This is a genomic window from Anaerolineales bacterium, assembly GCA_003105035.1.
Taxonomy (GTDB): domain Bacteria; phylum Chloroflexota; class Anaerolineae; order Anaerolineales; family UBA4823; genus FEB-25.
In genome coordinates this window covers 1-57671 of record PQAL01000018.1, presented here as the reverse complement: position 1 = coordinate 57671, position 57671 = coordinate 1, and the positions used below count along the sequence as shown (strand labels likewise).

Annotated in this window: 47 protein-coding genes, 1 other RNA gene and 1 pseudogene (1 of these 49 running past the window's edge); 32 read left to right on the top strand and 17 right to left on the bottom strand. The window is 51.4% G+C overall.

Going from position 1 to position 57671, the window contains the following annotated elements; all coding sequences use genetic code 11:
- A protein-coding gene (locus C3F13_07875) for a serine/threonine protein kinase (GenBank protein PWB53814.1) crosses the window boundary here: on the bottom strand, window positions 1-65 show its start. 925 nt of this gene lie to the left of the window's left edge; only the first 65 of its 990 coding nucleotides appear in the window; it begins with the start codon at window positions 63-65; its stop codon lies beyond the left edge, outside the window.
- 111 nt (window positions 66-176) lie between these two features.
- Between C3F13_07875 and C3F13_07870 the strand changes: the two genes are divergently transcribed.
- Window positions 177-665 (top strand): deacylase, encoded by a 489-nt coding sequence (locus tag C3F13_07870; protein PWB53813.1) that lies wholly within the window; start codon window positions 177-179, stop codon window positions 663-665.
- A gap of 70 nt (window positions 666-735) precedes the next feature.
- Window positions 736-1413, top strand: a complete 678-nt coding sequence (locus C3F13_07865; protein ID PWB53812.1) for a hypothetical protein — start codon at window positions 736-738, stop codon at window positions 1411-1413.
- 40 nt (window positions 1414-1453) lie between these two features.
- Here C3F13_07865 and C3F13_07860 read toward each other — a convergent pair whose 3' ends face one another.
- The 3 genes from C3F13_07860 to C3F13_07850 form a co-directional block, all read right to left on the bottom strand.
- On the bottom strand, window positions 1454-2794 hold the full coding sequence (locus C3F13_07860) for a hypothetical protein (protein PWB53811.1): 1341 nt from the start codon (window positions 2792-2794) through the stop codon (window positions 1454-1456).
- 76 nt (window positions 2795-2870) lie between these two features.
- Window positions 2871-4487, bottom strand: a complete 1617-nt coding sequence (locus C3F13_07855; GenBank protein PWB53810.1) for a histidine kinase — start codon at window positions 4485-4487, stop codon at window positions 2871-2873.
- Entirely contained in the window at window positions 4414-5751 is a 1338-nt protein-coding gene (locus C3F13_07850; GenBank protein PWB53809.1) for an aspartate aminotransferase family protein, read from the bottom strand. Before C3F13_07850 ends, C3F13_07855 begins: the two co-directional genes overlap by 74 nt.
- A gap of 176 nt (window positions 5752-5927) precedes the next feature.
- Here C3F13_07850 and C3F13_07845 point away from each other — a divergent pair, with 176 nt between their 5' ends.
- From C3F13_07845 to C3F13_07835, 3 genes are read left to right on the top strand one after another with little or no spacing between them, the layout of a single operon-like run.
- On the top strand, window positions 5928-7040 hold the full coding sequence (locus C3F13_07845) for a tRNA guanosine(34) transglycosylase Tgt (protein PWB53808.1): 1113 nt from the start codon (window positions 5928-5930) through the stop codon (window positions 7038-7040).
- On the top strand, window positions 7037-7861 hold the full coding sequence (uppP, locus tag C3F13_07840; protein PWB53807.1) for an undecaprenyl-diphosphatase UppP: 825 nt from the start codon (window positions 7037-7039) through the stop codon (window positions 7859-7861). The genes C3F13_07845 and uppP overlap by 4 nt, the downstream gene beginning before the upstream one ends.
- Before the next feature lie 2 nt (window positions 7862-7863).
- The gene (locus C3F13_07835) at window positions 7864-8601 is read left to right on the top strand and encodes a hypothetical protein (protein PWB53806.1); all 738 of its coding nucleotides are present in this window, start codon (window positions 7864-7866) and stop codon (window positions 8599-8601) included.
- 140 nt (window positions 8602-8741) lie between these two features.
- Here the strand turns inward: C3F13_07835 and C3F13_07830 are convergent, their stop codons facing one another.
- From C3F13_07830 to pdhA, 4 genes are read right to left on the bottom strand one after another with little or no spacing between them, the layout of a single operon-like run.
- Window positions 8742-9323 (bottom strand): hypothetical protein, encoded by a 582-nt coding sequence (locus C3F13_07830; protein ID PWB53805.1) that lies wholly within the window; start codon window positions 9321-9323, stop codon window positions 8742-8744.
- Window positions 9324-9368: 45 nt separating this feature from the next.
- Window positions 9369-10637 (bottom strand): dihydrolipoamide acyltransferase, encoded by a 1269-nt coding sequence (locus C3F13_07825; GenBank protein ID PWB53804.1) that lies wholly within the window; start codon window positions 10635-10637, stop codon window positions 9369-9371.
- Window positions 10637-11608, bottom strand: coding sequence for an alpha-ketoacid dehydrogenase subunit beta (locus tag C3F13_07820; protein ID PWB53803.1), 972 nt, complete (start codon window positions 11606-11608; stop codon window positions 10637-10639). The genes C3F13_07825 and C3F13_07820 overlap by 1 nt, the downstream gene beginning before the upstream one ends.
- 12 nt (window positions 11609-11620) lie before the next feature.
- A complete protein-coding gene (pdhA, locus tag C3F13_07815; GenBank protein PWB53802.1) occupies window positions 11621-12586 on the bottom strand; it encodes a pyruvate dehydrogenase (acetyl-transferring) E1 component subunit alpha in 966 nt (321 codons plus the stop codon).
- 167 nt (window positions 12587-12753) lie between these two features.
- Between pdhA and C3F13_07810 the strand changes: the two genes are divergently transcribed.
- The 4 genes from C3F13_07810 to C3F13_07795 are packed head-to-tail and all read left to right on the top strand — an operon-like array spanning window position 12754 to window position 16252.
- The gene (locus tag C3F13_07810; GenBank protein PWB53801.1) at window positions 12754-13659 is read left to right on the top strand and encodes a hypothetical protein; all 906 of its coding nucleotides are present in this window, start codon (window positions 12754-12756) and stop codon (window positions 13657-13659) included.
- Window positions 13660-13712: 53 nt separating this feature from the next.
- Window positions 13713-14621, top strand: coding sequence for a multidrug ABC transporter ATP-binding protein (locus tag C3F13_07805; protein PWB53800.1), 909 nt, complete (start codon window positions 13713-13715; stop codon window positions 14619-14621).
- A gap of 36 nt (window positions 14622-14657) precedes the next feature.
- On the top strand, window positions 14658-15446 hold the full coding sequence (locus tag C3F13_07800; protein ID PWB53799.1) for an ABC transporter: 789 nt from the start codon (window positions 14658-14660) through the stop codon (window positions 15444-15446).
- Window positions 15447-15478: 32 nt separating this feature from the next.
- Window positions 15479-16252 carry a hypothetical protein gene (locus C3F13_07795; GenBank protein ID PWB53798.1) on the top strand — a complete coding sequence of 258 codons (774 nt, stop codon included), beginning with the start codon at window positions 15479-15481 and terminating at the stop codon, window positions 16250-16252.
- A gap of 34 nt (window positions 16253-16286) precedes the next feature.
- Here the strand turns inward: C3F13_07795 and C3F13_07790 are convergent, their stop codons facing one another.
- Window positions 16287-17135 carry a sulfurtransferase gene (locus C3F13_07790; GenBank protein ID PWB53797.1) on the bottom strand — a complete coding sequence of 283 codons (849 nt, stop codon included), beginning with the start codon at window positions 17133-17135 and terminating at the stop codon, window positions 16287-16289.
- Between the two features lie 236 nt (window positions 17136-17371).
- Here C3F13_07790 and C3F13_07785 point away from each other — a divergent pair, with 236 nt between their 5' ends.
- Window positions 17372-20911, top strand: a complete 3540-nt coding sequence (locus C3F13_07785) for an alpha-amylase (protein ID PWB53796.1) — start codon at window positions 17372-17374, stop codon at window positions 20909-20911.
- On the opposite strand, the gene C3F13_07780 is transcribed toward C3F13_07785, so the two are convergent.
- On the bottom strand, window positions 20900-22333 hold the full coding sequence (locus C3F13_07780; protein PWB53795.1) for a glycoside hydrolase: 1434 nt from the start codon (window positions 22331-22333) through the stop codon (window positions 20900-20902). The genes C3F13_07785 and C3F13_07780 overlap by 12 nt on opposite strands.
- Before the next feature lie 164 nt (window positions 22334-22497).
- Here C3F13_07780 and C3F13_07775 point away from each other — a divergent pair, with 164 nt between their 5' ends.
- The 3 genes from C3F13_07775 to malQ are packed head-to-tail and all read left to right on the top strand — an operon-like array spanning window position 22498 to window position 26785.
- Entirely contained in the window at window positions 22498-23985 is a 1488-nt protein-coding gene (locus C3F13_07775) for a starch synthase (GenBank protein PWB53794.1), read from the top strand.
- Between the two features lie 42 nt (window positions 23986-24027).
- Window positions 24028-25290, top strand: a complete 1263-nt coding sequence (locus C3F13_07770; GenBank protein PWB53793.1) for a glucose-1-phosphate adenylyltransferase — start codon at window positions 24028-24030, stop codon at window positions 25288-25290.
- Complete coding sequence (gene malQ / locus C3F13_07765; GenBank protein PWB53792.1) at window positions 25280-26785, top strand: 4-alpha-glucanotransferase; 1506 nt, start codon at window positions 25280-25282, stop codon at window positions 26783-26785. The genes C3F13_07770 and malQ overlap by 11 nt, the downstream gene beginning before the upstream one ends.
- A gap of 95 nt (window positions 26786-26880) precedes the next feature.
- On the opposite strand, the gene ssrS is transcribed toward malQ, so the two are convergent.
- The 4 genes and pseudogenes from ssrS to C3F13_07745 form a co-directional block, all read right to left on the bottom strand.
- Window positions 26881-27057: non-coding RNA, 6S RNA (ssrS, locus tag C3F13_07760), on the bottom strand.
- A 91-nt stretch (window positions 27058-27148) separates the two neighbouring features.
- Window positions 27149-28492: an asparagine--tRNA ligase gene (locus C3F13_07755; protein PWB53791.1), complete on the bottom strand. Its 1344-nt coding sequence runs from the start codon at window positions 28490-28492 to the stop codon at window positions 27149-27151.
- A gap of 21 nt (window positions 28493-28513) precedes the next feature.
- A complete protein-coding gene (locus C3F13_07750) occupies window positions 28514-30277 on the bottom strand; it encodes an aspartate--tRNA ligase (GenBank protein PWB53790.1) in 1764 nt (587 codons plus the stop codon).
- Between the two features lie 375 nt (window positions 30278-30652).
- Window positions 30653-30751, bottom strand: a pseudogene (locus C3F13_07745) (exosporium leader peptide).
- Between the two features lie 1262 nt (window positions 30752-32013).
- Between C3F13_07745 and C3F13_07740 the strand changes: the two are divergent.
- The 13 genes from C3F13_07740 to C3F13_07680 all read left to right on the top strand — a co-directional run bounded on the left by C3F13_07740 (window position 32014) and on the right by C3F13_07680 (window position 47595).
- Window positions 32014-33036, top strand: a complete 1023-nt coding sequence (locus C3F13_07740) for a hypothetical protein (protein ID PWB53789.1) — start codon at window positions 32014-32016, stop codon at window positions 33034-33036.
- The gene (locus C3F13_07735; GenBank protein PWB53788.1) at window positions 33011-33859 is read left to right on the top strand and encodes a hypothetical protein; all 849 of its coding nucleotides are present in this window, start codon (window positions 33011-33013) and stop codon (window positions 33857-33859) included. The genes C3F13_07740 and C3F13_07735 overlap by 26 nt, the downstream gene beginning before the upstream one ends.
- Window positions 33860-35086, top strand: a complete 1227-nt coding sequence (locus C3F13_07730) for a hypothetical protein (protein ID PWB53787.1) — start codon at window positions 33860-33862, stop codon at window positions 35084-35086.
- Window positions 35087-35384: 298 nt separating this feature from the next.
- Entirely contained in the window at window positions 35385-36515 is a 1131-nt protein-coding gene (locus C3F13_07725; GenBank protein ID PWB53786.1) for a cytochrome C, read from the top strand.
- Window positions 36512-37255, top strand: a complete 744-nt coding sequence (locus C3F13_07720) for a hypothetical protein (GenBank protein ID PWB53785.1) — start codon at window positions 36512-36514, stop codon at window positions 37253-37255. The genes C3F13_07725 and C3F13_07720 overlap by 4 nt, the downstream gene beginning before the upstream one ends.
- Window positions 37252-38559 (top strand): cytochrome C, encoded by a 1308-nt coding sequence (locus tag C3F13_07715; protein PWB53784.1) that lies wholly within the window; start codon window positions 37252-37254, stop codon window positions 38557-38559. The genes C3F13_07720 and C3F13_07715 overlap by 4 nt, the downstream gene beginning before the upstream one ends.
- Window positions 38552-39760, top strand: coding sequence for a hypothetical protein (locus C3F13_07710; protein PWB53783.1), 1209 nt, complete (start codon window positions 38552-38554; stop codon window positions 39758-39760). Before C3F13_07715 ends, C3F13_07710 begins: the two co-directional genes overlap by 8 nt.
- Window positions 39761-39773: 13 nt before the next feature.
- A complete protein-coding gene (locus C3F13_07705) occupies window positions 39774-41483 on the top strand; it encodes a hypothetical protein (protein PWB53782.1) in 1710 nt (569 codons plus the stop codon).
- Window positions 41484-41716: 233 nt separating this feature from the next.
- Complete coding sequence (locus C3F13_07700) at window positions 41717-43201, top strand: hypothetical protein (GenBank protein ID PWB53781.1); 1485 nt, start codon at window positions 41717-41719, stop codon at window positions 43199-43201.
- Window positions 43167-43847 carry a DNA-binding response regulator gene (locus C3F13_07695; protein ID PWB53780.1) on the top strand — a complete coding sequence of 227 codons (681 nt, stop codon included), beginning with the start codon at window positions 43167-43169 and terminating at the stop codon, window positions 43845-43847. Before C3F13_07700 ends, C3F13_07695 begins: the two co-directional genes overlap by 35 nt.
- 115 nt (window positions 43848-43962) lie before the next feature.
- Entirely contained in the window at window positions 43963-44253 is a 291-nt protein-coding gene (locus C3F13_07690) for a hypothetical protein (protein PWB53779.1), read from the top strand.
- Window positions 44254-44603: 350 nt separating this feature from the next.
- On the top strand, window positions 44604-46820 hold the full coding sequence (locus C3F13_07685; protein PWB53778.1) for a hypothetical protein: 2217 nt from the start codon (window positions 44604-44606) through the stop codon (window positions 46818-46820).
- Window positions 46821-46944: 124 nt separating this feature from the next.
- Window positions 46945-47595, top strand: coding sequence for a hypothetical protein (locus C3F13_07680; GenBank protein PWB53777.1), 651 nt, complete (start codon window positions 46945-46947; stop codon window positions 47593-47595).
- Between the two features lie 65 nt (window positions 47596-47660).
- Here the strand turns inward: C3F13_07680 and C3F13_07675 are convergent, their stop codons facing one another.
- Window positions 47661-47948, bottom strand: a complete 288-nt coding sequence (locus C3F13_07675; protein ID PWB53776.1) for a hypothetical protein — start codon at window positions 47946-47948, stop codon at window positions 47661-47663.
- On the opposite strand from C3F13_07675, the gene C3F13_07670 reads away from it, so the two are divergent.
- The 5 genes from C3F13_07670 to C3F13_07650 all read left to right on the top strand — a co-directional run bounded on the left by C3F13_07670 (window position 47947) and on the right by C3F13_07650 (window position 54258).
- Window positions 47947-49176 carry a hypothetical protein gene (locus C3F13_07670; GenBank protein PWB53775.1) on the top strand — a complete coding sequence of 410 codons (1230 nt, stop codon included), beginning with the start codon at window positions 47947-47949 and terminating at the stop codon, window positions 49174-49176. The two genes, C3F13_07675 and C3F13_07670, sit on opposite strands and share 2 nt — an antisense overlap.
- Window positions 49177-49268: 92 nt before the next feature.
- Window positions 49269-50249, top strand: coding sequence for an ATPase (locus C3F13_07665; protein ID PWB53774.1), 981 nt, complete (start codon window positions 49269-49271; stop codon window positions 50247-50249).
- A gap of 629 nt (window positions 50250-50878) precedes the next feature.
- Window positions 50879-52189 (top strand): ABC transporter substrate-binding protein, encoded by a 1311-nt coding sequence (locus C3F13_07660; protein ID PWB53773.1) that lies wholly within the window; start codon window positions 50879-50881, stop codon window positions 52187-52189.
- A gap of 357 nt (window positions 52190-52546) precedes the next feature.
- Window positions 52547-53437 (top strand): sugar ABC transporter permease, encoded by an 891-nt coding sequence (locus tag C3F13_07655; GenBank protein PWB53949.1) that lies wholly within the window; start codon window positions 52547-52549, stop codon window positions 53435-53437.
- Window positions 53434-54258, top strand: a complete 825-nt coding sequence (locus C3F13_07650; protein PWB53772.1) for an ABC transporter permease — start codon at window positions 53434-53436, stop codon at window positions 54256-54258. Before C3F13_07655 ends, C3F13_07650 begins: the two co-directional genes overlap by 4 nt.
- A 66-nt stretch (window positions 54259-54324) precedes the next feature.
- Here the strand turns inward: C3F13_07650 and C3F13_07645 are convergent, their stop codons facing one another.
- Window positions 54325-55293, bottom strand: coding sequence for a transcriptional regulator (locus C3F13_07645; protein ID PWB53771.1), 969 nt, complete (start codon window positions 55291-55293; stop codon window positions 54325-54327).
- Window positions 55294-55311: 18 nt separating this feature from the next.
- On the opposite strand from C3F13_07645, the gene C3F13_07640 reads away from it, so the two are divergent.
- On the top strand, window positions 55312-55899 hold the full coding sequence (locus C3F13_07640; GenBank protein PWB53770.1) for a hypothetical protein: 588 nt from the start codon (window positions 55312-55314) through the stop codon (window positions 55897-55899).
- A 187-nt stretch (window positions 55900-56086) separates the two neighbouring features.
- On the opposite strand, the gene C3F13_07635 is transcribed toward C3F13_07640, so the two are convergent.
- Window positions 56087-57671 (bottom strand): hypothetical protein (locus C3F13_07635; GenBank protein PWB53769.1); only part of this gene is annotated, 1585 nt, incomplete at its 5' end.

Below are 57671 nucleotides of genomic sequence, written 5' to 3'. Positions count from 1 at the left end.
CCAATAACCCGACGTATTTTATAGCGACTTCTCAGGACTTCTCCAGTCTTAAGGGGCGTCGGCATGTTTTTTTATCCGGTGGCGTTCCGGATAAGGATATTATACCTTTGCTTGCTGAAAGAATGGGTGATTGGTAAACGACGCTGATTCTCAGAATTAGCAGATATAATAATATTATGCTTCCTGCCCATCGCTTCCTGGATAACCTGGCGATTCCGTACACCACGGCAATTTTTCCAATATCCACACCCAAAGGAGCTTCACAAGTAGCCAATGTGCTTGGAATCAGCGAGCACCAGGCGATCAAAACCCTCATCTTTGAAACGGACAAGGCTGAACGGATTTTGGTCATGGTGGGCGGCGATCAGAACGTGGTCTCCGGACATCTTAAAAAGGCTGCAGACTCCCGAAATATCCAGCTGGCTAATCCTGAGATGGTGCTCCAGACAACCGGTTACCGGGTCGGCTCCATCCCTCCATTTTCCTGGCAGCCTGAAGGCTTCAGGTCATTCCTGGATCTGGACATGCTGAACCAACCCATCCTGGCAGTTGGCGCTGGGGTGTGGGGAAACGAAATCCTGATCACCCCTGGTAACCTGGTGAGAGCCAGCCAGGCTATCGTGATTAATCTGACGGACCGCGAGAAACCGGTCTTTTTACCATAAAAAATCATGGTATATTAATCATTCACTAATCATATGCGGGTTTCCAGAGTAAATAATCGAGGATAAGACCATGGCACTGGAGACTGAAGACTTCCCGTTGCTGATTGCCCAAACTGGTCCATTAAATGGTCAACGATGGTTGCTGAGAGGCGATGTCATCGTAGGGCGGGATGATTCATGCACGGTGATCATCCAGGATCGCCAGGTATCCCGCTACCATGCCAGGTTCATCCCCCAGGCTCAAGGTATCCAGCTTGAAGACCTGGGCAGCAAAAACGGAACCCATGTCAATGGTCAGGTGGTGATCGAACCGGTGATCTTGCAAGATGGCGATGTTATTCAGATCGCCCTCGCCCAGCAATTCGTTTATATGAGTTCTGACTCCACCATACCTCTGGAGCTCTCAAGCCAAAAGCCGGCAGAAACAGCTCCTGCACCTACCAGGCTCCGCCTTGAGAAACGGGCGCGGCGGGTGTGGATTGGCGACGTTGAATTACTGCCTCCCCTTTCTGTATCACAATACCAGCTGCTGGAAGTGCTATACGACAATCCAGGTCGGGTGGTTAGCCGGGTTGAATTGATCCAGGCAGTCTGGGGAAAAGAAGATGCGGTCGGAATCTCGGAGCAGGCCCTGGATGCCCTCGTCCGCCGGCTGCGCGACCGGTTAGCAGCAATCGACAACAGACATCAATTCCTTATCACTGTGCGCGGCCACGGGCTTCGGTTGGATAACCCACCTGTTTCATAGAAAAATCGGGGCTGACAAACAGCCCCGATTTTGTTGCCCCTCATAATTTCTCCGACATGGTTAGCCGGAGAGCGGCGCTAAAAACCCGGTTCAAACGAGCTTTAAGCTCCTCATCTTCACCCGAATCAGTCCTGGCTACCAGGCTGGATAGAATTTCCATAAACTCGGGGGTGATCTCTTTTCGATGTTCATTAAGCCTATTGAACAGGTCCTGCTCGGATGCTGCCGTTTCCAGCAACTCCTGGATCAATTCCACCTCGGGGGGAGGAGCACTGGCGCTATCCACCACCTCTTCGACCTGTTTCAGCTTGCTGATCTTCTCGAGGTCGCCGGCCTTGCGGGCAGCTTCCATTTCTTCATTGAAGGCCTGGACGAAAAACTCATCTACAATGGTCAGATTTTGAGCCATCGTCTCTTTAATATCCTTGGACTGCAGGATGGCTGCCAGATTCTTGTGCGATTGGGCCAGGCGTTCTCCCATCTGTTTGTCGATTGCCTGGGTCATATCCAGTAACTGGTCACGCAGCTTGATCAATCGTTCTCGCCCATCACCGCGTGCCCGGTCGATCTTCTCACTGAGTAACTTGAAAAACTCGTAATCCATGCCAGCTCTGGCCAGGCTGACCAGCACGCTCAGCTGTGTCTCGTTGGGAGCATTGACCACCATTTCAAGTAGTTTCTCACGCGTCAGCGATTTCCCTGCCGCTTGCAACATCTGGATCGCTGCTTCAACGTCCTTTGATTGTTCCTGGACCTGCTTACCAAAAGTTGTCATGCCCAATAGCTTTTTCTGTAGCTCAGTCAGCCGCCTGGCTGATTCCTGGTCGCCGTTCACCGTGGAGGCTTCGATCAACCGGTTGAGAATGTTAAAGAAATCATTGTCGAATAAAGCGTCTTCTTTGCTCGTGATTTCCTTTAGCATTTCGTCCGATGCATTGAGCAGACGCTGCAACAAATTCATGCGGTCTTGTTGCGCCTGGATCATATCCTTGGTGATCCCATCTGCGGCCAGGATTCGCTCCAGCATGGTTTGTAAGGTAAACATCGCTTGTGGCTGGAGCAGGTAGGCTTTCCGTTTTTCCTGGGGTAGGCTATTGGTGATGCGGGTGATCAGGGGACCGATGATCCGTTCCTGCTCATTGATTGGTAAGCTTAGCTCAGGTGGAAAATAGGTAAGCAACAGCTCCTTGTCCGGATCGTGATAGACAATTGGTGTGGCAATCATTCCCCGGTAGCCACAATTGGGGCAGGCTGCCTGGTTGAAAGCCCCAGAGAGGATTTTCTGCTTGGCGGTCGGGTCCTGGCCGACATCAAACAACTGGTCGATGTCTGCCATGATCGGCTGGCGGCAATTTGGACAGTTAATACGCGTCTTTGGCATGCACAACTCCTGATAACAAATACCCTCTCAACGACGAAGGGTATGAATTTTCGCGGATGGTCGTAATATCCTTTATCTAACCCCGCGGTATTGAAAAACAGATGCGCGCCCCTTTGCCAGGTTGCGGGTCAACCCAGATCCGGCCCCCATGCGCTTCAACCACTGCGCGTGCCAAGTATAAACCTAATCCGGCACCTTTCGTAGTCCGTTTTGCAATGGATGAGCGGTAAAAACGATCAAATATGTGGGGGATATCTTCCGGGGCAACCCCAGGTCCCTGATCGCTAACACACAGGATCACGTTATTGGGTCTTACTTGTCCACTGATACTGATCTCCCCACCTTCAGGTGAATATTTTATCGCGTTCGACACCAGGTTAGAAAGTACCTGCTCGAGGCGGGTCTCATCGCCATTCACAATGGGAAAATTCTCTGGAAAATCCACAGAAATCTCGTGGATGTCGGATTGGGTTTGAAAGCGCTTGGCAATCCGGTCAGCGATCAATTTTAGGTCAATATCCGCCATTTTGATCGACAAACCCCCAGCTTGCAATCGGGATGCATCCAGCAGATTCTCGATCAATCCGGTCAGTCGGTCAGCTTCTTCTTCGATCACGGCCAGGCTGTCCTTGATGACCTCCCGGTCCCAATTGGCATCTTCCCGGCGCAGGGTTCCCACATAGCCCTTGATGAGAGCTACTGGAGTTTTTAGCTCGTGGCTAATCACCGAGATGAAAGTGCTTTTTAGCTCCTCTGCTTCCCTGAAACGGGTGATATCACGCACAGTAGCGATAATGTTCAACAGGCTGCCGCTTCCAGAGATCAATGGCGCATAGGTGATGCCCACCGGCAATGGCACTCCCGATGATCGCTGCAGGTCTCCCTCAACGTACAGCGTGGCATTCGGGGTTAGAGGCCAGCCACCCGTTTCCGCTTCCTCCAGAGTTGGCATATCCTCGCGGCAAGTCAGCCTGATGACCTCATCATGTAATTTACCAATGATGTGATTGACGGGTTCTTCCAACATGCGGGCAAACGCCGGGTTACAGCGGGTAATGATATGACCCGCAGACAGTATCAGGATGCCATCTGCAGCCGAGTCGAGCAGGGCATCCATGCGTTGCTTATCCTGGCTGACTTGCTGGTAAAGCTGGGCATTGTCCACCGCGATGGCTGCCTGGTTAGCGAAGCTCTGCAATAAGGCACGATCATTGGATGAGAATATGCCTGGATAATTCCTAAAGACAAAAATCACACCGATCACCTTTTCACGCGTGATTAGGGGTAAACCAACCCCAGTGAGCAATCCCAGGCCAACTGTTCGAGCAAGGTTCTGCAGCAGGCGGTTGACTTCCGGGAGCTCGAAACGTGCCGGGTCTTCGTTATCGGGGATTTCAGCCAACATTGGCTCAAGGTAGCGTGCCAGGCTTGACGGGATCCCCAGGCTGGTGGCCACCTTCCAGCCACCCTTCTCGGCCCGCAAGGCGACCAACCCGGCCTGACCCGCCAGCATTTCGGCCGATATGTATAGAATGCGTCCCAGGAGCTTATCTAGGTCAAGCTCCTGGGTCAGGGCACGGCTGATTTCTAATAAATAATCGCGTTGTCTGACGCGAAAATCAGGCAACATGTGAGATTTGGAATTCCTTTTCTGCCAGGGATATCGATTCTTCGAAGATTTCCAGGCCATCATCCATCTCACTCTTGGTGATATTGAGCGATGGAGAGATGCGGATGGTGCTCTTCCCACAGCCCAATGTCAGCAATCCACGCTCAAAGGCGCGCTGGACAATCCGCTCGCTCATGTCATGGGCTGGTTCCTTGCTCTGCTTGTTCTTGACAAATTCCACTCCGATCATCAGGCCTTTACCGCGTACCTGGCCAATACTCGGGTGGCGCACAGCAATCTCATTCAAGGCATCCAGGGTATAATCGCCCACTTCCTGGGCATTCTGCAGATATTCATCCTGAATCAGGTCCAAGGTTGCCAGCGCAGCTGCACAAGCTATTGGGTTTCCACCGTAAGTGTTGCCGTGCGAGCCCAGAGGCCACGAGACAATGCTCTTGCGAGCGATGATGGCCCCCAGTGGGATGCCTGAAGCGATGCCTTTGCCCACGCACACAATATCAGGCTCAATGCCGAAGTGCTCAATTGCCCACCACTTGCCTGTACGCCCCATGCCTGATTGAACCTCATCTACAATGAGCAGGATGTCATGGCGATCACATAAGTCACGCAGCGCCGGGTAGAAACCCTCAGGTGGGATGATATATCCACCTTCACCCTGGATCGATTCGACCAGCAACCCTGCGACATCTTCTGCAGGCAGTAATTTTCCCAATACCTGCTCTTCAATATACCTCACCACCGTCTCGCCGTAATCTTCGCCCGGGCGTTGATTGAATACCGGCCGGTACGGGTCAGGATAGGGTACATGTACAACCCCGTTCATCAATGGGTAAAAACCTTCATGGTATATAGGCTTGCTGGCGGTGAAGCTTAATGATCCCAGGGTCCGTCCATGGAATGCCCCCAGAAATCCGATGAACTGGCTAGCACCAGTATGATAACGTGCCAGCTTAATGGCTGCCTCCACGCTCTCGGTGCCGGAGTTCGTCATGAACGAGACGGCATCTTCCTGAAAAGGCGCTATCTGGTCCAAGCGTTCACCGAGATTGACCCAGGCTTCATGGTAAAAATCTGCTGAGATATGAAGGAACTTCTCCGACTGGTCCTTAATGGCCTGGACCACTTTGGGATGGCTATGCCCGGTCGCAGTCACAGCGATACCGGCCGCAAAATCTAGAAAATGATGGCCATCCACATCCCATACATCCGACCCTTTCCCATGATCCATCACAAATGGATAAGCGCGTGCATACGAAGGTGAGATTACAGCTGAATCACGTTCAATAATGGCTTTTGCCTTTGGTCCTGGAAGATCATAGATTTGCATATTTTTCTCTCCTTGTTTGTTCCTGTAAACCCCGCCCGCAAGATAGCATCGTAAGCCGCCGGAAAGGCACCAGCGATTTGATGTCTACAGGTTAATAAATGTATATGATTTAGCCGATGTGAAAATTATAACACTAGCCGGCGGGGCATACGGATGGGTTATAATCAGGCTTCACCATGAGTACTGGCTTTCATTTCGATATAATGGCACGCTGCGGCCGCGCCCGCAGGGGCTTATTTCAAACGCCACATGGTGCCCTTGAGACACCCTTGTTTGCACCGGTCGGAACCCAGGCAACCGTCAAAGCCGTCACTCCAGCCCAGCTGGAAGAGCTCAACGCCAACCTGGTATTAGCCAATACCTATCACCTGTATCTACGACCGGGTGATGAGCTTATTGCGGAGTTGGGCGGTTTGCACTCCTTTATGCACTGGGATCGTCCGATTCTCACCGATTCTGGCGGTTTCCAGGTGTTCTCCCTGGCTGAAAGTCGCAAGATCGACGCACATGGGGTGACATTCAAAAGTCACATTGATGGTTCTATGCACCGCATCACGCCTGAAAAATCCATCGCCATCCAAGAAAATCTCGGGGCAGATATCATCATGGCGTTCGATGAATGTGGCCCTCCTTATGATGTGGAGACAAATAGAATTGCCATGGAACGCACGCATGCCTGGGCTGAGCGTTGTATAAAGGTAAAAACCCGCCAAGACCAGGCATTATTTGGGATCATCCAGGGAGGTGTATATCCCGAGCTGCGCCAGTGTTCGGCTGAATTCATGTCTACCCTCGATCTGCCCGGTTATGCCATCGGAGGGTTGTCAGTTGGAGAAACCAAGCAGGAAACCAATTCCATCCTTGAGCTGGTGGACGGCTGCTTGCCAGAAGACAAACCCCGTTACCTGATGGGAGTGGGTTCTCCGGAAGATCTGGTTACAGGTGTGCAGCGCGGGGTGGACATTTTCGACTGCGTCTTGCCCACCCGCCTGGCACGTCACCATGCGGCTATCACCCGCACTGGCCGGCTCAACCTGGCCAACGCTAAATACGTCTCCGATAAATCCCCAATCGATGAGCAGTGTTCCTGTTATACCTGCCGGAATTTCTCCAGTGCATATGTCAGGCACCTGGTGCTGTCAAAAGAAATTTTGGCAGCCACGCTCCTGACGATCCACAACCTGAATATCCTGCTTACCTTAATGGCCGATATCCGCATGGCAATCTCGGAAGGTGAGTTTGAGCAATTTGCCATCAATTTTCTCGAACACTGGGATAGAAACACATGACCATCTTTCAATCCATCCTACTTGGCATCATCCAAGGCCTGACCGAGTTCCTACCCATTTCAAGCTCTGCCCACCTGGTGCTCATGCCTTATCTATTTAACTGGCAAATCACCATCCAGGATGCGTTCATTTTTGATGTGCTGGTTCAATTGGGTACGCTTCTGGCAGTCATCGCCTACTTCTGGAAGGACCTGTTCCAGATCATCAAGCTTGTGATCAGCGGTTTGATCCAGCGAAAACCTTTCGCAGATCCAATGGCACGCCTTGGCTGGTTTTTAGTCCTGGCTACCGTCCCCGCCTTGATTGCCGGGTTATTTTTCAAAGACCTGATTGAGAAGGCATTCGCCAGCCCGCTGGCTGCGGGTCTTTTCCTGCTTGGTACCACAGCCCTGCTGGTGACCGCTGAGCTGGTGGGTAAACGCAACCGTCAACTTGATAACACTACCTGGTTAGATGCGCTAATCATCGGATTATTTCAGATCATATCGCTTTTTCCGGGAATCTCACGCTCCGGCTCCACCATCACAGGTGGGATGGTTCGTAATTTGGACCGGCCTGCCGCAGCCCGATTCTCATTTTTGATGTCTGTTCCGGTGTTTCTCGGTGCGGGGCTGTTGGCAGTACTCGATTTACTTAAGCTACCCAACTTTTCAGGCCAGCTGCCCACATTGCTGGCCGGGTTCATCACAGCCGCGGTGGTGGGTTACCTGGCGATCCACTGGTTGTTAAGCTTCCTGGCCAAGCGATCCCTACACATATTCGCAATTTATTCGTTTTGCGTTTCACTACTCGTCGTGATTGTCTATATAATTCGCTTGTGAGCATGAAACACCTGGCTATACTCTGCCTGATTCTAGTACTCTCAGCGTGCAGCCCACTCCAGGTGGCTACGCCTGCCCCCACACCCCTGGCGATCACTGTAACCTACCTCCCAACCCTTCAGCCATGGGTAGATCAGCTCGGAGAATGTGCGTCAAAAAACCCGCTTGCCGCTCTTTTTGTCCTTCCAACCAATGAACTGGATCAAAATATTCAGCAAGATGAAATCATGCTGATACTGGATCCCACCAGTGAGCAGACGGCGGGGAGGTATGCATCACAAGTTGGTAGGGATCAGATTGTCGTAATTGTAAACGAGGCGAATGAGGTATCCGCGTTATCCGCGGAGGAACTCAGATCAATTTTCACGGGCCTGATGACATCTTGGCAGGAAGGTAGAATCCAAACCATCCAGGTCTGGGTCCTTCCGCAGGGAGACCCTGTACGCAGGGTTTTCGACCAGGTTGTGCTGCAGGATCAGCTGCTGACCAGTGAGGCCAGGCTGGCACCCGACCCGACCGCCATGCTCGAAGCCGTGTCAGGTGAGGTAGGCGCCATCGGCTTCCTACCTGCCTCATACCTGAAATCTGATGGATCGAATGTTTCAGGAGATGTCCAGGAAGTGCAGCTAGAGGAAGGCGTTACAGCCGCACTGGATCAACCGGTTGTGGCAGTCACCCAGGAAGAGCCTTCAGGGATCATCCGTAGCCTGCTTGTTTGCCTTCAGTCAAGTACCCACTAAAGATATTTTTTTACAGCTGATTCCCCCAACATTCCACGGCTTACATACATCATGATTCTTGATTTTGATTTTTCACTACCTCTCTAAACAAGAGTGAAATCGCCTATGCGCATTGTTCAGGTAAAAGTTATATGGCTTTCCTATCCCACGACTCCCTGTGGCAATTTTCCATACAAGTACCAGTAAGCCTCACGGGGGAAGCTGGACCTGACCTCAGGCTCCCAGATGAAATCCCCGGATTCGAGCTCACCCTTCAGATAGCGATCCAATCCAGTCAATAATTCGCCTTCAACCGGTTGTTTTTCCCCACTTTCTGACTGGAGTAATTCGAGCATCGCCCTCAAACGCACTTCATAACGATACCGGCTGGCATTATCCTGGGGATTGCTGCGGTATTCCTCGAGGTAATCTGCCCACATGTGCAACCTGACGCGAATGCCATGCCTGGCTTTCTTCTCCCAATTGACCCGCCATTTACCACGCACGCGTTCTAATTCAGCGAGCACACGCTGCCGCTCTGCTTCTTGGGTTTGAGACAGGATATAGGCCTTCAGCCTTGCCTCAGCCAGGAGCATACTACCCAAAGTCAGGCGGGGATACTCTGGCTCACCCTCTGCCGGGCTGGCATTAATCGGCCAAAACACTTCCTCCACAAGCATGTACGCCTCGAGTGATTCCAATCCCGCTTGTAAATACCCGAGATCATACGTAAACGATTTCATGAGTCTCGCCTTCGATCTGAGGTATTGAACCCTGGAGAAATGATTTCAGATCAATAACCTCAATGGTTCTTCAATGTATTTAGCCAATGCCTGTAAGAACCTGGCACCTTCTACCCCATCACTGATGCGGTGGTCGATCGACAAGGTCATCTTCATGCGCGAACCGACCTTGATCTCACCGTTCACCACCACGGGCACCTGTTTCGCTGAACCGATTGCCAGGATGGCTGCTTCAGGTGGATTGATGATGGCGGTGAACTGTTCTACTTCGTACATCCCCATATTGCTGACAGTGAATGTGGAACCTTCGATATCTTCTGAGCGTACCTTGCCTTCCCGTGCCCGACCCACCATTGCCTTGAGCTCCGATGATATTTGATGGACGGTTTTTTGGTCGGTATTGCGGTTGACCACGGTGAGCAGGCCGTTCTCCATGGCCACCGCCACACCAACATTGATCTCCCCATGGTAGACCTGGGCGTTGTTCTTCAGGTCCAGCGAAGCGTTCAGGTTTGGGAACTCCAACAGCGAGAGTGCCGCAGCCCTGACGATAAAATCATTAACCGAGAGCTTGTCATCCTCGGGAAGCAGGGCGTTAATCTCCTTGCGGCGTTCAAGCAGGGCAGCTACATCATATTCGTGGGTAACATAAAAATGCGGCGCCTGCTGCATCGATTCAGTCATCCTGCGCCCAATGGCTGCCCGTAGCTTAGGCAGAGGGACCGTCCTCGTCTCACGAATAAAAGCTGGTGCCGGAGCAAGCGTGGGGATGCGCATTGCTGGTGGAGCTTTCGATACTTCTGATACCGCCGGCCTGGCTTGATATGCTTCGATATCCTTTTTGGTAACGCGACCAGCTGGCCCGGTACCTTTCACCAGGCGTACATCTATCCCTAATTCGCCAGCCATCGAGCGCGCCAGGGGTGAAGCCCGTACAGCGCCTGAAGCTATGGAAGGTGGTTCAACGGGAGCCGTAGCTTTTATTTCGGCTGGTCCCTCGGCCGGTTTTTTCTCCTCGGCCGGGATTTGGCCAGCTGGCTGTTTTCCCAGCAGCGCATCGATGTCCACGGTCTCACCGGCTTCACCAATCACCGCAATTGGATCATTGACGGGTACCACCGTGCCCTGCGTCACCAGCTGGCGTAGCAGGACCCCTGAATATTCCGCTTCAACTTCCACGGTGGCCTTGTCGGTTTCAATTTCTGCCAGCACGGCACCCTTGGTCACCTGTTCGCCCTCATTAACCACCCAGCGTACAAGTGTGCCTTCCGCCATGTCAAATCCGAGCTTGGGCATCCCAATGATCTGAGCCATTAGAGCACCTCCCTGACTGCCTTAATCACGTCTTCAAGTTGCGGGAGCGCCAGCTGCTCCAGGTTGTGGTTATATGGCAACGGCACTTCCTTTTGTGCAACGCGCTGGATGGGAGCATCGATGAAATCGAAAGCCTCCTCGTAAATCCTGGTAGCTACCTCGGCTCCAACCCCGTACGATCGCCAGCCTTCTTCAACAATTACCGCCCGGTTGGTTTTCTTGAAGGAATCCAGCACTGGTCCCATATCCAACGGTCGTAAAGTCCTTAAGTCAACAACTTCAGCTTCAATGCCATCCTGGGCAAGCTGATCAGCCGCCTTAAGAGAGACATCCAGCATCTTGCTATAAGTGATGATGGTCACATCTTTCCCTGCTCGTTGAATCTTGGACTTCCCGATGGGGATAAGCAGTTCACCTTCTGGTACTTCTCCTCTCGTCTGATACAAAGTCGCCGACTCGATGAACAACACAGGATCATCCGTACGAATAGCAGATTTCAATAAGCCCTTGGCATCCTCAGGGGTACCCGGGGCAACCACCTTCAACCCAGGAAAGTGGGCAAAGATCACATCGGGTGTTTGCGAATGGGTGGCGGCCAGCTGCCGACCCCCACCACTGACGGTGCGAATCACCAAAGGAACCCTCATCTGCCCAGCAAACATGTAATGCAGCTTGGCTGCCTGGTTTACGATGTGGTCAAAGGCGGAAAAGGCGAAATTGATGGTCATGATTTCGGCGACCGGGCGCAAGCCAGTTAAGGCTGCGCCGATGGCAGCACCCACAATAGCTGCCTCTGAGATAGGTGTGTCTTTTACCCGTTCAGCACCGAAGTGATCAAAAAAACCTTTCGTCACCGCATAACTTCCACCCCAAACACCTACTTCCTCACCCAGGATAAAAACATCCTGATCGCGTTCCATTTCTTCCCACAGGGCTTGTGAAATAGCTTCACGCATGGTTATTCTAGGCATAGTATTTTTGTCCTATTCCGATTCCACGTAGATGTTTTTATACAGGTCTTCAGGCTGGGGTTCAGGGCTGCTCTCTGCATACGCTACTGCCTCATTTATTTCCTGTTCACCGGCATGTCCTAGCTGGTCCAATTCTTCAGCACTGGCAATCTTGTTAGCCACCAGGTATTTGTGGTAAATCCCAATAGGGTCTTCTTCATCTTGCCAGCATTTCACTTCTTCCGATGTCCGGTAGCGTTCAGGGTCACCCATCGAGTGCCCTCGGAAGCGGTAGGTCTCAATTTCGAGGAAATAAGGTGTTTTATTCCCTCTAACCCGCTCGATGGTTTCTTCGGCTGCTTCACGAACCTTGATTAGATCCATACCATCCACCCGGCTGTTGGGTATCGCATACCCCTCGGCCTTCTGGCTGATCTCTGAAACTGCTGAAGCACGGTCGACAGCAGTGCCCATCCCATACAGGTTGTTCTCACACACCCATAGCACAGACAGGTTCCAAACTTTTGAGAGGTTTAGCGCTTCGTGGAAATATCCGATGTTGGTGGCACCATCTCCAAACATGCAGATGGTCACCGCATCGCTTCCCTTATAACGGTCTCCCAGGGCCAGGCCGGTGGCTATCGGCAGGTGAGCTCCCACGATAGCATGCCCACCCCAAAAATTCTTACCCACATCCGCCATGTGCATCGACCCACCTCGACCCTCCGAGCACCCAGTGGCTTTACCCAGCAGCTCAGCCAATACCACCTGCGGGGGAATGCCACAATTGATCGCCACACCGTGATCTCGGTAAGCTGTGATCACCCGGTCTTGGGGTTTACGGGCAGAAATTAATCCTGTGCTGACCGCCTCCTGCCCGATGTACAGGTGCAAAAAACCGCCAATCTTGCCCTGTTGATATAACACAGAAGCTTGCTCTTCTACATGGCGGATTAAAATCATCTGGTGAAATAATTCCAGGTATTCTTGCTTATCCATTAAACAAACCCTCCCACATGGAATATCGTTGTTACACATGCCCTAACCTGGCATCTATAAGAACATTAAAAATTATACCAACTTATCCATCAACTTCATGCTTGCTTTGAGTGAATAGCTCATTAATCCACATTATTCACGGCTGCAGACGTCAGAAGGATAGTTCGTTGTATAATAATCTCGCCGTGAATGTCCTAACGATTACTTACCTGCTCAACGGGATACTGATGATCGGTATACCCATTTTGTTGGGCATGTATCTGATAAAGAAGTTTAAACTACCCTGGAAGATTTGGTGGATTGGCGGGGTGACGTTTGTAATTTCACAAGTATTCCATTTACCCTTCAATAAATATGTTTTAAATCCTTTCCTGGAGAATATCCAATCTTCCATTCAAGGTCTGTCTGGAATAGTGATCATTGCCCTCCTGCTTGGCTTAAGCGCAGGTGTGTTTGAGGAATGCGCTCGTTATGGTATGTTCTGCTGGTGGCTCAAAGATCAGCGCACCTGGCGGGTAGCTGTTCTGGCAGGTGCCGGGCATGGGGGCATCGAAGCGATCATCCTGGGTAGCCTGGTCATCCTGGGATACGTCAATATGCTGGCTTACCGGAATGTCGATCTTACCAGCCTGAACTTAACCCCAGAGCAGCTTGCCACAACTACTCAGGCGGTGCAGGCTTATTGGAGTGCCCCCTGGTATGCAACCCTGCTTGGTGTTGTAGAACGGGCTTTCACCATTCCATTTCACATCGCGGCATCGGTGATCGTTTTGCAGGTCTTTACTCGCCGGCCTGGACAACAGCAGCCTGGTTGGTTGGTCTTGGCCATCTTTTTACACATGGTGATGGATGCATCTGCCGTGATCATTGCCAACCAATGGGGGGTGTACGCCACAGAGGCTGTTTTGGGCGTGCTGGCAATCCTGGATATAGCCATCATATTTGTTTTACGCCGACCTGAACCTGAACCTCCCAGCGTATTTCCCACACCTATTGCGGTTGAACCTGCTCCCATCACCACAACCCCAGTCGAAGAAACCTCAGATAATCTGGAGAACACCCGTTATCAATAAGCTAAAATCTATTTTTAACGCAATCAGATAAATCACCCAAAAAGCGATACCCTATGATCAATACTGAGAACCTAACAAAAAATTTCAACACGACCGTCGCTGTCGACAACCTGACCCTGCATGTAGATGAAGGGGAAGTGTTTGGTTTTCTCGGCCCGAATGGAGCAGGGAAAACCACCACCGTCAGGATGCTGACCAGCCTCATCGGTCCAACCTCCGGGAGTGCAGTGGTTAATGGCTACCGGGTTGGGCAACAGGACACCGAAATTCGCCGATCCGTTGGTATCCTGACCGAAACCCCTGGTATGTATGACAACCTGAGCGCCGAGTTTAACCTGGAGATCTATGCCAGCCTTTACGAAGTTAAAGACCCCAAAGGCCAGGTGGAAAAATATTTGCGTATGCTTGGGTTGTGGGAGCGCCGCAGCGATGAAGCCGGCACTTTCTCAAAAGGGATGAAGCAAAAACTGGCTATCGCTCGGGCACTTCTGCATGAACCACGCATCCTGTTCCTGGATGAGCCCACGGCTGCGCTTGATCCTGAAGCATCGCGCCTGGTGCATGATTTCATTTCTGATCTACGCAAGGAAGGCCGCACGATCTTCCTGTGTACGCATAACCTGGATGAAGCCGACCGGTTATGCGACCGGGTGGGTGTGTTCAAGACACACCTGCTTGTGGTGGATACCCCCGCGAACCTGCGCTCGCAGTTATTTGGACGACGGGTGGTGTTCCACCTTCTGCAAAGTAATGAAAGCATAGCTGCGTTAGTTAAAGCCTTACCCTACGTGCACGAAGCTAAGGTGGTCGAGAACAAGCTGCTCGTTAGCCTGGACGATCCAGAGACACACAACCCGGAGATCATCCGGGTGCTGGTTGGTGCCGGAGTAAATATCCAATTCGTCGGCGAGCTGCGTCACTCTCTTGAAGATGTTTACCTGCAGCTGGTGAAGAACGCCTGATCTTTCTAACCTTACCTGATTTTTCGGAAGAATCCTATGAACAAGATAAAAATTATCATCCGCAAAGAATGGGCTGAAGTATTTAAAAAACGCATGGTGTTGTTTTCAGTGATCTTTTTACCACTCTTCCTGAGTGTATTACCGTTGATCATCCTATATTCCATGGGTGGAGCAGCGAGTAATGCTGCCGGAGCTGACCTTCCTGCCCAATTCGCCAAGCTATGCAAAGAGGGCATGACCACTGGACAATGTATGCAATATTATATTGTCAGCGAGTTCATGATCATGTTCATGATGATCCCGCTTTTCGTCCCGGTCAATATCGCCGCTTACTCTATTGTGGGAGAAAAAACCACCCGTAGTTTGGAACCCCTGCTAGCCACCCCCATCACAACCGGAGAACTACTGGCTGGGAAGAACCTGGCCTCCGTTATCCCAGCAGTCATCGCCACCTGGGTCGGCTTCGCCATCTTTGCCGTGGGTTCATTGATCATCACCGGGGGAGGCGCATTGGCGGCTGCCATGCTTGACCCAATGTGGCTGATTGCTGTCCTGGTTGCTGGGCCATTGATGGCTGTGCTCTCGGTAAATTTCAGCATCATGGTTTCCTCACGGGTCAATGATCCCCGCGTTGCCGAGCAATTATCCGCTGTGGTCATTCTGCCATTACTGGCCATATTCTTCGGACAGATCGCTGGCCTGTTTGTGCTCAACAGCGCCTTGATCTTGGTGATGTGTGTCATATTATTTCTGGTAGATATCCTGATGGTTTATCTGGCCGTGCGCCTCTTCCAGCGCGAGACCATCCTTACCCGCTGGAAGTGAACGATCTTCGACACTGGAGAAGGATTGAATTGATGAAAAAGTTATTAATTCGTCTGCTAATCTTGAGCGTGCTTGTATTGAGCACCGCCAGCCTTGCTCAAGCCCAAACCACAGAGCAGTTACAGTTGGGGTTGAACAGGGATTGGGGCTATGGTGGTTTTGGGAATGACATCCAGGGGTTATTTACTGCAAAAATAAAGGACCCACCTGCCAATGTAGTATCAGTCGAGTTCTATATAGATACAACCTCGATGGGTAAAGACGACACGCCACCCTTCAGCCTGCAGTTCAATACTGATTCTTACCCACTAGGTGAGCATACGATCAGGGCGACTGGATATACATCCGATGGATCTACGATTAATTCAAATCAAATCGTAGTGAACTTTGTGCCTGCCAAGAATGTCGGTGAGGCATTGGTAAAATTCATTGTCCCGCTCATCCTGGTAATCGTGGCGATTGCTTTGCTGGCCGTTTTCTTGCCTTTGGCCTTAAGCAAAGGCAAGCTGGCATCCACACCTCTGGGTGAGCCCCGCAAGTATGGAATTGGCGGCGGAGGCGTCTGCCCGAAATGTGGACGACCCTTCCGCTTGCGCCTGTGGTGGATCAACCTGGGCGCGAGCAAAATTGACCGATGCCCTTACTGTGGAAAATGGTCCATGGTGCGTCCACGTTCGATCGCCGAGTTACGCGCTGCCGAAGCAGCCGAGCTATCCCAGGCTGGCTCCAACCCTGAGATATCAACAGAAACAGAGGGAGAAAAGCTTAAAAGGGAGTTGGACGATTCCCGTTTCCAGGAACCTTAAATAACCTGCTCCCCGGCTGTATACCGGGGAGTTTTTATTTTTCCACTGGTCGCTTTGGGTCTGTTATCCATTCACTATAGGAGCCGGCAAACAAGCGGGCTTCACCTAACCCCGCCTTAATCATCGCCAGGATGTCATGCACCGCGGTGACTCCCGAACCGCAGTAACACACCACGTGATCGGCGGGCGTATCGCCAACCAATCCCTTATACCTGACAGCCAGGCTTGCCTCTGACTGGAACGTCCCATCCGGGTTGAGATTGCTTGCATATGGGGCTGAGATAGCCCCCGGGATATGCCCTGCAACTGGGTCGATGGTCTCGTTCTCTCCCTTGAAGCGGTCTGCTGAACGGGCATCCAACAGTTGGTAAGCAGGATCATTGTGTAACTTCTCAACCGCTTCAGCGGAGACAATCATCTCTGGGTGAGGATGGGGGATAAAATGCCGGTACTCTCGTCGCTCAACCCCGCTGCATGCCGGCAGCTTTTGATCTAACCACGCCTGCCAGCCACCATCCAGCACTGCCACCGAATCATGCCCGAGCCAGCGTAACAACCACCACACTCTTCCGGCTGACAGTGCGCCTCCTTGGTCATCATATGCCACTACCTGCACGCCTTGGTCGATCCCCAGCCGCGAAAAAACCCGGCTGACATCTTCAATGCTTGGTAGCGGATGCCGCCCGGTCTTACCTTTGATTATAGGTCCTGACAGGTCCTCGTCAAGGTTGGCATAGACTGCACCAGTAATATGTGAATGCTCATAATCCAGCTGTCCCTGAGTGGGATTGGCCAGCTTGAAACGACTATCTACAATGGCCCAATCAGGGTCACCTAAATGCTGGGCCAGCTCCGTTACTGATATGGTGGTCGTGAATGGCATATCATCTCCAGATACTTCTCTATCATACCAAGGTTTAGTTATATCGTATTACAATTAGATGGTCATTAAAAACTACTGACCCAGCACTGGTTGATCACTCCATTGGGAGGAATAGATTTAAAGACATGGATCTATCAATCGGGCGTTGTTGAATATCGGGTGAGATCGTTAAGTGCGGTAATTATTGAGAGAGTTACGAGAGACCTTAAGATAGGATAGGGATCATCAGGAGACCCATGCCAACCTACTTCACACCTTCGTTTGAGTTCCACATCTCACGCCAGTCGCGCGATTATTACCAGTTCGACCAGCTGATTTTCGGCCAGGCGAATAATGTAATCTTTGCCGATTTCCACGCCGCTCGGCTGTTTTCCCTTAAAATGAATCAAAAGAAAGACCTGCTAAACTTTCCTGAGAAGGTGGTGCGTGCTGGGCAAATCAATGCCATGGGGTTGATCGATGAAATCCTGCACATGGTTGTCCAGTTATTCCGCCAGCAGGTGAACCCTCAGGTGATGCAGGAAGCCCTGGATTGGGTGGGTGGGATGCTGGGTAAAGAGGAAGTCGACCAGATTCTGGTGCACTTCGTTCAGGAATTTCCCACCGTGGAAGTCTATCGCACTGCGATCAGTGCCCAGGCCTATCTGGAGGGCGCGACCAACGGTATCTCAAACCGGCAGATAGCCCTGGAAGAGCTATTGCTGTTATGGTTGGCCAATGCCAACCCGGCATTTTCTCCATTCCGCGAGCTGTTCAATGACAGCCAGCTGGCGAAGGACACAGCCTATGAGAAGCTGATCCCATTGATGCATGCGTTCTTCGAGACTCAACCGCCATTTGGACCAGATAACCAAAACCTGATAGATATGCTGCGCGCCCCAGCCATCCAGGCTCCCCATTCACTTACTGCCCAGCTGGAATATATCCGCCAGCATTGGGGTGCCATGTTGGGGAAATTCCTGTTCCGGCTTTTAGGAAGCCTGGACTTGATCAAAGAGGAAGAGAAAGCTGCCTTCTTGGGACCTGGCCCAGCTCGCGTGGTTGAATTTACAGGCATGGAGATTGAACCAGAACGCTACAGCACTGATAAGGACTGGATGCCCAGCCTGGTGTTGATTGCCAAGAACGCTTACGTCTGGCTTGACCAGCTGTCCAAAGCATACCAGCGGCCGATCCAAACCCTGGCCCAAATCCCTGACGAAGAACTGGACAAGCTTGCCAATTTTGGGTTTACCGGGTTATGGCTGATCGGTTTGTGGGAGCGTAGTGCCGCCTCCAAACGCATCAAGCAGCTGCGCGGCAATCCAGAGGCTGTAGCATCGGCCTATTCGCTGTACGATTACCAGCTCGCAGCTGACCTGGGAGGTGATGAAGCCTACCAGAACCTGCACCAGCGCGCCTGGCGAAGGGGCATCCGCCTGGCCTCCGATATGGTCCCCAACCACATGGGGATTGACTCGCGCTGGGTGATCGAACACCCCGATTGGTTCATTTCGCAGGATTACAGCCCGTTCCCTTCCTATTCTTTTAATGGATCTAATCTGTCTTGGGACCAGCGCGTGGGGATTTACGTGGAAGATCATTATTTCAATAACACCGATGCTGCGGTGGTATTTAAGCGCGTCGATTTTTGGTCTGGCCAGGAGAAATACATTTATCATGGCAATGACGGCACTTCCATGCCCTGGAATGACACGGCTCAGCTGGACTATCTCAATCCCCAGGTGCGCGAAGCTGTGATCCAGACGATCCTGCACGTGGCGCGGAAATTCCCGGTCATCCGCTTCGATGCAGCCATGACCCTGGCCAAGAAGCACTACCAGCGCTTGTGGTTCCCGGAACCAGGCACGGGTGGAGCGATCCCATCCCGGGCTGAGCATAGTCTTACCAAGGAGCAATTTGACGCAGCCATGCCGATTGAGTTCTGGCGCGAAGTGGTCGACCGGGTAGCCCAGGAAGTGCCCGATACCCTGTTGCTGGCTGAAGCCTTCTGGCTGATGGAAGGCTATTTTGTGCGTACCTTGGGCATGCACCGGGTGTACAACAGCGCTTTCATGAACATGCTACGCGATGAAAAGAACGCCGAGTACCGCCTGGTGATGAAAAATACTCTCGAGTTCGATCCCGAGATCTTGAAGCGCTACGTTAACTTCATGAACAACCCGGACGAGCGCACCGCCGTGGACCAGTTTGGAAAAGAAGACAAGTATTTCGGCATCTGCACCATGATGGTCACATTGCCTGGATTACCCATGTTTGGGCATGGGCAGGTCGAAGGTTATACCGAGAAATATGGCATGGAATACCGGCGCGCTTATTGGGACGAGAAACCGAACGAATACCTGGTCGACCGGCACCGCCGGCAGATCTTCTCCCTGCTCAAGAAACGTTATTTGTTCTCCCAGGTGCAAGACTTTCTGCTGTACGATTTTTACTCTCCAGAAGGTTACGTGAACGAAGACGTGTTTGCCTATTCCAACCGGGCAGGGGATGAACGCGCCCTGGTGGTGTACCATAACAAATTTGCCACAGCCCGGGGATGGATCCGCATCTCGGCTGCCTATTCGGTCAAAACTGATGGTGGCGATCACATGCTCCTTCAAAAACGGTTGGGAGAAGGACTGGGCGTGGCAGACGATGCCAACATCTACTGCATTTTCCGTGACCCGATCAATAATCACGAATACATCCGCAACGCTAGGGAATTGCACGAGAAGGGATTGTTCATCGAGCTGGAAGCATATAAATGCCAGGTATTCATTGGTTTCAGGGAAGTGGTTGATAATGAATGGCACCAATACGGCAACCTGGCAGCCTACCTGAACGGCCGTGGGGTGCCCAGCATGGATGATGCTATGAAGGAGCTCTTCCTACAGCCAATTCACACCGCCTACCGTGAGCTAGTCAATGCGGGCTTCTTCCGCTGGGTAATTACCAATCGGGCACTCCTTCCTGCCGGGCAGGTGGCTGGTGACAAGCCTGCTGCCGCACAGGCACAACTGCTCCAGGAAGCCCATACCAAAACCACCCGCTTGCTGGAAGAAGTCAGCCGTATCACCCATGCATCCGGTGACATAGGCTCGATTACAGCTGCCCTCCAGGCATACCTGCAAGCGATCCTCGATCTGCCTATCTACCAGGAAAAACACCCAGCGCTTAATGCCCGAAAATTCCAACCCGTCATCAAATACCTGCATGCGGGTAACATTCGCACATCCCCATGGAAAAATGGCGATGCCTATGCCTGGAGTGTACTGCTTGGCTGGTTGTATACCTCATACCTTGGTAAATGTATCTCTGAAGAAGGTTATGAGGAGGTCAGCCGCAGCTGGATCGATGAGTGGATGCTGAACAAAATCCTGGTCAGCACACTCACTGACCTTGGTTTGGATGAGCGTTCCAACTGGCGCGCTGTAACCTTGCTCAAGCTGGTAACTACTCACCATGCATGGTGGCAGAAGGTAGGTGTAGTGAAGCAAAAAGCTCCTGGCTCACCGGCGTACCAGCTATTAACTGCACTTCTCTCAGACAGCGATGCCCTGGGTTTCCTGGGGGTGAACCGTTACCAGGATGTCTTGTGGTTCAATAAGGAAGCCTTTGAAGATTTGATGTGGTGGTTGTTTGTTATAGCCACCGTCGAAATATCCGTGGCAGGTGCTTTAACGGGCGATATTGGCAAGCTGATCCTGGCTATACATGAGCAGATCACCAGCCTGCTGGCAAGTGCTCAGACATCCGGGTTCAAACTGGAGAAGCTGCTGGAATTAGTGAAATAAGCTAACCGGGATGGTTTTTTGCATCTCGCGCTGTAAGACTTTATCGCCCCTGAGCCCTGTCCTTTGGCTCGATACATAATGCAGGTCGGCTTTGAATTGATCTGTTAAATTTACCCCGGTGGCGAGATAGGTCAGCCTGACAGCCTGGGCAGCATAAGCAACACTGTTACGGGGCTCGAGGCGGCTGAAATCATCGAAGAACCAGCCACACGAGGTATAGATGCGCTGGCGTTCGCGTTGCGCTTCCAGCAGCAAGCGGATCTGGGTAAGCTGCTCTGCTGCTAGCCTACGACCGGCGTATTGATAAATCAACTCATCACATGACAGCTGTTTCAGCATTACGTGGATATAAGCATTCCTGATTTTCCATGCTTCGATCTTATACCCGGTTAACACATCCACATAGACACGATCGAGCTGGTGTGCCAGGCTGTTGAAAGCCTGCCTGAGGTAACCTTTCCAGCGCCCGTCACTGGGGGTGCAGCCACAATCCCCGTTCCAACGCTCCACACCATGGTGGCAAGACCAGGAAGTATTTTCGCGTATGCTAATCCAATGCCTGGGTGGGTTCTGTTTCAACCATAATGCAGGGTAAGTCTTTTCCAGACCGGCGTTGGCACTGGCACCATTAACCAGGTGGGCTAGGAAACGATCGCGAAAGTGCTGGTGGTGTCCATATAATTCGCCATCAGAAGCAATCAAAAGCAGTTGAGGCTCCCCACGCTGTTCCTTTTCATAGATAAAAGTCGGTACCAGGCAGTTTCGAGCAAATTCATCCGCATTGCTGGTCAGACCGGGGTTAAAGCTTATACCAGAGCTTAGCTGTTGGTGATAAAAAAATACCGAGATGCTTTTTCCTGCTGATAAAGCAACTCGGTATGGTTCCGTGACATCCAGAGGGTAACCCTCTGCCTGCCAGGGCGCGAGGATGGTGAATTCGATCCCATGCTCTGCCAGGATGTTTAAAGTTTCCATGTCAACGGCTGTCTCTGGCAACCACAAGCCTGCTGGTCTGCGACCAAAGTGGTATTCAAAATCGGCGATCCCCCACTCCACCTGGGTAACCTTGTCTTCATAGGTAGCCAAAGGCAAGATCGTGTGATTGTAAGATTGGGCGATGGCGTTCCCCACGCCATGCCGTTGCAAGTTTACCCGGTCTTGGGCTACAATCAGTCGGGTGGCGGCAGGATCATAGTTGTTCATCCAGGAAAATAAAGTAGGGCCGATATTGAAACTAATCTTCTCGAAATTCCCTAATTGCGCATTGGGGAGGTAGCATTCAGCGTGGATTCGCTCGTTCCAGTTATGGTAGGGCGAAGCGCCATGTTCTGAGGGGATTAACCCCGAAATCGGATCTTCCCGTGAGGGCTGGTAGAAATGTCCATGGATTGAGATAGCCTTAACTGACACGATTCCTAGCATTCCCCCTGGCTGGCTGCAATGAACCGAAGAATCATGCTTTGAGTTTTAACCCAAATCTCATATTTTGGCAAGGGGAAAGCAAACTCTCTAATCTTAAGATCCAGGCTGTATCTTGAATTCAACCCGGGTAAATCGTGTAAAATAACCATACGCGAGGTGGCACCATGGCTGAACCATCACGAATGAACGTGCTTTTCCTGGCTTCCGAAGCTGACCCCCTGATTAAGATCGGTGGCCTGGGAGATGTGGCTGGCTCGCTACCGAGAGCTCTTCTGGCAATTCATCGCTACAACGAAGCCGGCCAGGTGGTACTGGATGTCAGATTGGTCATCCCATTTCACCCTGCGATCCGCCAGAAATACCCTGCACCCCAGCTGGTGGCTCAATTCACCATCCACTCCAAAGATAAGGAGATACCTGTTAAGGCATACCTGCTCGATTTGAACGGGCTACCTGTGTACCTGATCAGCGGAGCGCCGATTGACCAGGAAACCGGGGTATATTCCTTAGATTTAGAAGCTGATGGTTATAAATACGTTTTTTTCTCCCTGGCTGCCCTGCAGCTGGCACAGGAACTTAACTGGAAGCCAGATATCCTGCACGCCAATGACTGGCATACTGCTGCCGCGGTGTATTCTCTGGCGTTGCGTCGTCCGGTGGATAAATTCTTCAGCCACACAACATCCCTTCTCACCGTGCATAACTTACCTTATCTGGGTTCGATGACTGCCACAGGGTTGGAGGCCTTCGGTCTGCCTTCTGCTGAAGATTCAGACCTGCCATCTTGGGCACAGCAGATGGCTTTACCGCTGGGACTACTGGCTGCCGATTCCATTGTAGCAGTCTCACCTGGTTATGCCCGGGAGATACTGACCGAGGAATATGGTTCAGGGCTGGATGGCTTTTTAACTGCCCACCAGGGAAAAATTTCCGGCATCCTCAATGGCCTCGATACCATCACCTGGGATCCATCAACAGACCAGGCTTTGACCAGCAGATTCAACATCAATACCATTTCCGATCGGAAATACAATAAATCAGCCTTGCAGGCAGAACTCAATCTTATCATTGATGAGCAGGTTCCCATCCTGGCTATGGTCACCCGCATGGACCCACAAAAAGGTGTTGACCTGGCTGTTGATGCCGTACGGTTTCTGCTTCATGAAACCCGCAAAGCTTCCATACCATTCCAGGTAGTTTTCCTGGGCACAGGCAACCCTGTACTGGAAGAGGCGGCGCACCAGTTAGAGCAGGATTACCCTGATCAGGCTCGTGCCAGGATAAAATTCGATGAACAGCTCAGCCGGCGAATATATGCAGGTGCCGACGCCTTGCTCATGCCATCGCGATACGAGCCATGTGGCCTTTCACAAATGATCGCCATGCGCTACGGCTGCGTACCCATCGCCCATGCCACGGGTGGCTTACGTGATAGCATTCATGACCCCAGCCATTCCGATGAACCTACTGGTTTCTTATTCGAAAAAGCAGATGCGAAGGCACTGGTAAAGACTATCCAACGGGCTTTGACCAGGTTTTCAAGATATCCGGAAGAGTGGCGCCAAATACAGATAAATGGGATGCAGCAGGACTTTTCATGGAATCATTCCGCAAGAGAGTATATTACGAAATATAAATTATTGGTCGGGTGAGAAATCTATGTATAATGATTTGAGGCTTATCAGGAGGTAATTATGAAAACTCGGGCGGTCATCCTTGCTGGTGGAGAAGGTTCCAGGCTTGGAACACTAACCGCGAAACGGACCAAACCGGCTGTTCCGTTCGCGGGGAAATACCGCATTATCGATTTTACCCTCTCAAACTGTGTTAACTCAGGGATATTCGACGTAATGATCATCGCCCAATACCGGCCCCACTCCCTCATCGAGCACATCGGTGCGGGTGGCCCGTGGGATCTGAACCGTGACTTTACAGGTGGTGTGCGTATTTACACTCCCTACAAAGCACGTGGGGCTTCCGATTGGTTCCTGGGGACCGCCGATGCTGTCCAGCAGAATTTCCGCTTTATCAAGAACTCCGACCCGGATTTTGTGTTGATTCTCTCCGGTGATCATGTTTATGAAATGAATTATGCCTTGATGGAGGACGCCCATATCGCCAACCAGGCCGATCTGACCCTAGCGACCATCACGGTGCCGATCAAAGAGGCTTCTCGAATGGGTATTGTTGGAGTGGATGGACAAAGCCGGGTAACCTCCTTCGTGGAGAAACCCGCCGAGCCGCCTTCCAACCTTGCCAACATGGGTGTCTACCTATTTAAAACCGAAATTTTAAACCAGTATTTACTGGATGATCATAATCTGCCTAGCTCTTCCCATGATTTCGGAAAAGACATCCTGCCCAAGATGGTTGCCGACGGTGCCAGGGTTTTCGCCTATCCATATAACGGGTACTGGATGGATGTGGGGACTGCTGCCTCATACTGGAAAGCTCACATGGATCACCTGGAAGATAAACCCCCATTTGACCTGAATGATCGTTCGTGGGTCATCCATACCCGTACCGAAGAACGCCCACCGGTTTGGATTGCGCGTGGGGCTACCATCGAAAACAGCTTGATATGCGATGGATGCGAGATCGACCCCACAGCCAAGGTCATCCGCAGTGTCCTCTCACCGGGTGTGCTGGTGCGTCCAGGGGCAGTGATCCGGGAGTCGATCCTGCTGACGGATACCGTGGTCGAATCAGATGCCGTTATTGAGCGCGCCATTATTGATAAGCGTGTCCACATCAGATCGCACGCCAGGGTGGGAGGCATGGTTGATGGAGCAGAGCCAGTCCTCACCATGATCGGCAAAAACAGCGATGTTCCCAGAGGTTTCACCGTCGAAGCAGGGGCCGTTATCGGCACGGATGTCATCGAAAGCGATTATCCTGCTTCAGTCGTCCGCGGTGACGACTACATTCTTACCAAGAGGTTAGCTCATGAAGTTTAAGCGCTCATCCGGCATCTTATTACACCCCACCAGCCTGCCTGGTCCTTATGGCATCGGTGATATCGGACCGCGCGCCCATCGATGGATCGACTTTCTGGCCGGATCCGGTTGTGGTCTTTGGCAGGTGCTCCCCATCGGACCTACCGGCTACGCTGATTCGCCCTATCAATGTTTTTCATCATTTGCAGGCAATCCGCTCCTGATCAGCCCGGATAGCCTGATGCAGGATGACCTGCTTCACCCGGATGACTTATGTGACCACCCATCATTTCCAGTGAGCCGGGTGGACTTCGGCCAAGTCATCCCCTGGAAGGCTGGCGTCCTTGACCGCTCGTTTATCCGCTTCCAAAATTCACACTCGTTGCAACTGAAAGCTGATATGGAAGAATTCCGAGCCAGGCAAGCACTGTGGCTGGAAGACTACGCCCTCTTCATGGCGATTAAGGAAGCCCATGGAGGCGCGCCCTGGCCCACCTGGGAGGCACCGTTACGCCAGCGGGAGGCAGGTGCCTTGGCTGAAGCAGCTAAGGCACTGGAGGTAGCAATCCAGCGCCAACTCTACCGTCAATTCATTTTTTACCGCCAATGGGAAAGCTTACGCCAGCATGCCCACGCCAAGAATATTCAAGTTATCGGTGATATCCCCATCTTCGTTGCTCACGATAGTTCCGACGTGTGGACCCACCCTGAATTGTTCTTCCTGGATGAAACTGGGATGCCCTCCGTGGTAGCTGGTGTGCCGCCGGACTATTTCGCACCCACCGGGCAATTATGGGGCAACCCACTCTACCGCTGGGATGTCCACGCCCAGGATGGTTATGCCTGGTGGCTTGAGAGAATCAAAGCAACCTTAGCCATGGTGGATATCATCCGCATCGACCACTTCCGCGGTTTTGCTGGCTATTGGGAAGTGCCGGGTAAAGCCAAAACTGCTGAAAATGGCTGCTGGACCCCTGGCCCTGGGAAAGCCTTTTTTAGCAGCATACGCCAGTCATTAGGTGATCTACCGATTATCGCTGAAGACCTGGGTGTGATCACCCCGGATGTGGTTGAATTGCGCGATACATTCAATCTGCCGGGTATGCGCATCTTCCAGTTCGGATTCGACAGCACGCCAGAAGACCCCTTCCTACCTCACAACTATGTGGTGAACTGTGTGGTCTATACCGGCACACATGATAATGACACCGCGCGTGGCTGGTATGGGCGTGTCACCGAACAGGAAAAAGCCATGTACCACAAGTATTTGGACTGCGATGGCAGCCAGGTGAATTGGGATTTCATCCGTGGAATCTGGTCTTCTGTGGCGGTCTTTGCCCTGGCTCCCATGCAGGATTTCCTCGGCCTTGGCAATGAAGCCCGCATGAATTATCCCGGCAACCCCAGTGGAAATTGGATGTGGAGGATGGAAGGATCTACCCAGAGCAGCGAGCTGCAGGCGAAGATCAAGGAATTAAATTACCTGTATAGTCGCTTGAATAACTATACAGGCTAAAATTGCTAAGCTTTGTTAACTCTTTTGTTGAGTCTCTCAGAAAATGCAATTCTGGCAGGTTTTGCGCCTGCCAGAATTGTTTCGTACTGGATAAAAAGAACCCCACTATGTCGTGTGATGCAAAGTTCTGAACCTGCTTTCGCAGGTTGGTGTCCTACCAGAAGGATCCGCCTTGGCTCTAGCCTATCGCGTCACCTTCATGAGAGTGGACTCCCAAATATCAGTGTTGGCTCAGAACGCAAAAAGCAACAACACGTGCACAGCAGGGTAACTATCTTATACCACAAAAAAAGACGCGCGAGTAGAGTTTTCTGAAAGGCTTACTTATCATCTCTGATAGGTCATGTATCTCTACATGCTGATCTATGGATATACGCGCTTGATCGTGCGTGGGAACGGTATTGCCTCCCGGATATGTTCAATCCCACAAATCCAGGCGACTGTCCGCTCTACGCCCATGCCGAAACCCGCATGAGGCACGCTACCGAACCTGCGTAGTTCCAGGTACCACTGGAAAGCCTCTTCGGGCAGGCTATGCTGCCTGAGGCGCTGCAGCAACAGATCCGGGTTGGAGATGCGCTCACTTCCACCGATAATCTCGCCGTATCCCTCTGGGGCAAGCAGATCAACACTCTTGCAGACTTCGGGTCTACCCGGCCAGGGTTCCATGTAAAAAGCCTTTACATCAGTCGGGTATCCGTAGACAAAAACCGGTTTTTCATACAGGCCGGTGAGCTCGGTTTCATGGGGGGCGCCAAAATCCATGCCCCAATCGATCTTGAGCAGCTCTTTCTTCTCCGGGTCATCGGTCTCATCCCGCAGCTGCTCGATCTTTTTCAACGCATCGTCGTAGGAGATGCGCGGGAATGGGGGTGAGATTTTCTCAAGCCGCTTGACATCCCGCTTCAATGATCTCAACTCAGGCGCACATTGCTCAAGTACCCTCTGGACGATGTGGGAGACAAACTGTTCTTCGATCTCCATCAGCTGGTCCAGATCGCAGAAAGCTACTTCCGGCTCTACCATCCAAAACTCGGTTAAATGGCGGCGAGTCTTAGATTTTTCAGCCCTGAAAGTCGGGCCGAAACAGTAGACTTTTTTAAAGGCAAAGATATCGGCTTCGTTGTATAGCTGGCCGCTCTGTGCCAGGTACGCCACACCTTCATCGAAATATGGTGTTTCGAACAACGTTGTGGTACCTTCGCAGGCTGCCGGGGTCAGGATGGGCGTGTCCATGCCGATAAAACCATTGGTATCCAGCCATTCTCTGATCGCCTTGATGACCGCAGCACGCACACGCAGGATCGCCCATTGGCTGGGCATGCGCATCCATAAATGCCGGTGATCCAGGGCAAAATCTACTCCCTGCTCCTTGAGCGCCATGGGATAATCGATATCAGCCGCTTGCACGATTTCTACGTTTTTAATACCCACCTCATATCCGCCAGGGATGCCCGGGGCGCGTGAATCAGCCCTGACTCCGCCGGTGATGATCACAGACGATTCTTGGGGCAAGCGTGTCAACCTATCGAAAATCTCTTCGTCCAAATCACTTTTGAAAGCCACACATTGCACGAAGCCGTATCCATCGCGCACCAACAGAAAGACCAGCTTCCCTTTATCAGTACGGTTATATGCCCAGCCCTGGATGGTTACCTCCTGGCCGACATACTCAGCGATTTTATCTACTCGAATAATGGGTGCCATTCCTGCCTCCCTGTTTGGTTATTATTCTACTTTGATATGTAACTCGCGCAGCTGCGCTGGTTCAGCTGGTGATGGAGCACCAGCCATCAGGTCGCGCGCTGTCTGGCTCTTGGGGAATGCGATCACTTCCCTGATGTTAGGCTCATCCGCCAGGATCATACAAATCCGGTCGATACCCGGGGCGATTCCGCCATGAGGTGGGGTTCCGTATTCAAAAGCTTCGAGCATGTGCCCGAAACGCTCCCGCGCCACTTCAGGGTCGAGGCCGATCAGTTTGAACACCTTCTCTTGCAGCTGGCGTTGGTGGATCCTGATCGAGCCACCGCCGACTTCATAATTATTTAACACCAGGTCATACTGCTGACCGCGCGCCTTCCCAGGTTCGGTGTCCAACAAAGGGATATCTTCCATCATCGGCGAGGTGAATAAATGGTGGCTCGGATCCCAGCGGTTTTCTTCGCTGTTCCATACCACGAATGGGAAATCGATGATCCAGCAGAATGCCAGGATGTCCGGATCAATCAAGTCGAGGCGCTCTGCCAGTAATACACGCAGCCGTCCAAGCACCTCAAAAACAATGGCTGGTTTGTCAGCCACGAACAACAGCAGGTCACCTGGTTTGGCATCCATCCTGAGCAAGAGCGATTGCAGGACTTCCGGTTTGACTGCCTTGGCAAACGACGACCGCTGGTCACCGCTGGTGGCGATGGCGATGTAAGCCAATCCTTTCGCCCCATATTTCTTAGCATATTCCGCTAATTCGTCCAGCTGTTTGCGGCTGTAATCGCCTGAGCCTGAGGCGTTGATACCGCGCACGTGCCCACCTTCGTTCACCGTGTTCTCAAAGATCTGAAAACCTGACATCCCTGCCAGGTCGGTGACATCAACTAATTCCATCCTGAAGCGGATGTCCGGATTGTCCTTGCCAAAACGCTGCATGGCTTCCTGGTACGAAAGCCTCGGCCACGGACTGGCGAATAAGCGTTTCTCCGGCACTACCTGGGCGACCATCTTGGTGAACATCTCTTCAATCAGCTGCATGATATCCTCACGCTCGATAAACGACATTTCCAGGTCGAGCTGGGTAAATTCAGGCTGGCGGTCACCGCGCTGGTCTTCATCACGGAAACACCGGGCAATCTGGAAATAGCGCTCAACGCCTGCCACCATTAGCAGTTGTTTCAGCTGCTGGGGAGATTGCGGCAAGGCGTAAAACTCTCCTGGATAAACTCTCGATGGCACCAGGTAATCGCGTGCCCCTTCGGGGGTGGTCTTGAAAAGGATTGGGGTTTCAACTTCTAAGAAACCCTTACTATCAAGATAATCACGGATGAACTTGATCACCTTGTGGCGCAGGATCAGGTTGCCGCGCATGCGTTCACGGCGTAAATCCAAGTAACGGTAGCGCAGGCGGATTTCCTCGTTCTCGTCTTCTTCCTTGCTGATAGTGATCGGCGTGGTTTTCGCCTGGTTGAGTACCTTGACTTTTACCGCCAGGACTTCGACATCACCCGTGGGCATATTGGGGTTGGCCAGTCCCTCAGGGCGCAGCCTGACAATGCCTTCCACCTGGATCACCCATTCCGGGCGAACTTCTTCCAGTGCCTGGTGGATCTCAGGGTATTTCTCCGGGTCGCTGACTACCTGGACCAAGCCAAAACGATCGCGTAGATCCACGAAATTGATCCCACCATGCACTCGCCGGCGATTCACCCAGCCTGCCAGAGTGACTGTCATCCCTTGATGACTGGCACGTAGCTCACCACATGTATGCGTCTTGTACATTCATTGCCTCCATTCAGATACACCAGCCAATTGGTAAAAAAATCGCCCTTCGCGGGTGGCGTCGGGCGATCGATGATGACCTCTCTGGCTCAGCGCTCTTGCAGCCTGAAGCCTCTCGCCCGATGCAAGCCTGGATTATCATTATCATTGAGTGTGAAGAAAGCCCAGATTAAAAGTTTCATCCCAAGCTCCAAATTTTCAGCATTATACACGAGATTAGGTTAGCATGGAAGGAAAAGTAGTGTAAAATATGCCCTCAGATTAAAAAGTTATTAGTGAGGAGCGGCATATGTCTCGGAAATTACTTATGCTTATTGGTTTACTGCTCATCCTCGCAGGCATCTTATCAGCCTGTGCAGGAACCCAAGGTGAGCCTGGGCCTGTTGGCCCGGCTGGGCCTGCTGGTCCCGAAGGGCCTGCTGGACCGGTTGGTGAGACTGGCCCTGCAGGTGAACCTGGACCAACCGGTGCTGAGTACGTCGGTGATCAGTTATGCTCCGGTTGCCACTATGACATTTCCCAAACCTACATGAAATCGGGCCATCCGTGGAGCCTCAACCAGATCAGCGAAGGGAAATCACCTGACTATCCATTCAGCCAGATACCCGCCACACCTCAAGGATATTCCTTGAATGATATCAGCTATATAATCGGTGGTTATTATTGGAAAGCGATCTTCGTCAACTCCGAAGGCTACATCATCACCGATACGCCTGCCAAAGCTGGCGACACGAGCTTCTTTAACCAGTACAATCTTGGAAATAGCAGCCTGGGTCTTTCCCCAAATTGGACTTCTTATCATTCTGGTGAAGCTGACCTACCGTTTACCTGCGGAACCTGCCATACCACGGGATTTTCCAGTGGTGGCAGCCAGGACGAACTGCCGGGTATCACCGGCACCTGGGCTCAACCCGGTGTGAGGTGTGAGCGTTGCCATGGACCCGGAAGTTTGCATGCCAATAATCCCAAGGGGGTACGCATGCTTGTGCAGACCGATTCCAGCCTGTGCAGGGAATGCCATGTCTATGTGCCCACTGCCTCACTGGATGTAGCGAATGGTTTCATCCAACACACCGACCAGTTTGGTGATCTCAGCCAGAGTAAGCACCAGGTACTGACCTGCCTGACCTGCCATGATCCTCATTCCGGTGTAGTCCAATCCCAGGTTACTGGCGAGCCAACGACCAAGCTGCTCTGCCAGGATTGCCACTGGCAGGAAGCCCAATTCCAAAACAACCCTGCTCACGTTGCCAATAACATTGGCTGCAGAGATTGCCATATGCCGCACCTCATCCAGAGCGGCTCAGCCAATCCTCAGGCATTCACTGGCGATATGGCTACGCACGTCATGGCCATCGATCCACGAAAGGTGAGCCAGTTCAACGAAGATGGCAGCTTGGCAACCGGGCAGGTGAGCCTGGATTATGCTTGCCGCCATTGCCATGGCACGCTTAAAACTGCTGCTGAGCTGCAGTCAGCTGCCAGTGGTTACCACGCCATCCCTGCCCTGGGTACGACCCCATAGCTCTGTGTTATTTTCGATTAGAACCATTACGAAGGCTGGCATTTATGCGCCAGCCTTCTCTTTTAAAATTATTTACTTCGCACAGGCGTTACATTTATCTATGATTAAAAATGACATTCCTAACTGAATATTTCCGCAGTTTCTAATATCATCAATATAGGGTAAAATAGCCAAATTCTCATGTTAGATTAATAGGGTGAATAACCTATATATGGAGAAGAATGCGATGAAAATTCTCAAGGCGATCCAGAAAAACCGTACCTGGGTGGTGTTTGGAATTGTATTTTGTGTCAGCGCTATCGTCGGTGCCCTGCTGGCGGTGGCCCAACCTGTCACAGCCGCGCCGGTAGCAGAGCCAGCATACCAGGTTCCAGGCTTTGCTGGATCACAATCCTGTGCACAGTGTCATGAGAATATTTACACTGCCTGGCAGGATACCCGTCATGCGTTGGCATTTTCAGCACCGATCTTCCAGCGGGACTGGACAGAATTAGGCAGTCAGGTATCCTGCCTTGAATGCCATACGACAGGTTTTGAGGGCAATACGGGGAATTATGCCGAAGAAGGTGTGACCTGCGAAGCATGTCACGGACCCTTCCAGCCCAACCACCCGGAACAACCCATGCCGATCACTCCAGATGCCGAATTATGCGGCACCTGCCACAAGACGACCACAGACGAATGGCACGCGTCCGTTCATGGCCAGGAGGGCATTCAATGCCAGGCATGCCATAATCCGCACTCCCAGACCCCGAAAGCAGAATCGGTCACGGCCCTGTGTACTACCTGCCACCAGGAGCGGGGTGGATCGTTCACTCACAGCACGCATGCCAATGCCGGTCTTGAGTGCAGCAACTGCCACATGTATACCAGCCCCCGCACCGATGACCCCATCGAAGGTCTTGTACCAACCGGTCACACATTTTCCGTCGGTTCAGATGCCTGTATCGCCTGCCATCAAGACACCGTCCACACCCGGGATGAGATTGTGAAATTAACCGGGGAAGTGAAGGAATTAAACGCAGTTGACGCAGCTACTTTAGAGCAACAAGTTCAGACGCAACAACAGCAGATTGACGATTTACAATCGCAAAGCACGAACCGCTTATATATCGGGCTGGCTCAGGGTGCCATCGTCGGCTTAATGATTGGTGGAGCTGCTGCCTGGGTCGTCAGCCGAGGCATTACCGTCATTGAGGAAAAAGAAGATGAGCAAAAAGAAAACAAAAGTTAAGCTCGATCTATCCCGCAAAGACTTTTTGATCCTCGGTGGCACAGCCGCGGGCTCGGTTGTAGCTGCCCAACTGCTCACTACCGGTCCGTTCTCACCCTTTGCCAGTTTTAAACAGGAGCAGGTAGAAGGGCTTGAAGAGAATACCAGCGATATCAGTGGCCATCACTGGGGGATGGTGATCAACCTGGATAAATGCATCGGGTGCGAGTACTGTCTGCGGGCGTGTTCAGCCACCAATGACGTGTGGGTGGATATGGAATTGAAACGACCTGAGAAACCCTGGAATATCGTCGTTGATGAAAAAACCTCCACAGGTACGCCGTTCTATTTCAGCCGGCCTTGCCTGCACTGCGGTGACGCACCCTGCGTAGAAGTCTGCCCGGTCAAGGCAACCTATCACCGCAATGACGGCCTGGTGGTGATGAACTATGACCGCTGCATCGGCTGCCGTTATTGTGAGATCGCCTGCCCTTATGACGCCCGAAAATTTAACTGGCAGGAATATACAGCTGAAAATCCATACATTCCCACCTGGGGGATCCCGGAAGTGGCTCGCCGCCCGCGCGGAGTCGTTGAGAAATGCACATTCTGCATCCAACGGATCGATGGAGGCCTGGCTTCAGGCTTCGTACCCGGCGAAGATAGGGAAGCGACACCTGCCTGTGTCAACATTTGCCCGGTAAGTGCCCGCCTCTTTGGAGACCTAAACGATCCTAACAGCAAGGTGTCACAGGCAATTGCAACTGAAGCAACCATCCGTTTGCGCGAAGAGCTGGGTACTGAGCCAAGCGTCTACTATGTCATCCCCAAGGAGGGCTTATAAATGGCTACACAAGCTCTTGGTGAACGAAAACAATTCTCAATCAGCCCGGCGATGCTTGCCTGGCTTGGCTTCCTTGGTTTATGCATTTTGATCGGCTTGCTCTCGGCGGTGACAGTTTTTTGGAATGGCCTGTACGTCACCAACATGACCGATTCTGTCCCCTGGGGCCTGTGGATTACTATTGACCTCTCATCAATCGCCTTAGGAGCCGGTGCGTTTACCCTTTCGGCGGTGGTTTACCTGTTTGGCTTGAAACGCTTTAAACCGATCATCCCCCTGGCGGTTTTTGTCGGTTTCATCGGATATTCCTGCGCCTTGTTAACCCTGATCATGGACATCGGCCGGCCCGACAGATTTTGGCACCCATGGATTTACTGGAATATCCATTCTGTCTTATGGGAAATCACCTGGTGCATCACGATTTACCTGACGATCATGCTGGTCGAGTTTGCCCCGATTATTGCCGAGTCACGCTTCTTCAGGAAATATAAATGGATCCAGGTTGGTGCACAATACCTGCACAAGGCAGCTCCTGTACTGGCCCTGTTAGGGTTAGCCATCTCTTTGCTCCACCAATCTTCCCTTGGTGCTACATACGGAATCGTAAAATCAAGACCAATTTGGTTCAAGCCCAGTATGCCGATCATGTTTATCCTTTCGGCGGTGGCAGTTGGACCAGCTCTGACGATGGCCATTGCGTATATCATCGAGTGGATCACGGGTAAGAAATCCATCGCGGATGACATCCTGCGCGCCATTGCTCGTTTCAGTGGTTTTGCCTTACTGATTTACGGATATATCCGATTTTGGGACCTGGCTGCGGTCACCTATTATGGACGCACACCCTCTGTCAGTGAAGCGTTTAATTTGCTTAGCCAGCAGACTCCATATAATTTTTCCTTTTGGGTCTTTGAGATTTTCCTGGGGGTGATCCTACCAGCAGTGCTCTTCCTGACGCCACGCTTTAATCGCAGGCCAGTGTTCCTGGTGATTGGAGCAGCGTTTGCCGTCTTGGGCATCCTGATCAATCGGTGGAACGTCACCGTTGGCGGCTTATTCGTTCCACTGAGCTATTCTCCTGGCACCCTCTATCAGCTGCCACCCGGGAATTATTTCCCTGGCCTACCTGAATGGGGTGTCGCCATAGGGATTATTGGATATGCCCTGGCCATGTTAACACTCGGGGTGAAATTCCTACCCCTTTTTGGCAAAGAGGAACATTCATAAACCGTGATCTTGTGGATAGGTTATACTTAATAGTGAAAAATTTCCTTTATAGCAACTTGCTTGCCACTATTTCGATTGTCCATGCTTGCCCGTCAGGAGTTGTACATCTCCTGGCTGTGAGCGGAGGATAAAATTATGGGTGACGCATCAACCAACCCAGTTTTTGTAGCCTTGTTATGTATCGCGCGTTGCCTGGTGCCGTTAATTATCTTGTTTGGCATCTCTTATCTGTTACGCCGTTTCGGTATCGTCGCAAAACCCCCTCCTCCCACAGAGGATTATCAAAAAAGTGAAGACAATGGCTATTAAGGAGGACCGGGCGATGTCGAAGCGTATATCAAACGTCAAATTACCGGCGATACTCATACTAGTCGGGTTGATCTTAATTTTGAGCCTGTTCTGGTTTTCACCATCACAAGCCAGTGAGCCGAAGCAGCAAACCGAGGAATACTGCTTAAGCTGTCATTCCAATACTGATTTAAAAATGACCCTGCCGAGTGGGGAGGTGGTCTCCCTGTATATCGACCCTGCGCAGTTGCAAGGCTCGGTTCACAGCCCCAATGGGATCGAATGCGAAGCCTGCCATACGAACATCACCAGCTACCCTCACCCTGAGATCAGCTACCAGACGAAACGCGAGCTGACCCGTCAGTACTACCAGGCATGTCAAAAATGCCACCCCGATAACTACTCCAAGACCCTGGATAGCATGCATGCCCAGGTAGCTGAAGCAGGTAATCTGAATGCCCCGGTATGCACCGATTGCCATGGATCACACTATGTCAAACCTCCCGACCAGCCGCGTACCTTGATCCCGCAGACCTGTGGCAACTGCCACACCCAGGAATTTGGCATTTATCAAAACAGTGTGCACGGTAATGCCCTGATTCAAGAAGCCAACCCCGATGTACCAGTCTGCACCACCTGCCATGGGGTGCATAACATCCAGGATCCACGCACCCAGCAATTCAAAGTCGAGGAACCTGACTTGTGCGCCAGCTGCCATGCCAACGAGGAAATGATGGCGAAATATGGGCTTTCAGCCGATGTTTACAGCCTGTACAATTTATCCTGGCATGGTGTGGATGTCTCAGTATATGAAGCCCGCTGGCCGACAGTACAGCACAACTCGGCAGTATGTACCGATTGCCATGGTATCCACGATATCCTGAAACCGGATGACCCTAATTCATCCGTCAATCCAGCTAACTTGCTGGTTACCTGCCAGAAATGTCACCCGGGTGTCAGTCCAAATTGGACTGGCGCTTGGACCGGTCACTACAAGGTGAGCCTGGAGCGCAGCCCATTCCTTTATTATCTAGACCTGTTTTACTCATTTTTTACCCCGGCCATCCTTATTGTTTGCGGAATTTATGTGATCTTGCAGTTCATCAGGTTCATGGTTGATCGGGCGAGGAGGAGCCTATGAAGACCCCAAAGGAAGCAACCTCATCCTCCTCAGCGATGCGCGTCAAACTCGTCCGCACTTTCCCGCGTTTCAACCTCAGCCAACGCTGGGAACATGCGGTATTGATGATCAGTATCTTTGTCTTGCTGCTGACCGGATTACCCCAAAAATATAACACCTCCACCTGGAGCCAGGCGATTATTTCCACCCCAGCAAGATTAAACCTGCTGCAGCAAATTCACCATATTGCTGCACTGCTGCTTACTGCACTGGTCATCTACCATCTGGGCAAAATCATCTACCAGATCATCCGGCGGAAATTACCCGGAGACATGCTACCCACGCTTAATGATGTTAAAGATGCCTGGAAGATGGTGCTTTACCTGATCTACATAAAGAAACAAAAACCAGCCTTCGGTAAATATAATTTCGAACAGAAGGTAACCTATTGGTTCCTATTCTTTGCCATCGGCATCATGGTCATCTCCGGCTTCATCATGTGGTTCCCGGAAGTGGTAACCCGCCTGCTTCCAGGGCAAGTGATCCCGGGGGCGATCATGGCCCACAGCACTGAAGCCATTGTCACGGCGATTTTCATCATCATCTGGCATTTTTACCATGTTCACCTGGAGAGGCTCAACTTGAGCATCTTTTCGGGCTGGCTTAATGAGGAAGATATGCGTACCTATCATTCCCTTGAGTATGAACGCCTGGTGAAGCAGGAAAACCCCAAGGAAACTCAGGGAGAAGTCAAGTCATGATGGCTGCACGTAAACACCTGTTCATCTACCTGGTGGGTACAGTATTGATCACCCTAGTGTCAATCGTCTTCATTGTGATCAATGTAGCAGCTGCTCCTTCTGGGCAGGTTACAAGCGGCATTTCATACCAGCAGGGCTCTCCAACCGGGGGCAATGTCAGTCTGATCGTGAGTAACGAAACCTGCCTGGGCTGCCATGGCACTCCAGGCATTTCCATGCAGCTTGAAAATGGAGAGACGCTGGACCTTTACGTCGATCCTCAGGCCTACGCAGCCTCCATCCATGGTCAGGATGGATATGCATGTGTCCAATGCCACACCAACCTGGGAGAGTACCCTCACCCCGAATTCAAGGCATCAGATCCGCGCGATGCCACCCTGCAGCTTACCGGTGTATGTGACCGCTGCCATTCAGGGCAATATACCCTCACGATGGACAGTGTCCATGCTGCCGCCCAAGCTGAAGGTAAACGCGAGGCAGCGGTCTGTTCTGATTGCCACGGTTCGCATAATGTCCAGCAATGGACAGATCCCGATACTGGTGAGCTATTGCCCCAGGCTCGCTTGAACATCCCTCTCACCTGCGCGCAGTGCCATAACGCTATCTATCAGAAATACGTAAATAGCGTCCATGGTGCTGCCTTGACTGAAGAAGCGAACACTGATGTTCCCACCTGCATCGATTGCCATGGCGTTCACAACATTGGAAACCCGACGACTGCCGCCTTCCGCCTTAACTCACCACAGCTATGCGCTACCTGCCATACGAATCCTGAGTTGATGGATAAATACGGTATCTCGACCGATGTATTGAATACCTATATATCTGATTTTCACGGGACGACAGTCACCTTATTCGAGAAACAATCACCCGATGCACAAACAAACAAGCCCGTTTGTTATGATTGCCACGGTGTGCATGACATTTCCAAGGTGGATGATCCTAACACTGGCCTGCAGATGCAGGAAAACCTGCTGGCTCGTTGCAAGGTCTGCCACCCCGATGCCACCAGAAATTTCCCCGCCGCCTGGATGTCGCATTACATCCCATCAGCCAGTCATTTTCCTGCAGTATATTATGTGAATCTCTTCTATAGCCTGTTCATACCCGGTGTGCTTGGCTTTATGCTCGTGCTGGTCGGCCTGGATGTCGGTCATTCTGTGTACGTAAAAACTCGCCACAAAGGCCAATCTGCCAAACCTGCCCCGGAATCAGTACCCACGGAAGTAACTCCCCCTGAACCTGGGGCAGATAACACAACGGAACAGGGTGACCAGCTGACAGAAGAGGTGACCCATGGATAAGACAACCATGCCATCTCCAACCCAGGCAACTGCATCAGACAAGCTCATCACGTACAACCGGTTCGATATCTCCCAACGCATTGAGCATATCGTTTTCCTGGCCTCATTCACCATCTTGGGTTTCACCGGCTTGATCCAAAAGTTCTCTGCCTCTCCAATAAGCGATACTTTTATTTACTTGTTAGGTGGCATCGAACAGGTACGCATCATCCATCATATCAGTGCTTTCGTTATGATGATCGTCAGCGGTTATCATGTCCTGGTTTTGGGTTATAAGGTGGCTGTGCTACGCGTTCCGTGGACGATGCTACCAGGCATCGAAGACGCGCAGCACCTGATTCAAGATGTGCTGTACTATTTGGGTTTTAGAAAACACCGGGGGTACTACGGGCGCTTCAACTATGCTGAAAAAATGGAGTACCTGGCGGTTGTGTGGGGTACGGTGATCATGGGGCTGACAGGTTTCATGATGTGGAACCCGATCACTACAACCAGTGTTTTGCCAGGAGAGTTCATCCCAGCAGCAAAGGCTGCCCACGGCGCTGAGGCAATCCTCGCTGTGCTGGCAATTATTATCTGGCATTTTTACCACGTTCATGTAAAGCACTTCAATAAGAGCATGTTCACAGGAAAACTAAATCGCGAGGAAATGCGCCACGAGCATCCGGCTGAGCTTGCCCGGATTGAATCTGGTATGGCTCTTAAAAGACCCTCACCTGAAGTGATCCGCAAACGCCAGATGTTTTACTTTCCTGCAGCCCTGCTATTCACGGTTGCTTTTGGCTTCGGCGTGTATAAGTTCAGCTTTGTAGAAAAAACTGCCCTAACTACTGTTCCCCAGGGTGAGACAGCCCAGGTATATGTACCCGTGACTCCTACCCCGCGGCCTTCACCCACACCCCCACCAACACTCGAGCCGGGTGATGAAGTGGCTGCCATGACCTGGGATGGCTTTTTCTCGGGTCTATTCCGCAATCGCTGCGGTTCCTGCCATGGTGTCACCAAAGTGGGCGGGTTAAGTCTGGCGACTTATCAGGCGGCACTTGCCGGAGGCAATTCTGGCCCGGCGATTATTCCCAATGATCCGGATAATAGCGTCCTGGTCCAAAAGCAATCTGCCGGGAATCACCCGGGTCAACTGACCATCGACGAGCTAAACCAGGTAATCGCCTGGATACAGGCTGGAGCACCAGAAAAATGATGGAGTACACACTATGAAAAAATTTATTAAACGTCTGGGCAATGCCCTGCATAATTTTTTCTTTCCCCCATCCGAGTCTAAAACCTGGGTGAAGGTGCTCCCATATGCGATCCTGGGAATCCTGACAGTCATCCTGCTAATCGGGGCTGCCTACGGCTGGCAATATACCAATAGCCCACAATTCTGTGGGACAACCTGCCACACTATGCCTCCAGAGTACTCCTCTTATCAAGCCTCCCCGCATGCCCGCGTGGACTGTGTGGAATGCCACATCGGCCGTGGTTTTATTGCAAATCAAATAACCCGCAAAGCCGGTGACATCCGGCACGTCACGGCTACGATTTTTCATAATTACACCTATCCGCTCTACGCCACAAACATGCGCCCAGCTCGTGATACCTGCGAAAAATGCCACAACCCTGATAAATTCTCAGACGACAGCCTGCGTGAAGACAAACGCTTTGTGAGTAATATTGAAAATACCCCCTACAGCATCTTTATCGGCCTGAAGACAGGTGGCGGTACCTCCCGTCAGGGACTCGGCAAAGGCATCCACTGGCACGTCGAAAACAAGGTTCAATACTATCCCACCGATGAATTACAACAGAATATCCCTTATATCCGGGTCACGAATTCCGATGGGACTTACACGGAATATACGGATATTTCCTCAAGTTTCAATACTGCTGATATTACGGATGCTGACCTGAAGGAAATGGATTGTGTCACCTGCCACAACCGTATCACCCACCTTGTGCCTCAGCCACAGGATCAGATGGATGCGGCTCTCGCGCGTGGGTTTATCGATAAAGCCATTCCAGATATCCGGGCTAAAGGTATCGAAGTTCTCAGCGTGCCATATACTTCGCAACAGGAAGGCCTGAACGGTATTTATGGGCTGGAAAATTATTACCAGACCTACTATCCTGATTATTATGCAGCCCACCCCGGCAGCGTACAAAATGCCATATCCTATATCCAAACCATCTTCGTCAACTCTGTAAACCTGGATCAAAAATCAGACTGGAATGCTCATCCGGATAACGTGGGGCACATGTATTTCGCGGGTTGCTTCCGCTGCCATGATGGTAAGCACATGGATTCATCTCAGCAAGCCATCCGGCTCGAGTGTAACCTTTGCCATACCATTCCAGAGGTCGCTGGGCCATCCGATTTCGTTGCCAATGTCGAGATCCCACGCGGTCCTGAACCGCAGTCGCATCTGAATGCCAACTGGATCGCCATGCACAACCAGGTGTTTAATGAAACCTGCAGTGACTGCCACACCACCAACAATCCAGGTGGTATCGACAACACATCTTTCTGTTCGAATAGTGCCTGTCATGGGATTGAGTGGAAATTCGCCGGTCTAGACGCCCCAGCATTGCGAGAGACGATCCTTTCGAGCTTACCTCCCACTCCCACCCCGGCGGCACCATTGAATTTATCCGGTGCGTTAACATACGATGCGACCATCGGGCCATTGTTAAAATCAAAATGCGGTGCGTGCCATGGTGAGGAAGGCATACAGGGTTTGAATCTCACAACTTATCAGACAGCTTTGCAAGGATCTGTGAATGGCCCCGTGATCATCTCCGGTGATGCCGCAAGTAGCCCGCTGGTCCAAAAACAATCCGGTCCAACCCCGCATTTTGCCCAATTGACCCCCGCTGAGCTTCAGGTGGTGGTTGATTGGATCAACGCAGGTGCCCCGGAAAAATAGAACATTACACCGATTGCCGAAAGAGGTGAAGGATGGGTCATTCAGGTCGACTCAGCTGGCGTATTTGGGTACATTTCTCCAGGTGGTGGATGGATGCGTAGAATTCCCCATCTGCGAGAGCCAGTGGAGGAGATGATCGAATGAAAGTCACATTCACTCAACTTGGATAGATGAAAATTTACTTTTATCGTGTATTTGTCGTCAGTTAAAAATCCACTTGAGAATATTAGCGGATGGCTGAATTTTTTACCCGAAACATCATTATTGTGTACTTTTTTTATGGACTGTCTTTCTTTGCGATGGGACTGGCAGTTCTGCTTGAAATCGGCCATTCTTCCAAGATGGATTTTTCACGCGCTCTCCGCCCGTTGATCGGTTTTGGGTTGATCCATGGTTGCCATGAATGGCTTGAGATGTTCCTGATCATGAATAACCAGATCTACGGGATAAGTAATCCTCCCTGGGTCCTGCCGTTTCGATTAATTGCCCTGGCGTCGTCATTTCTGTTTTTAATAGCCTTTGGGGCGCGCTTGATAACCGGTGTAGAAAAACGTAAGTTATACATCGGAATGCTTTCGACCATTACTGCCATTTGGGTGGTCGGTTTACTGGGAGTGTTGTTCAGCAACGCCAGCCCCGAAGCACGCGCCATTGCTGCAGATGTATACACCCGTTATGCCCTCGCAATTCCCGGTGCCTTGCTTACTTTTTGGGGATTAATATTACAGCGTGGTCGATTTATCCAATTGGGTATGCCGGGTATCGGCCGCGACGTAATGCTGGCTGCCATTGCGTTCGGCTTGTATGGAATTGTGGGGCAGCTATTTTCCTCTCCAAGCGTAATTTTCCCATCCTCAATCTTAAATACCAATGTCTTCCTTGAGATATTTGGTTTCCCAATTCAGGTTTTTAGGGCGCTGATGGCAGCGTTGGCTTCAGTTTTCATTATTCGCTCCCTACGGGCTTTTCAGGTAGAGAGCAACCAGCAAATTGAAACCTTGCGTGATGCCCAAATCGCCGAACAGCAACGCCTCGAAGAGCTACGCGGAGAGCTGCTTCACCGGACGGTCATTGCCCAGGAAGCTGAACGCCAACGCATCGCCCGCGAGCTACACGATGAAACCGGCCAGACCTTAACTGCCCTGGGTATGGGTTTACGCGGCATGTCGGAAATGATCCCCGCCAACAAAAACAGGGCGATTGAACAAGCCATCCAGCTGGAGAAGCTAGCCAGTGATGGTGTGGTCGAGCTGCAGCACCTGGTCACCGGACTGCATCCTCCACAGCTGGATGATCTGGGCTTGCTGGCCGCATTGCGGTGGTATACCAGCGATATAAGCGACCGGTCAGGCATCCCAATATCTCTAGTCAGCCATGGCGGTAAACCAAAATTGAACCCTGATCTCAGAGCGGTTGTATTCCGCATCGCCCAGGAGGCCATCACGAATGTAATTCGCCATGCAAATGCCACTCGCATTGACATTCAACTCGACTATACAGAAGATAATATCTACCTGCGGGTGGAAGATAACGGCCAGGGGTTCATTACAGACGCAGTATTGAAAAAGAAACAAGGCAAGTCTACTGCCCTTGGCCTTTTGGGTATGGTGGAACGCGCTGCTTTGGTAGGTGGAACATGCACCATCCTCTCACAGCCTGGTAAAGGCACGCTGATTCAAGTTAATGTACCCATTTACGGAGGGACACAAGATGCCTGATATTAAATTATTGCTCGTTGACGATCACCAAGTTGTTCGCACTGGTCTGCGTATGCTCCTTGAAGGTCAACCAGACATGCAAATTGTCGGTGAAGCTGATAGCGGCACACGGGCCTTAGAAAAAGCCAAGGAACTATTGCCGGATGTCATCGTGATGGATATCACCCTTCCGGATATTTCAGGTATCGAGGCTACTCGCCAGATCAAAGAACAATATCCAAATATCTCGGTGATCGCCCTGACCATCCATGAAGACGAGCAGTACTTTTTCGAAATGCTACAGGCGGGTGCGTCTGGCTATGTACCCAAGCGCGCTGCCCCTGAAGACTTGATCACCTCGATCCGTGCCGCCTTTGCAGGTGAGATTTATATCTACCCATCTCTTGCCAAAGCCCTGGTGGCCGACTTTTTAGGCCGGTCATCTCAGGAAAGCGAAAAAAGTTCTCTCGACGGCTTGACGACACGCGAGCAAGAAGTGCTTAGCCTGCTTGCCGAAGGTCTCAGCAATGATGAGATTGGTGAGACACTCCAAATCAGCAAGCACACCGTAGCACGCCACCGTGAAAATCTCATGCGTAAACTCGAACTACACTCAAAAAGCGAATTGGTAAAATATGCCATAAGGAAAGGCCTGATCTCTGCTTGATTTGGGCTTATTACCCTATTATAAAAATCCCACATTGTCCCTATTGACGGAAGCCAGCCTGTTTTATATGATATGTATAAATACAGGCAGGCTTATTCTTATTGTGGAGGTTGGTATGCGTAAAGTACAATTTCACGCCACTTTTTGGACCATGGTAATAGCCATCCCGTTCACTGTCTTGGCTCTGGTAGGTGTAGCTTATCTCACGGTAAATCTGACCCGTATCACAAACGCAGTCGTAAAATTTGGGAATCAATTATCGGTTGGCGGGCGTGGCTTGGTGCTCGAATTTTCTGCTCGCTGGCCGGAAATCGCTGGGATGGTGATCGGCATGATTGTCATTCTTACCATCTATCTGTTTGCTCAAGGAGCCAACAAGGCAGAAGAACATAAGGAAGTAAAGTAATACTCTCGATACTGGCATTATATAACCTTGCGCTGCGCGGGTAAAACACTCATGGCGCAAGGTTTTCGTTTAAATCTTGAAAAAATTCTTTAATCTAGATTCGCCCATTCTGTTTGAGAATTTTAATACAATCTACTCATTATGCCCTAATTTTATGGTAGAATTCTATAGGGTGTTCAACCTATTATTAATGGTGTATTCAATTACATTCTGCTGGTGTTAATAGGTCTGCCCACTTTCGAAGTGATTTAATATTTTTTCGCCAAAGGAGGAGCCTAATAAGATTATTGATACCTTTACCCTATCTGTATCTGCTGTAAAAATTTCTATTCCCTCATGAGGAGAAATCTATGAATTACAAGAAATATCTATATGTTGGGTTGCTGCTGATCGGCCTGGCCCTGGCTATTGCAGCTTGTTCTTCCCCAGCAACCCCCACCGTGGTTCCGACGGTCCAGGAATGTCCAACCTGCCCCGAAGCGCCTGCCTGCCCAACTGCCGAACCATGCCCGACTCCGGTCGTCCTGGTTCCAGAAATTGAAGCGGCCTGGGCTGGCTCTGGCCACGCAGATTCGACTGCCGAAGCTTTCCGCCACTGGGATGGAGATGATCCCCAGGAAGTACCCACCGGCTGCGCCCAGTGCCATTCCGACACCGGCTTTGAAGATTTCGTTGGCGCTGATGGATCCACTCCGGGCGTGGTCGACGCAGCTCAGCCAGTCAGCAATGGTATCACCTGCGAAGCCTGCCATAACGAAGTTGCAGTTGCCCTGGACACAGTCACCTTCCCGTCAGGCGTAGCTGTGAACGACCTCGGACCCGAAGCCCGCTGCGTTGCCTGCCATACAGGACGCGCTTCAGGCTCCAGCATCGATAATGCGATCGCCACCAATGTCCTGACCGACACACTGGATACCGTCTCCGCCGATCTGCGTTTCACCAATATCCACTATTTTGCAGCCGCTGCAACGCAGTACGGAACCGTTACCGGTGGTGGCTACCAGTATGCCGACCAAACCTATGATGGCAAGTTCTTGCATGCTGATAACCTGAACACCTGCATCAGCTGCCACGACCAGCACACCCTGGAAATTAAAGTCGAACTCTGCCAGGAATGCCATAGTAACGTCGCCTCTGCCGAAGACCTGGTAAAGATCCGCATGAACGGCTCGACGGAAGATTACAACGGTAACGGCGATACGACCGAAGGCATAGCAGCTGAGCTCACCGGTCTCCAGGACGTGACTTTGAAAGCCATCCAGGCTTACGCAAAGGAAGTTGCCAAGGCCCCCGTTGCATATGATCCAGCCACCTACCCATATTTCATCAATGATACTAATGACAATGGTGTAGTCGATGCTGAAGAATCCAGTGCCGATGGCGCTGCTTATGCTTCATGGACCGCTCGCATGCTGAAAGCAGCTTATAACTACCAGCTATCGGTCAAGGATCCCGGTGCTTATGCGCATAACGCCAAGTACGTGATCGAGCTGCTGTATGATTCAATTGCTGATTTGAACACACAGCTAAGCACCCCGATTGACATGACAGCCATGCACCGCATCGACGCTGGTCACTTTGCTGCCACCGAGATGGCCTTTCGTGATTGGGATGCCGAGGGCGAAGTTCCCGCCACGTGCTCAAAGTGCCACTCTGCTGCTGGCCTCCCACTCTTCGTCAAGGAAGCTGCCGCTTCCTCCGACAAAGTGACTGGTGTGACTATCGCCCAGCCGGTCTCTCAAGGTTTTGAATGCCAGACCTGCCACGATGTGACGCAATTCCCAGCCACGTACACGGTTGCTGGGGCTAAATTCCCCAGCGGTGCCGTCCTGACTTTCGGCGAAGGTGCCCCAGCTAACCTGTGCATCACCTGCCATCAGGGTCGTGAGTCTACCGTGAGCGTCAACAAAGCCATCGGCGATTTGCCCGCTGATACCGTTTCAGCAGACCTGCGCTTCCGGAACCCGCACTACTTCGGTGCAGGGGCCACCCTGTTCGGTACCGAAGCCAAGGGTGCCTATGAGTTCACCGGCAAGGATTACCTGGGTCACCATGCCCACGTAGATGCCGGTCAGAGCTGTGTGACCTGCCATGACTCGCATGAGCTGGGTGTCAACACCGAGCTGTGCTTGGCCTGTCACCCAGGCAATCAAGGGCCTGAGACCATCCGCATGGGAACCACCGATTATGACGGTGATGCCAACACTACCGAGGGTATATATGATGAAGTTGCTACCGAAGCTGAGCTGCTCTATGCCGCTATCCAGAAGTACGCCAACGATGTGGCGAAATCACCCCTCGTGTATGCTGGATCAAGCTACCCTTACTTCTTCATCGACACCAATGCCAACGGTTCCGCAGATCCGGAAGAGATGACCAGAGACAATGCCTTCGCTTCCTGGACGCCCAACCTGCTTCGCGCTGCCTATAACTATCAGTGGGTCCAGAAGGATCCAGGTGCCTTTGTCCACAACGGAAAGTACATCCTGCAGGTCCTGTACGACAGCATCCAGGCTGTCCGTGGTGATGTCACCACCCTGACCCGCCCACCAGTCGCAGCACCATAATCTCAAGCGAACTGCTAGAAAAAGGCCGGATGTCAAAACACATCCGGTCTTTTTATTTCACTGAAGGCATGTGTTAGAATCTGTAATCGAAAATCCAAAAAGCCAGGAATGGACCTTTTCCCACATGTCATCCGATGAATTTTCACCGCAGGCATATTTTTTACGAGTGCTGCAGTATTGGTGGGTTGTCCTGATTGCCACTTTGCTGGGGGGAGCGTTTGGGTATCTATTTTTCCACCTGCATCCACCTGTCTACGAGGCTACAGCCGAATATTTTGTCACTTTAGATTTGAACTCATTTCCTCACCTGGGTATGAGAGAGGACCTCATCCAATACAATGAAGATATGGCGCTCAATACTACGGAAGGGGCTCTGCTTGCCACCCAAACCATTAATCAGGTGGTCAGCCAGGCAAAAGACGCGGGATACCTGTTTACTGTCCGTGATTTATTAAAAAACTATACCATTGAACGGAAACATGACATATGGGAGCTTCGCTTCCGCAACCCGAACCCCGCTGTTGCTCAGGCAATCGCCAACATTTGGGCCCTGGCAGGCTATCAGGAAATGTTGAAGTGGCAGGCTACCGGCTTGGCTCCAGGTTATGTCATTTTCCAGGCTCCTACCCCAGCTTCTCTTCCCGAACAACCCATACTCTACGGACGCAATAACTTGATGCTTGCCGGAGTATTGATCGGCTTTATTATTGGCATATTCATTTCAGTTTGGGTCAGCCGTGTTCCCAAAACCGCCACCAGGATGGCAGCTGAATAGCTTGGTCATTTCTCCTAATATCAATCACATGATCAGGAGTGTCGCGTGGTAGGGTCATCAGGGCATCACAACACGAAATGGGAGTTGGTTTGCGAGGTTTTATGGGCGCTGGCACTAATTAGCCTCCCACTCACTTCCTTCCCGTTTCTCTCTTCGCTGACTGGCGCACTGGTGTCACCGCTAGCCATCCTACCCATTTTCATCTTACTGATCATCTGGACAATCCCTCTCATCCTACGGAAGGGGGAACTTCCTAAGGAAACAGTCCCTCTCATAATTTTCTTTTCAATAGCAATTATTGCGAGTGCTCTGGCATTTTTCTTCTTTATTCCAGGTTTTAAAGGTAAATCCATGCCAGCCCAGGAGCTACGGGCATTGTTGACCTTGGCGATCGGAATCACCTTTTACCTGGTAACCACCAGCTGGGTAAAGAGCCCCGAACGATTGCACAATACCTGGAAGTACATCACCATCGGAGGTATCCTGGCTGTTGCCTGGTCGTGTGTGCAGGCATTTTTTATTTTCCGCCATTATGACTTCTATCCAACCTGGATGAACGAAATCCAATCCTGGCTGGCTGTCCTTTCACCCCAGTATTCTCCCCGATACGGTCGTGTCAACGGGCTGACATATGAAGCCTCATGGTTTGCTCACCAGATGGTCATGTTGTATTTACCGATCTGGATGGCTGCTACTTATAAAAAGACCTCCGCTTTTAAATTTCGCATATGGCGTATATCCATTGAAAATATCCTCCTTGTGATTGGCGTGTTGGTTTTCTTCCTGAGCTCGCCCCGAATAGGACTGATCTCGTTCCTACTGATGCTCATATACCTGTTTATCGGGCTGAACGTATCTCTGCACCGAGGCATCGTCAATTACCTCACCGATCAGCGAATATTCCTTCGTTACAGCTCCGCAGCCAGGCGGAGAAGCTGGATAAGCGCAAGTGCAACAATCGCCTTGCTTTCCGCCTATGCCGTGGTATTGGTGGGGATCCTCTATTTTTCCGTGCAGCGCGATTGGAGGCTTGCCAAACTGGTCAGCGAGCCACCTTCCACCCAGGAGATCATTGGATTAGTCACTCTGGATGAGACGACGCTGCTAAAACTGAGCCAGCGCTTCATTTTCATGGAGCGCATGGTCTACTGGCTGAACGGCTGGAATGTGTTCAACCAATTCCCCTGGCTCGGGGTTGGTTTGGGGAATGCGGGTTTCTTTTTCCCCAGCCTGGCTCCGCCCATGGGATGGGCTACATTCGAGATCCGCAATGTTCTCTTCTACCTGACCCAACTGCCGAACGTTAAAAGCTTTTGGTTCCGTTTGCTGGCGGAGACCGGCATCATCGGCTTTTCCGTGTTTATAACCTGGATATACGTGCTCTTTCAATCTTCGCGGCTTTCACGGCGCAGCCAATGTACCGCGATCAAGACATTAGCCCTTGCCGGGCAGCTATCCATACTGGCTTTCATCGGCGAGGGCTTTAGCATCGATTCATTTGCCATGCCATACTTATGGATCATGGCGGGTTTGATCGCTGCCATGGGCTTGCTCGTTCGCCAGGAGATACAAAGTGGCTAGGCGTCTGCAGAGCTTATGTTTATAATTTCGGCGTAAGGGGTTGTATTAAATGTGTCGCGCTAAAAACGGCAGCCATTATTAGAGAGTGATGTATGCCATCTTACCTGTTGGGAGTTGATATTGGTGGAACGAAGAGCCATGCCCTGATTGCGGATGAAAATGGGCAAGCGATCGGTTTTGGAAACGGTGGGCCAGGCAATCATGAAGTGGTAGGCTATCAGGGTTTGCAAGTAGCCCTGCAATCGGCTACCAGCCATGCCCTGAGAATGGCCGGACTTACCAAGGACCGGATTACTGCAGCGGGTTTCGGCGTTGCCGGCTATGATTGGCCATCGGAGCGCCAACCCACGCTGGCTGCGATCAGCTCCATTGGCTTAACCTGTCCGGTGGAAGCGGTCAATGATACGATCATCGGCTTGTTGGCGGGAGCGAGCGAGGGTTGGGGAGTGGCGGTAGTGGCGGGTACGGGCACAAATTGCTGGGGCTGGGACCGAGATCATAATATTGGTCGCGTGACAGGCGTAGGGTTCGGTGAGCACGGTGGTGCAGGCAATTTGGTGGAAAAAGCCTTAGCGTCCATCTCTTACGAGTGGACAAAACGTGGCCCTAAAACCCAACTGACTGGAGAGTTTTTAGAGCTGACGGGTGCTGCTGATATCCCTTCACTCATCGAGGGAATTGAGATGGGTGAATATGTTGTTAGCTCCGATCACGCCCCCTTGGTCTATAAAGTAGCTGCCCAGGGAGATCCCGTGGCGCTTGCGATCATCCAATGGGCAGGCAGCGAGCTAGGCTATACCGCCCAGGCTGTCATCCGGCAGCTAGGGATTGCTACGCTCGATTTTGAAGTTGTGCTCGTGGGCAGCGTCTATGATATGGGAGAAATGATCATCGCGCCCATGCGCCAGGTGATATTAAGTGAAGCCCCCAAAGCCAGGCTGGTGCGCCTAGGCGCACCACCAGTGGTTGGTGGTATCTTGCTCGCCTTGGACCTGGCTGGGATTGATCCTTCACCTCTGCGTGATTGTCTGATTAAATCAACCTGCGTAATACGAGAAAAAATTTCGGGCTAAAACTGGCTGCATAATTATGAATCTATCCTCCAAACACGCGAATCATGTTATGCTATTCGGTGCTATTCTGTAATTGTTCGTCTAAACCTGAGCAACTCCGGTGAATAGTCTATCTGGAGTATTGACAAAACCAATTAATGAAATTCTAATAAGGCAATCGTGATTGTTTAATTAATCACGCAATAATGACAACATTTATGTAAGTCTATAATCTAGATGAGGGGAGGAGAATTTGTCATCGGTCTTGTGCTCATTGCAGGATTTCAGCCGCACCGCCAGGGCATTTGCCATGTCTCATAATCTTATCGGCTTCACAGCCTCGCCCTCGTGGGTAAAGATTTCTGAACCGCATACCTCTCCTAAATCAACACCTAGTCCGATTGCTGTATCTCTCCCCACCGCTTATCGAGAATTAAACTTGATCGCTGGCGGGATCACCGCCATTGAGTTCAGGGGGCACTCTTCTCAAATATGACCACCTCAGGTGAGGTTTGGCCCATCATGATCTGCTCCCATGCAAATCGAAACAATCTCAGCTGGAATCGTAAGGAGGTGCTTATAAGCATAAAGTGAAGGAACATGGAATTGCAATACCTAACGACCTAAACCAAATGAATAAGGAGAAGAATATGAAAAGGATTTTTAGTTTTGTTTCAGTCCTGATAGTTGCGGCGATGATCCTGGCAGCTTGCGCTACTGCGACTACACAAGCCCCTGCTGCAGAAACTGAAGTAGAGGTGTTTTCATGGTGGGTAGGACCTGGTGAAGCAGACGGATTGGCCGCCATGGTAAAAGTCTTCAATTCAGAATATCCAGGCATTACTTTTGTAAATGCTGCCGTCACTGGTGGTGCTGGAACAAATGCCAAGGCAGTCCTCCAGACTCGTCTGGCTGCAAATGACCCGCCCGACTCCTGGCAGGCGCACGCTGGGCAGGAAACGATTGCAAACTACGTAGCTGCTGGACAGGTGCAACCCCTGGATGACCTGTTTAGTGAAACTGGTCTTACCAAGGTTCTGCCTGCTACACTGATCCCTCTGATCTCCAAGGATGGCCATCCGTATAGCGTTCCAGTGAACATTCACCGCTCCAACGTGCTCTGGTACAACCCCAAGGTACTAGCAGAAGCCGGTGTGACGGCCAATCCCAAGTCTGATTTCGATACATTGGATAAATTCTTCGCCGTCTGTGATCAGATCAAGGCCGCAGGTAAAACCTGCCTGTCCCTCGGCGCCCCCTGGACCGCTGTCCACCTGTTCGAAAATATCATGATCGGTACCATCGGAGCAGATAAATGGAACGGCCTGTGGGCCAGCCCACCCACCACCGATTGGGCCGGAGCAGACGTGACCAAGGGTATCGAGAATTTCGCTAAGGCTCTCTCGTATACCAACGCCGACGCGTCCACCCTTTCAGACTGGCAGCCCGCCTCCAAGATGGTGGCGGATGGTGATGCCGCCTTCAACATCATGGGTGACTGGGCTTACGGATACTTCGCAAACCAACCGCCCAACGGCCTGGCCTTGAAACCCCACACTGATTTTGATTGGGCAGTATCACCGGGTACTTACGGTGTATTCAACTTCCTGTCCGATAGCTTTGTGCTGCCTGTTGGCGCCAAGCACCCGAATGCTACCGTCGATTGGTTAAAGGTATGTGCCTCCAAGGCTGGCCAGGAAGCTTTCAACCCGCTCAAGGGCTCCATTTGTGCACGCACCGACTGCAACCAATCTTTGTTCAGCGAGTACTCGCAGGATGCTGCCAAAGATTGGACGAGCAATACTGTGGTCGGCAGCCTGATGCATGGTGTTGTGGCTGCCCCTGCCTGGTCCACTTCTATCAGCACAGCCATCGGGCTCTTCCAGGCTGACACAACCAAGACGGCCGACTTCCAGGCTGGTTTGGTTAATGCCTGCAAGACGGATGGTACCTGCAAGTAAATTTTCCAGCTTGTTAATAAGAAATGGGCGGCTCGTTGAGCCGCCCATTTGAAATTTTTTACATTGATAATCTCTAAAGATGGTATTTTCAACAATGCTTTATTCGCTTTATGCTAAAATGATGTATCTCGGTATAAATAATCGCTCCAGACGCACTTTTCAAGGGTGCTGATGTTCCGTAGATTTAACCTCCAAAAACCCCGCTTGATACTCGGAATTTTCCTGATGCTGCTTGGCATCGGGTTAGTCTATTACCTGTCCAACTATCAGCTGAAAATTGGCGGCAAAGATCTTACCTCGATTGCCCTGCTAATCAGTGCACTGGTTGGTTATTCTGGAGTCCTGGTTATCATAGCCATGTTTGAGGATGAGACGGTGCTTGCGATAGGTCTTCTCCTACCTTCCATCCTAGCAGTGGCAGTATTTGTATATGGTTTTATTGGCTGGTCAATCAGGGTATCACTCAGCAAATGGAAGGGATTGAACCCCGACTACACCTGGGCAGGCCTTCAACAGTATATCAATTTATTTAATCACGACCAGCGTTTCATTATTGATGTCCGCAACACCGCCATGTTCACGGTCGGTTTCATTATTGGCTGTTTGGTACTCGGATTAGGCCTGGCGATCCTGCTCGACCAGCGACTTAAAGGGGAAGCCCTCTTCCGGGCAATCTATATTTTCCCCATGTCGATTTCATTCATCGCCTCCGGTGTCGTCTGGGGCTGGTTGATGAACCCTGCCACCGGAGATCGCATCACTGGCCTAAACCTGATCTTTAAATCACTTGGCCTTGATTTCCTCATCAGCACCTGGCATGCAACGCCCCAACCCTGGGGCATGGCGTTCACGGTGATTCCCGCCGTTTGGCAACTGTCAGGGTTCACTATGGCGCTCTACCTGGGAGGCATCCGCAGTATCTCTGACGACCTGCGTGAGGCCGCCCGGGTCGACGGTGCCAGCGAGTTTGAGATCTATCGGTACATCATCCTCCCTTTGCTCCAACCGGTCACCCTCAGCGCGGTGATCATTCTCGGGCATATGTCGCTTAAGATCTTTGACTTGATCGTTGCTTTAGGCAACAAGGACATCCGGCTAGACGTGCCTGGTATCTATATGTGGGTGACCACGTTTGACGGTACGAACTATGCCCAAGGGGCAGCTATCGGTGTGTTGATGTTAATATCTGTGGCGATCCTGGTAGTTCCTTACCTGGTCCAGAATATGCGCTCGGAGAACGAATTATGAAACACCGTTTCTGGACAAAAGGCATTTTATACCTCATCTTGATCGCCCTGGCGGTTTTTTACCTGCTACCGATTTATCTCATGCTCTTGACCGGTGTAAAACCTTTCAATGAAGTCGACCTTAAGACCATGTGGGCACTGCCCCTCAACGGTCTGCACATCGAGAACTTCATCGCTGGTTACAAGCAGCTTGCGCCAAATTTAAAAAACAGTTTCATCATGGTGATCCCTGAGGCCATCTTATCCTCTCTGCTTGGATCTTTGAATGGTTATCTGTTATCGAAATGGAAGTTCAAAGGTGCTAACCTGGTCTTCACGTTGATCCTATTTGGCATGTTCATTCCATACCAGAGCATCCTGATCCCATTAGTGAAGTTCATGCAGTTCCTGAATCTATATGGTGATATCCCGGGTTTAATCCTGGTGCATATAATCTACGGGATTCCTATCACCACCCTGATATTCCGCAATTATTACGCCACAATTGGCACTGAAGTCCTTGAAGCAGGTCGCATCGATGGAGCCAGCCTGATGGGCCTGTATCGCTACATCATGTTTCCCCTGTCTGCCCCCAGTTTTGCTGTGGTCATCATCTGGCAGTTCACCCAGGCCTGGAACGAATTTCTCTTCGCCGTTATCCTGACCAACCAGTCACACTGGCCTGTGACGGTGGCACTCAACAACCTGGCAGGCTCACAGCTGGTGCAATGGAACGTCTTGATGGCCGCCACGCTGCTGGCAGCCTTGCCGACCCTGCTGGTGTATATCTTCCTGGGTCGTTTCTTCATGCGTGGCCTGATGGCGGGTGCCTTAAAAGGCTAAGCTTTCTCACAATTGCATCAGAGTACTTATGTTAGAGGACGTATGAGTGAAGGTCCTCTTTTTTATTTATACCTGGTAGAGACTCAATATCTGCCTGGCAAAGTCGACCACGCTGAGCCGCAGCGCATCAGGTTCGAGTACTTCTGCCGCCCTGCCAAAACTTAGGACGCACTCCCTTGCCCTGAAGAAGCTCTCAAACTGGATGCCAACCTCTTTCCAGCCATCAACATCTTCACTACCGGTATCCTCAAGCACATATCTTTCGGTGTCATCCAGGTAGAATCCCAACTTGGATAGCAAACCTGGAGACATCCTCAGCCTGGCTGGGTACACCCAGCGCCTGTGTTGCGTGTCGTTACACCACGCTTCCCAAAACGCCTGTAAATTGAAGCCATCCTGCCTCGTGAAGCCCTCCTCCTGCAGAAACACTTCCAGGATATCGGACGTTTTCAATACCCGCGGAAATCCATCCACCCTGCCGACCAGATACCAGGTATTCATCTTCGCCACCAAACCCAGGGGCTCCATGATACACTCCAGCCTGGCGTCAAAACTCCCCCGATAAACCACACTGATCTTCTTATCCTGCCAGACCGCTCCATGGATCACTCTTAGGTGAGCAGCCGGCTGTTCGGGTTCATTCCATCCGGTCGAATCGAGGTAGATGCGCTGCTGGGTATGCGTTTGGACTGCCTGCTGGCCAGCTAAGAGAGAACCAGCCAGCTTTAATAAGGCACTCTTCAATTTTTTCCCCACCCCAAGATCGACCAGTGCCTGGGGGATGCTCAACATGAACAGGGCGCGCATTTCCTCTTCATTCATCCCGGTGAGCGTGGTCCGGTAGCTTTCCAGCAAGGATATCCCCCCACCCGGCCCGCGGTTTGTGTAAATGGGCACGCCGGCAACATTTAAAGCCGTGATATCTCGATAAATGGTGCGCTGAGACACTTCTAGCTCACCGGCCAGCTCATCGGCGGTCATTCGCGCGTGTGTCTGCAGCAGCATAACGATGGAAATTAGTCGATCGGCTCGCATCGAACCTCCGTGTGTGTTATGCCTATTTTACCAATAATTCCTGACATGAGATGTCAGGTATCGCGTGCTATGATATCCTTGCAATCGCATAAACCACATATCAAATCGAGAATGGAGAAAATCTTTATGGAAAATCAGGAAGTCCGGATCATTACCCTGCCCCCGCTGAGAGTGGCCACATTTTACGTCTACAGTGAGTACCCTGAGATCGAAGTCTGGGGGAAATTGGTCACCTGGGCAAAAGCCCACGGAATGTGGAAAACGCCCCCAGAAACCCGCATCTTCGGTTTCGACAATCCTAGCTCTTCAGAAGGCAGCCCGAACCGCGGCTACGAGCTCTGGTTGACCGTCGGACGAGAAATACAGGCTGATGAACAGGTCAAGCTCAAGGAGTTCCCTGGAGGCTTATATGGCGTTCTCCGCTGTGATGTCACCACAGCAGATCCATTCGATATCATCCCAGCCTCCTGGCAAAAGCTGGTCAGATGGCTGGAAACCAGCCATTATAAATTAGGCAAACACCAATGGCTGGAAGAGCACCTCACCCGTAATGAAGTTGGCGGTCAGAACTTCATCCTCGACCTGTACATACCCATCGTTGAATAAGTAAGCAAATGCTCCCCCTTGGTGCCACCGAGGGGGAGCATTTCGCAACATAAATACGGATTCTTTCTTTTAGCTCTTTTTATGTTGATACATGTTGATCTCTGCTCTACTAATTTGTGCCAGGTAACCAGGACCTTGACGTATCTACATGTCCAAACTGAAAAGGTTTTTTCACCAGATCTTCGTCCTACGGGACAGCTGGCCTCAATTGAGGTTGGGGGCGCTCTATCGGATCGGTGATATCCGGGAGGGGTAACGGCGAGTATGCCTCTCCAGTCCCGATAGTTCCATATGGAATGTAATATAACTTGGTGACGCTATTTTGTCCAAGGTTGATATCCTGATAGGCAAATACCAGGTAGCTGCCATCTGGGCTGAACTCGGCATCGCGATAGCAACAAGTATGATTGATCGGATTCACGCTTTGGGTGAATTTATACGTCTCCATATTGAATAAATGAAGGTCACCAAAACCGTCGTTACGGGTAATCCCGTGCAGGGCAAATAGGGTATTCCCATCGAAGCCCAGGTCTTGGATCACCGGGAACTTTTCATATCCTGGGTAGGTGAAATGCGGAGGAGGGAATTGAATCTGAAAGGCAGCATAATTATCAGGATAACAGGTATCCACCGCAAATACCCCGACCACATCGGCACGCATCCCATTGTAAGGCACCTGGACCACCGTAGACCAGTTCTTACCATCATCTGACCAACGTGCAAAGCGGGCAGTGTTGCGCGTATAAGGAGCCATATTTTCACAGGACGCCAGTGCAGCCAGGCTATCATGTGAGTAAGCAGTAGCTAGTTTTTCCAGGTCGAATGGCACCAGGTACAACTGGCCGTCCAAGCCAATAGCCACCTGCAGGCCATCCGGTGAGATTTCGAATCCTTCTAACTTGTCTGAATTATTGAAACACGCGATTTGAGCCATCTCTCCGGCGAGGGAGACTGATTCAATGCATTTTCCACTGATATAAGTTAATCCCTGCCCATCCGGCAGCCAACGCAGATAGTTCTTTTGTGTATTATTTTGGGTGAGCTGGGTCAATTCAGTGCCATCCAGGTTGGCAATCCACACATTCTTCCCTGACAAAAAGGCGATTTTATCTGCTCCACCAATCACCAGTGGGGCAGGCGTAGCCGTCGGTGCTTCTGTTGATGTGGGGCTGGGAATCGCCGTATCGGTTGCTATCACCTCTAGCGTGGAGGTTGCCTGCAGGATCACTTCAGTGTTTGAAGAAACTGGAACTACAACTGCGCTTTCAAGTGTGGCAGATGGAGCTGGCCGAAATAATCCACCACCACCCATGAACTTGGTAAATCCGATATAGCCTCCCCCTCCCAAGACCAGGAGCAGCACCACAACCACCAACGCTATCCAGGCTTTGCCCTTCTTCTTCGCTGGTTCGGCTACCGCTGGGGCTTTTACCGGGGGTGCGGCGAGTTCAGCTTCCGGTTTGATGACCGGCTCCACCAGCGTCGCCTGTTCTGGCACTACAGCTTGTTTAACCACCGGTGTCACCGGCTTTGCAGCTTCTTTGGCTGGCTCTGAAGTTGGTTTCCCAACCGGTGTCACCGGCTTTGCAACATCTTTGGCTGTCTCTGCAGCTGGTTTCACCACCGGCGTCAATGGCTTTACAGCTTCTTTGACAGCTACTACCACCCCCGCAGCCTCAATGACCGTCTCCCCTGTGTCTTTCACCAACCCCGCCTCCACCATCGTCGCTTCCACTGGTGTTGGCGGTGCTACGGCTGCCTCCTTCACCACC

Coding starts and splice junctions, on each gene's coding strand:
- C3F13_07835 (PWB53806.1), top strand. CDS start 7,864: ATGAAACACCTGGCTATACTCTGCCTGATTCTAGTACTCTCAGCGTGC.
- C3F13_07850 (PWB53809.1), bottom strand. CDS start 5,751: ATGCAAATCTATGATCTTCCAGGACCAAAGGCAAAAGCCATTATTGAA.
- C3F13_07650 (PWB53772.1), top strand. CDS start 53,434: ATGAAACACCGTTTCTGGACAAAAGGCATTTTATACCTCATCTTGATC.
- C3F13_07730 (PWB53787.1), top strand. CDS start 33,860: ATGGCTACACAAGCTCTTGGTGAACGAAAACAATTCTCAATCAGCCCG.
- C3F13_07825 (PWB53804.1), bottom strand. CDS start 10,637: ATGGCTCAGATCATTGGGATGCCCAAGCTCGGATTTGACATGGCGGAA.
- C3F13_07790 (PWB53797.1), bottom strand. CDS start 17,135: ATGCCATTCACGACCACCATATCAGTAACGGAGCTGGCCCAGCATTTA.
- C3F13_07690 (PWB53779.1), top strand. CDS start 43,963: ATGCGTAAAGTACAATTTCACGCCACTTTTTGGACCATGGTAATAGCC.
- C3F13_07780 (PWB53795.1), bottom strand. CDS start 22,333: ATGCTAGGAATCGTGTCAGTTAAGGCTATCTCAATCCATGGACATTTC.
- C3F13_07845 (PWB53808.1), top strand. CDS start 5,928: ATGAGTACTGGCTTTCATTTCGATATAATGGCACGCTGCGGCCGCGCC.
- C3F13_07800 (PWB53799.1), top strand. CDS start 14,658: ATGAACAAGATAAAAATTATCATCCGCAAAGAATGGGCTGAAGTATTT.
- C3F13_07675 (PWB53776.1), bottom strand. CDS start 47,948: ATGGATTTACCTTTAAAACCTGGAATAAAGAAGAAAAATGCCAGAGCA.
- C3F13_07695 (PWB53780.1), top strand. CDS start 43,167: ATGTACCCATTTACGGAGGGACACAAGATGCCTGATATTAAATTATTG.
- C3F13_07735 (PWB53788.1), top strand. CDS start 33,011: ATGAGCAAAAAGAAAACAAAAGTTAAGCTCGATCTATCCCGCAAAGAC.
- C3F13_07705 (PWB53782.1), top strand. CDS start 39,774: ATGAAAAAATTTATTAAACGTCTGGGCAATGCCCTGCATAATTTTTTC.
- C3F13_07670 (PWB53775.1), top strand. CDS start 47,947: ATGCCAGCCCAGGAGCTACGGGCATTGTTGACCTTGGCGATCGGAATC.
- C3F13_07770 (PWB53793.1), top strand. CDS start 24,028: ATGAAAACTCGGGCGGTCATCCTTGCTGGTGGAGAAGGTTCCAGGCTT.
- C3F13_07665 (PWB53774.1), top strand. CDS start 49,269: ATGCCATCTTACCTGTTGGGAGTTGATATTGGTGGAACGAAGAGCCAT.
- C3F13_07750 (PWB53790.1), bottom strand. CDS start 30,277: ATGTACAAGACGCATACATGTGGTGAGCTACGTGCCAGTCATCAAGGG.
- malQ (PWB53792.1), top strand. CDS start 25,280: ATGAAGTTTAAGCGCTCATCCGGCATCTTATTACACCCCACCAGCCTG.
- C3F13_07715 (PWB53784.1), top strand. CDS start 37,252: ATGATGGCTGCACGTAAACACCTGTTCATCTACCTGGTGGGTACAGTA.
- C3F13_07795 (PWB53798.1), top strand. CDS start 15,479: ATGAAAAAGTTATTAATTCGTCTGCTAATCTTGAGCGTGCTTGTATTG.
- C3F13_07775 (PWB53794.1), top strand. CDS start 22,498: ATGGCTGAACCATCACGAATGAACGTGCTTTTCCTGGCTTCCGAAGCT.
- C3F13_07860 (PWB53811.1), bottom strand. CDS start 2,794: ATGCCAAAGACGCGTATTAACTGTCCAAATTGCCGCCAGCCGATCATG.
- C3F13_07830 (PWB53805.1), bottom strand. CDS start 9,323: ATGAAATCGTTTACGTATGATCTCGGGTATTTACAAGCGGGATTGGAA.
- C3F13_07680 (PWB53777.1), top strand. CDS start 46,945: ATGTCATCCGATGAATTTTCACCGCAGGCATATTTTTTACGAGTGCTG.
- C3F13_07805 (PWB53800.1), top strand. CDS start 13,713: ATGATCAATACTGAGAACCTAACAAAAAATTTCAACACGACCGTCGCT.
- C3F13_07660 (PWB53773.1), top strand. CDS start 50,879: ATGAAAAGGATTTTTAGTTTTGTTTCAGTCCTGATAGTTGCGGCGATG.
- uppP (PWB53807.1), top strand. CDS start 7,037: ATGACCATCTTTCAATCCATCCTACTTGGCATCATCCAAGGCCTGACC.
- C3F13_07820 (PWB53803.1), bottom strand. CDS start 11,608: ATGCCTAGAATAACCATGCGTGAAGCTATTTCACAAGCCCTGTGGGAA.
- C3F13_07740 (PWB53789.1), top strand. CDS start 32,014: ATGGAGAAGAATGCGATGAAAATTCTCAAGGCGATCCAGAAAAACCGT.
- C3F13_07855 (PWB53810.1), bottom strand. CDS start 4,487: ATGATGGCCTGGAAATCTTCGAAGAATCGATATCCCTGGCAGAAAAGG.
- C3F13_07655 (PWB53949.1), top strand. CDS start 52,547: ATGTTTGAGGATGAGACGGTGCTTGCGATAGGTCTTCTCCTACCTTCC.
- C3F13_07755 (PWB53791.1), bottom strand. CDS start 28,492: ATGGCACCCATTATTCGAGTAGATAAAATCGCTGAGTATGTCGGCCAG.
- C3F13_07720 (PWB53785.1), top strand. CDS start 36,512: ATGAAGACCCCAAAGGAAGCAACCTCATCCTCCTCAGCGATGCGCGTC.
- C3F13_07865 (PWB53812.1), top strand. CDS start 736: ATGGCACTGGAGACTGAAGACTTCCCGTTGCTGATTGCCCAAACTGGT.
- C3F13_07870 (PWB53813.1), top strand. CDS start 177: ATGCTTCCTGCCCATCGCTTCCTGGATAACCTGGCGATTCCGTACACC.
- C3F13_07700 (PWB53781.1), top strand. CDS start 41,717: ATGGCTGAATTTTTTACCCGAAACATCATTATTGTGTACTTTTTTTAT.
- C3F13_07785 (PWB53796.1), top strand. CDS start 17,372: ATGCCAACCTACTTCACACCTTCGTTTGAGTTCCACATCTCACGCCAG.
- C3F13_07645 (PWB53771.1), bottom strand. CDS start 55,293: ATGCGAGCCGATCGACTAATTTCCATCGTTATGCTGCTGCAGACACAC.
- pdhA (PWB53802.1), bottom strand. CDS start 12,586: ATGGATAAGCAAGAATACCTGGAATTATTTCACCAGATGATTTTAATC.
- C3F13_07710 (PWB53783.1), top strand. CDS start 38,552: ATGGATAAGACAACCATGCCATCTCCAACCCAGGCAACTGCATCAGAC.
- C3F13_07725 (PWB53786.1), top strand. CDS start 35,385: ATGGCTATTAAGGAGGACCGGGCGATGTCGAAGCGTATATCAAACGTC.
- C3F13_07685 (PWB53778.1), top strand. CDS start 44,604: ATGAATTACAAGAAATATCTATATGTTGGGTTGCTGCTGATCGGCCTG.
- C3F13_07640 (PWB53770.1), top strand. CDS start 55,312: ATGCCTATTTTACCAATAATTCCTGACATGAGATGTCAGGTATCGCGT.